Below are 57,671 nucleotides of genomic sequence, written 5' to 3'. Positions count from 1 at the left end.
TTCCATCATCGGAAACGACGAGCCGAAGGAGCGCACCATGCAGAAGAACCAGGGCACCATCCAGAAGTTCGACACCCCCGCCCCCATCGCGGCCGTCCTGGACATCCCCATCGGACACATCCGGTTCGTCGCCGCCGAGCGCGCCGACACCACCGTCGAGGTCCTGCCCGCCAACCCGTCCAAGAGCCGCGACGTCAAGGCCGCGGAGCTGGTCACGGTCGCCTACGACAACGGCGTGCTGCGGGTCGAGATCCCGGCGGAGCGCAAGGAGACGCTCGGCCACCCCGGATCCCTCGAGGTCACCGTCCAACTGCCCGCCGGCTCCCGCGTCGAGGCCAGGACCGCCGTCGCCGAGGTCCGCGGCGTCGGACGCCTCGGGGACGTCACCCTCGAAGGCGCCCAGTGCACGGTCCAGTTCGACGAGACCGCGAGCGCCCGCCTCACCCTCGCCACCGGCGACATCACCGTCGGCCGTCTGAACGGCCCCGCCGAGATCACCACCGACAAGGGCGACATCACCGTCACCGAAGCCCGTCACGGCACCGTCACCCTGACCACCCAGCACGGCGACATCACCGTCGGCGCCGCCCAGGGAGTCTCCGCCACCCTCGACGCCGGCACCTCCTACGGCCGGATCGCGAACTCCCTCAAGAACAGCGACGGCGCCGCGGCCGGCCTCGACATCCACGCCACCACCTCCTACGGCAACATCACCGCCGCCGGCCTCTGAGAAGAAGCTCGGGGCAGGCCGGGGGCGGCGGGGAAGAGCAGCCGACAAGGCTCCCGTGCCGGTGAGTTGAGGCGCCGGACACCTCACTCAGCGGCACGGGAGCCTTGTCCGTCGCCGACGCGGCCGGCGAGGCCCGCACATCCCCGGAAGACGCACGGCGATCGGGTCCTGAGGGTGTCTCACCCGCTCGGATGCGCTCGGCGGGCAACTGGTTGCGCGGGTGTGCATGGTGAGTGCATGAACACTACACCTCACCCCAAGAAGACCGTTTCCTGGATTCCGCGAGTGTTCGCGGTCACCGCCGCCGTGGGCATCGCCTGTGCGGCGGGGATGGCGACCGCCACATCCGCCGTGGCCGCGGCGCCTGCCACGCACGTCGCCGCCAAGGCCGGCCCAGCCTACGGCCACGGCGGCGGCGGTGGCGGCGAAGAGAACCAGTGCGGCAACGGTCTCCTGCCCATCCTCAACTTCTGCAACTGACGGACAGCAGAGGGAAGTTCCTGCCCGTCAACCACACAACCGCACATGGAAGAAGTCCATCCGTCCCCAGGGCGGTCAGGAGCAGGGACAGGATCCCTCTTCCCGACCGCCCTGCCGACCGCCCCGGCCCACCCCGCAACCCCGCCTGCCCGGCGCCCGCCTGAGCACGGTGACAGCTGAGTACGCGTACTCATGCGGTCCCTCCAGCTGCCGTTCACTGTGGTCATGGAGGCGGAAGGGGCGACGGTGGTGGGGCGTCGACGGCATGCCAGAGCCGTTCTGGCCATGGTGGGCAGCATGGCGCTGCTGGCGGTGTCCGCCTGTTCGCAGGACGGCGCCACCAGCGCGAAGACCGTCCGCGAGCTCGCCGGCAGTGCCGAGGCGGTCAGGGCCCGCACGCGGGCGGAGCAGCAGATCCGGGAGACCATCGCCCACTGGGACGCCCGTACCCCGCTCACGCTCGGCCTGGTCACCGTGGACGACTTCTGCAAGGGCGGGCGGGCGGAGGAGTTGTTCTTCCAGGACGGGGACGACCGGTACGAGATCCGCTGCATGATGTTCGTCAACGCCTACTTCGGCGCCGACCCCCGCCATGTGTCCGCCACCCTCGACGGCATCCTCACCGCAGGCGACGCCGCCGGCTCCCCCATCCCCTTCGGCCACGACTTCTTCTACGCGACCAGGGTCGTCGACTACTACCGGGGCAGGACGGGCGACCCGGCCGGCCCGGGGACCGGTGAGCCGAAGGAACTGTTCGACGCGGGTTCGGGCACACTCTCCTGGGACCAGGTCCGCCAGAGGGGAAGGCGTGAGCTGGTCGGGGAACCACCGGCCTGCTCCCCGGGCGATCCGCCTGTCCAGCGGTGCCTGCGTGAGCCGGCCCCCGCCACCGTCGCGAAGCTGCGGCGCCGGTACGGCATGGTGTTCAAGCTCTCCTTCCCCTCCCAGGACTACTTCACCGTCTACAAGGACGGTCAGACGGTCAGCGGCTGATCCGGGGCCCGTCACGCTGCCCACGGCCGCGCCCCCGACCTCCGTTCCAACGGCGCTCGAGCAGCGAGTGGCAGGGTGCCCCGAGACCCGTATTCAGGCCGTGCCGGTATGCCGTGCCGTTTATGCCGTGCCGTGTATTCGGCATGCCCTCAGCCAATTCTGGCGGCCGGACTACGGGAATTCACTTGCTTCTGGCTCGAGTCGGCGTGGAGCGGCGCGGGAAAGTCTTGACCCGGCACTCGCGGATATTTAATGTAACCGGCACCTGTCAACGGCAGGCATCGCCAATTGATGCGAAAAGGGGTAAGGGAATGTCCCTGAACGACAAGCTCAAGGCCACCGACGACGAGGCTCTCCTCCAGGCTGCCGACGCCGAGGTCGAGGAGCTCTCCAACCAGTCGCGCCCGATGCTGATTTCCGAGATCAACGAGGCCTGACCGGTTGTGCTTCGGACAGGCCCCGGGGGCGGCCGGACGTCGCTCCCGGGACTGTCCGGAACCAGACGTCTTTAAGGATCTTCCGTGGGTACTGAACATCCGCTCACTCGTCTTGTGGACGAGAAGGATTTGCTGGGTACGTACTGGAACAAGAAACACGGATTGTTCAAGCGGGCGTGTCCGGTGGACGGCTTGATTCACGAGTCCGAAATCCAGGACATGCTCGACACGGGGCTGCTGCGCTGGCCGTACTTCACACTTCTCAAAGAGGGACAGCAGCCGGAGATCCTCGCATTCACCAAGACGCGGAATGTGGCCGGGAGCGCCGTACCGTGGTTCGCCGACGCGGCGAAGGTGCGCGCGCTGCTCGCGGCCGGCGCGACCATGAAGATGAGCCAGCTGGAGGACTGGCACCGTCCGCTGCGGACGGTGCTGCGGGAGATCGAGGCCCGCCTGCCCGCCGAGCTCAAGGCCTATGTGTTCTACACGCCGCGCGACAACACGGGCATGCTTCCCCACCGTGACGGGTCGCACGTGCTCGCGGTGCAGATCGCCGGCGCCAAGGAATGGCGGATCTACGACGAGCCCCGGGAGATCGACTCCCGCTCCGGTCTCGATGTGGACGTGGACAGCCACGCGCACTCCTTCGTCATGGAGCCCGGCGACGTCCTGTACCTGCCGCACGGCATGCCGCACGTGGCGACGGCCCGCGAAGGCACCTCGCTGCACGTGACGTTCACCATCACCGAACCCACCCCGCGGGACCTGGTCGAGTCCCTGCTGACCCTCTTCGCAGAGGACCGCGACCGCCTGCGGGAACGTCCGCGTGCGACGCCGGAGGCCGAGGCGGAGGCGGTGACCAAGGCACTGCTCGACCACGTGGGTTCCGTGGACGCAGGACTGCTCGTCGACACGGCAGTGGCCACGATGAGGAACAGGACGGCGTGAATCCATGACCACCGTGCAGAGTGCGCAGCGGCTGAGCGAGCTCGTCGGCGACACCGGCGCCTTCTTCGCCGATGTCTGGGGGGTGCGTGCCGCGACGTTCCGGTGCGCCGCCGTCCCCGCCCTGCTGTCCGCCGCCGAGATCTGGGACGCGTTCGACTGCGGGCTGCTCGTCGCGCCGTACTTCAGCGTCGCCCGGGACGGCGTGAGCGCCCCGGCCGCGGACATCACCGTGACCCGCAAGGTGCAGCAGAAGCCGAGGGCCCGGTACGCGAACGCCGCGGGTGTGCGCAGGTGGTTCGAGGCGGGTTGCACGGTCGGCCTGCGTCAGGCCGACCACTGGCATGCCGGCCTGAAGGACGTCGTCGGCGCGCTGCGCGAGGAGTTGCGGGCCGACGTACGGGCTTCGGTGTTCCTCAGCCCGCCGCCGGCCCCGGACGACGCCGGGGGCGAGGTCCGTACCGAGGCGGCCCATCTGTTCGTGCTGCAGCTCGAGGGCGAGTCCCGGTGGAACCTGGGTGAGGAAGGTCGCCGTACGCAGGCGGCGCTGACCCCGGGAGGCGTCCTGTATCTGCCGCCGGGGCTTGAGCACACCGTGGCCGCGCACCAGGGGGATGCCCTGTACGCCGTCCTGAGCGTGCGGCGGCCGAGCCCCCGCGACCTGGCCGAGGTGGCGCTGGCCGGGTTCCTGAGGAGCGCCCCGGCGGAGGCGATCGCGGGCAGGCACCACTACATGTCCCTGGAGGAGAAGGTGGGTTGGCTGCGCCGTGAACTGACCGCCCATCTCGCCGGGCAGGACATCGACGACCTGGTGGCGACGGCGGTCGGGATGCATCAGCGGGGCGGACAGGCCTGAGCGCATGACGAGGGTGTCGGAGGGCGGGGGCCCGGGCGCGGCGGCTGTCGAGGTGCTGCTGGCGCAGCCCCGGGTCCAGGTGGCTCACCGTCTCGGCTCCGGTCTCCTGATCGAGGCGGAGCTGCGGCGGGCCGGCCGCCGGGACCTCGTGCCGTTCGTGCTCGGCCATGCCCGCGGGCCCGGCGGTGACCTGGTCCTGGAGCACGCTCATGCCGCGGCGTCGTCGGTGACGGTCACCGGGGGCGGCGGCTATCTGTTCCTGTCCGACCGGCGTGCCGGCGACGAGGCGGCGCCGGGGTGCGGTGGCCGCTCCCTGTGGCTGCACCGGCCGCAGGCGCCGCGCGAGCCGCGGCTCGTCCTGGGTGCGCCGCGCGGTGTCGTCTCCTATGCGGCGGCGGGGGCGGCGGCCGTCGCGGCGGTCTGGGTCAGGGCCGGGGCGGCGTCCCTGGCCGAGGACCGGGAGCTGCGCGCCGCCGATGCCCCGGACGGGGACACGGTCACGCTGGTGCGGGGTGATCTGTGGCCGCAGTCGCAGTACCACACGCCCGGCGAGGTGCTGCGGGTGCTGCGCGTCGGCCTGTCCGGCGGCGCGTGCGGCCCCGGCGCCGCCGAGCTGCTCGCGCTGCCGCTCGGGGAGGATGTGCGGCTGACCGGGGAACTGGCGCTGACGCCGGACGGTCTGCGGTGCGCCGCGGGAGTGGCGCGTTTTCTGCGCGGTGGGCATCGACGTCACGGGCTGCTGGTGTTCGCCCTGTCGGATCCCGCGGGCGCGCGTGCGGTGTGGGCGCAGGACGACGACCTGTCGGAGCCGGTCGCGGCTCCCGACGGCGCCTGGTTCGCGTGCACCGCGGAGCGGATCGCGCGCCCCGGGCTCGGCCCGCGGCAGGAAGCGGTGCTGGTCGCCGCCGACGGCTCCGCGGTGGTCCGCGTCGCCCCCCGGCACGCCGACTGGCTGCGCCCACAGGCCTGGTCCGCGGCGGACACGTTGCTGTGCACCGGGCAGGAGGCGGGCCGGCGGCACCTGTGGCGGGTGCGGACCGGCGACGGCGCGGCCGAACGGGTCGAGGCCGGGGGTTCGGTGCAGGCGGTGACCGTGTCGGGCGGGGAGCTGCTGGTGGTGCGCTCCCGGATCGACCTGCCCCCCGAGGTGGTGTCGCTTCCGGCGGACGCGGCCGGCGCCGGATCCGGCGCCGGGACGCGGCCGTCCGTGCCGGCCCTGGTGGCCGCCCCGGCCGCTGCCGCCACCCCGGCGGGGCGCATGGAGCGACGGGACTACCGGGCGCCGGACGGGTCGACGTGGCACAGCTGGCTGTGCCTGCCCGACTCCGATCCCGGGCATGAGCTTCCGGTGCTCGTCTGGTGCCACGGCGGGCCGTTGCTGAGCTGGACGGACTGGTCGTGGCGGTGGAATCCGTGGCCGTTCGTGGCCGAGGGCTATGCCGTGCTCATGCCGGATCCCCCGCTGTCCCTCGGGTACGGGCAGCAGGCCGTGGAACGCGGCTGGGGCCGCTGGACGTCCGAGGTCGCCGCCGTCGCCGCGGCCCAGGTGGCGGACGCGCTGGCGCACCCGCTGCTCGATGCGGGGCGGGTCGCCGTCATGGGGGGCAGTTTCGGCGGCTATCTGTCGCTGGCCCTGGCCACGCTGCTGCCCTCGGTCCGCCTCGCCGTCAGCCACGCGGGCTGGGCCGACTTCGCCGCGGTCGCGCGCGTGTGCGATCTGCACTGGCACTGGCTGCGAGAGTACGGGGCCGTGGACGAGGCCGCCGCCTACCGCCGCGAGAGCCTGCCGCTCGAGGCGATCGGGTCCGCCACCCGGGTCCTGCTGTCCCACGGGTGCCTGGACACGCATGTCCCGGCCGGCGAGTCCCGCGCGATCTACCGGTCGCTGGACGGCCGGGGCGTCGACGTGGAGCTGATGCTCCTGCCCGACGAGGGACACAGCATTCGCAAACCCGCCAACGCGGCGGCCTGGTTCCGATGGGTCCTGGAGGCGTGTCATGCCGTCCTGGGCAGCCCGTCCCTGGTGAAGGGATCCCGTTCACGATGACCACAGCCGTGCTGAACCCGCCGGCCAGCGCCGGCCGCCGGCACTGGTTCCCGCACGAGTCCGAGAACCCGGTGACGGCCTGCGGCACCTCGCTGCGCACGCGCACCCTGGAGGAGACCGAGGCGCTGGCGCAGGCGTCCCTGGAGCGCTGCGGCATCACACGGATCGCCGACGTCACCGATCTCGACGTCCTCGGCATCCCGGTGTTCCACAGCACGCGCCCGGCGGCGGCACCCGGCCTCAACACGGTGACCAGCGGCAAGGGGGCGACCCCGCGGGCCGCGCGGGTCTCCGCCATGATGGAGGCGATCGAGCGGACCTGGTGCGAGCCGCCGGCCGACCCGGCGCCGCCGTTGGCCTCGTACGCCGAACTGCGCCGGCGGGGCGTGCCGGTGCTCGACCCGCGGCGGCTGATCCTGCGGCGGGGACACACCTGGACCGAGGACGCGCTCATCCACTGGTGGCCGGTGCGGGAGCTGTTCAGCGACACCGAGGTGTGGGTTCCCGCCCTCGCGGTGTTCACCCCCTACCCGCACGAGTGCAAGATGGCCAGCTCGAACGTGATCGGTCTCGCGGTCGGCAACAGCCCGCAGGAGGCGCTGCTGCACGGGCTGCTGGAGGCCGTCGAGCAGGACTGCACGGCGTTCGGCGAGACGCTCAGGCGCGGTCACCGCGTCCGCCTCGACTCGCTGCCCGAGGGCCCGGCCGCGCTGGTGGAGCGGTTCCGGAGCAAGGGCGTCAACGTCCAGGTCTTCAGCTACGTCAACGAGATCGGGGTGCCCGCCATGTTCGCCACCACCGACGACACGCACGCCGAGGACGGGATGCTGATCAACGGGGGCGGCGGTGCCCACCTCGACCCGCTCGTGTCGGTCACCCGCGCCCTGACGGAGGCGGCCCAGTCCCGGCTCGCGGTCATCAACGGCGCCCGGGAGGACCTCAACAGCCAGGCCTACCGGCGGCACGCGTCGTACGAGGCCATGCGGGAGATGCTGCACGCCTGGAGCGCCGAGCGCACGGAGATCGACTTCGGCGAGCTGCCCAACGCCAGTACCGGCACCACACGCGGCGACCTGGAGCGGGTGCTCGACGGGCTCGACAAGGCGGGGCTCTCGCTGGTGTTCGCCGCCGAACTCGCCCCGGACGACTTCCCGTTCTCCGTGACCCAGGTCATCGTGCCCGGGCTGGAGGTGTACCACCACGACAACGCGCGGCTCGGTACGCGGCTGCGCCGCGCGATGGTGGCCGCGGGGATGGCGAGGCCCCTGCGATGACCACCGCGACCACCGACCTCGTCGTCTTCACCGGGCCGTCCCTGCGCGCGTCGGACCTGCCGCCGCTGCAGGGCCTCGCCGCCCGGCTCGGCCGTCGCCTCCAGCTGCGCCCGCCGGTGCGCAGGCTCGATCTGCTGGACCTGGCCGACTCGGCCGCCGGCACCGAAGTCCTCATGCTGGACGGGGAGTTCGGGCAGCGGCTGGCCGTCAGCATCGCCGAGGTGCGCGCGGTGCTGGCCGCCGGGCAGCCGCTCACCGGCGCGTCCTCCATGGGCGCCCTGCGGGCCGTGGAATGCCGCACGCTCGGCATGAAGGGGAGCGGCTGGGTGTTCGAGCAGTACCTGTCGGGGGCCGTCGACTCCGACGGCGACGTGGCGCTGCTGTACGACCCCGAGGACTTCACGCCCGTGACGATCCCCCTGGTGAACGTGCGCTGGCTGCTCGCGCAGAAGCGGGGTGCGGGGCTGCTGTCGCCCGCCGCGGCGCGGGCGGCGCTGCACACGGCCAAGGGGCTGCACTTCCGCGACCGGCGGCCCTCGGTGCTGCTGCGGCGGTGGCGGCAGGAGCTGCCCGCGGACGCGGTGGAGGTCCTCGGGCCGGAGCTGGCGGACGAGCGGCGCGACGGCTGGGACCGCAAGCGCCTGGACGGCCTCCGGGCGGTGCGGGCCGCGCTGGGCGCGGACGAGCCGGAGGCTGCGTGACGGGTGAGCACTGGGCGGCATGGTGCCGGGGCCGTGTGATCCCAGGGCCGCGTGGTCCCGGGGCCGCAGGGTCCCGGCGCCGCATGGTCCCAGGGCCGCACGATCCCGGCGCCGCACGGTCCCAGGGCCGCACGATCCCGGCGCCGCATGGCCCCAAGGCCGCACGGTCCCGGCGCCGCACGGTCCCAGGGCCACACGGTCCCAGGGACCGCATGGTCCCGGCGCCGCACGGTCCCAGGGCCGCGTGGTCCCAGGGCCGCATGATCCCGGCGCCGCACAGTCCCGGCGCCGCACGATCCCGGCGCCGCACGATCCCGGCGCCGCACGATCCCGGCGCCGCACGATCCCGGCGCCGTGGTGGGTCACTGCGGTGGCGCGCCGTCGGTCAGGTTCCGTTCCCAGAAGATCTCGTCGCGCCAGGCCCCGCCGATGTACAGGTGGGCGTGCGCGACGCCCCAGGGCGTGAAGCCGTTGCGGCGCAGCACGGCGTGGGAGGCGAGGTTCTCCAGCTGGGTGTGCGCCTCCGCGCGGTGCAGGCCGAGCTCGTCCTTCATCACGCCCAGCACCTGGGCCACCGCGCGGCCGGCGTGCCCGCGGCCCTGGGCCACGGTCGCCACCCAGTAGCTGAGGAAGCCCTTCTGCAGCGGTCCGCGCAGGACGGTGCTCACCGTCACCTGGCCGATGACGGCGCCGTCCGCGACGATCACACCCGGCCAGCCGCCACCGCTGCGATGGACGGCGAGGAGCTGTTCGATGCGCGCGGCCTGGTGCTGCGCGGTGTGGAACCCCTGCGGCCTGGCCGGCTGCCAGCGGGCGAAGTCCGCGGCGTCGCGCCGAAGATGGGCCGCGAGCGCCGGGGCGTCGGCCACCTCGGCCAGCCGCACCGAGGTGGTGGCCGCGGCGGAGGGGGATGTGGGTGACACGGAAGCGGGCTCCTTACGCGTCGTGCTCGCCTTGTCTGCCGTAGTCCGTGGGGTGTGCCGGGGTCTTCGCGGGGTCGCGTTCGACGATCGGCCCGAGGATGCCGTCGATGCGGGCCAGCACGTCGTCGTCGAGTCCGATGCCGGACGCCGCGGCGGTCTCGGCGATCTGCCCCGGCGCGGTGGCGCCCACGATGGCGCTCGACACCTGAGGGTTGTGCAGCACCCAGGCGAGTGCCAGCTGCGGCATCGTGATGTTCAACTCGGCCGCCACGTCGCCCAGTCGGGACACCCGGTCGAGGACGTCCGCGGTGAGCGCGCCGACCGCGAACTGGGAGCGTGCCGGGCCGCCGGCCCGTGAGCCGGGCGGCAGCGGCGCACCGGAGCGGTACTTGCCGGTCAGCAGTCCCTGCGCCAGCGGCGACCACACGATCTGGCCGATGCCCTCGCGGGCGCACAGCGGGAGCACCTCGGCCTCGATGACCCGCCACAGCATGTTGTACTGCGGCTGGTTGGAGATGATCCGGTCGAGCCCCATGTCCGCGGCGATCTTCAGGGCGGCGGCGATCTGGTCGGCGGTCCACTCCGAGACGCCGACGTAGAGCACCTTGCCCTGCCGGACCAGGTCGTCGAAGGCCCGGAGGGTCTCCTCCAGCGGGGTGCGCACGTCGTAGCGGTGCGCCTGGTAGATGTCGATGTGGTCGGTGCGCAGCCGGCGCAGCGACCCGGCGGCCGACTCCATGATGTGTTTGCGGGACAGCCCCCGGTCGTTGGGCCCGGGCCCGACGGGGGCGCACACCTTGGTGCTGATCACCACCGACTCCCTGCGGGCACCGGAGAGCACCCGGCCGAGGACGGTCTCCGCGAGCGTTCCCGCGTACACGTCGGCGGTGTCGAACGTGGTGATCCCCTGCTCGAGCGCCTCGCGGGCGATGGCCTCCGCGGAGTCCTCGGTGGTGCTGATCCAGCTTCCGTAGGCTATCTCGCTGACCTGCAGGCCGCTCCTGCCCAGTGCGCGGTGTCTCATGGCGGCCCAGCCTAGGGACCCGGTGTGCGGCGGCCCACGGGCCGCGATCAGTGCTCCAGCGGACCTCGACCGGGGCTGTTGCGATCGCTCATAGCGTCTCCAGCGATGAGTGAGTGACCGGCACACAGCGAGCCGTGAGGAGCGTGGAAGCGATGCCGTCCCTGCAGCGCGTGGCCGCCGCGGTGATCCCGAGGCCCGGCCGTGAACGGCTCCTGTCGTGCGTCAATCTCGCCTACGCGGTGGGCCGGGGTGTCTTCCTCAGCGGCAGCGTCGTGTATTTCACCACCGTGTCCGGGCTGTCGCCGACGCAGGTGGGGATCGGCACGTCGGCCGCGGCTCTGTCGGGGTTCGCGGCGTCCTTCCTGTGCGGTACGGCCGCCGACCGGCTCGGGGCCGGACGCCTGCTCCTCGTGCTGTTCGCGCTGCAGGCCGCCGGGTTCGCGCTGTACCCCGCCGTGCATTCCGCGGTCCTGTTCTACGTGCTGATCGTCGCGGTGGGGTTCGTCGAGTACGGCGTCGGACCGACGTTCGGCGCCCTGGTCGGCTCACTGACCGGGCCCGCGGAACGCGTCCGGACCCGGGCGATGCTGCGCACCGTGTTCAACATCGGGTTCAGCGCCGGCAGCGGACTCGCGGCGCTGGCGCTGCTGGGCGGCGGCACCCTCGTCAGGGCGTTGCCCTGGTTCAGCGCAGCGCTGCTGCTCGGTGCCGTGCTGCTGATCCTGCGGCTGCCCCGCGCCACCGCCACCGACGCCCCGGCCGCCGGTACGGTGCGCCGGTTCGGTGCGCTGCGTGATGTGCGCTTCGTCGCCCTCACGGCACTGTCCGCGCCCCTGGCGCTGCACGCGTCCGTCCTGCTGGTCGTCCTGCCGCTGTGGGCGGTGTCGCGCACGGATGCCCCGCACGCCCTCGTTCCGCTGCTGCTCGTCGCCAACACCGTCGTCGTCGTGCTGTTCCAGGTTCCCACCAGCAGGGGCGCGGACACGGTGCGGGGCGCGGCGCGGCTGGCCCGGCGCTCGGGTGTGTGGCTGGCCGCCGCCTGTGCGGTCGCCGCCACCGCCGCGTACGGCAACGCCCTGACGGCGTCCGTCGGCCTGGGCGTGGCGGTGCTGCTGTTCACGCTGGCCGAGCTGCAGCAGTCGGCGTCGGGGTGGGGCCTGTCCCACGGGCTCGCGCCGGACCACGCGCAGGGCGAGTACCTGGGCACGTTCCAGCTGCACATGGTGGCGCAGGGCGTGCTGGGGCCCGGCATCGTCTCGGCGGCCGCGCTCTCCTGGGGGGCGTGGGGCTGGGCGGCGGTCGCGGCGGTGGTGCTGGTGGCGGGCCTGGTGATCGTGCCGCTGGCGGCCGCGGCGGAGCGGGGTACGGCGGTGGGGCCCGCCGGTGAGCCGGCCCCCGCGGTGAAACAGCTCGCCGGGTCCTCCTGAGGCGGGATCCGGCCGAGCGCGGACTTCCTGAGCAAGGATCTTCTGAGGTTGGAGCCCTGACCCATGACGCAGACCAAGGCCGGCTACGAGGATCTGCGCGCGCTGATGGCGCGCATGACCGGTGACGAGAAGCACGCCAAGGCGGCGACCTCGACGCTCGATGTGCTGTGGGTGCTGTACGACCGCGTGCTGCGGGTGACCCCGGACATGGCCGAGGACCGCGACCGGTTCTACCTGTCCAAAGGGCACGGCCCGATGGCGTACTACGCGGTCCTCGCCGCGAAGGGGTTCCTGGACCCCGCGGAGTTCGAGCGGTTCGGCGCCTTCCGTTCCCCTCTGGGGCACCACCCCGACCGGCTGCTCGTGCCCGGCGTGGAGATCTCCAGCGGTTCGCTCGGACACGGGCTGCCGCTGGCGGTCGGTACGGCGCTGGGGCTGCGGGCGCGGGGCATCCTCGAGCCGCGGATCTGGGTGCTCCTCGGCGACGGCGAGCTCGACGAGGGCTCGAACCACGAGGCGATCGCCTACGCGGCGCGGGCCGGTCTCGACCGCCTGCATGCCGTCGTCATCGACAACGGGTCGGCGACGCAGGGCTGGCCGGGCGGTCTGGAGACCCGCTTCGCCGTCGAGGGCTGGTCGACCGCGCGGGTGGACGGCCGGGACCACGCCGCGCTGGAAGCGGCGTTCACCGCGCCGGGCCGCGGACGGCCCCGGCTCGTGGTGGCCGAGGTGGACGAGCCCGGCGACAACCACTGACACCTTCGGGAGGGCCCATGGCCGGAATCATGCGTGAGCGCTTCGTCGAGGTGACGACGGACCTGCTCGACACCCACGACCGTCTGTCGCTGCTGACGGCGGATCTCAGCGCCAGGCTGTTCGACGAGGCGCGTGCCTCGCATCCCGCCCGGGTGGTCAACCTGGGCATCCGGGAGCAGCTGCTCATCAGCGTCGCGGGCGGCATGGCGCTGGCCGGGATGCGGCCGATCGCGCACAGCTTCGCGCCGTTCCTGATCGAGCGTCCCTTCGAGCAGATCAAGCTGGACCTGAACCATCAGGGTGCCGGCGCCGTCCTGGTCAGCGCCGGCGCGTCGTACGACATCGCCGGTGGCGGCCGCACCCACCAGTCGCCCGGGGATGTCGCGCTGCTGTCCACGCTGCCGGGCTGGACCATTCACGTGCCGGGTCATCCGGACGAGGCCGAGGCGCAGTTGCGGGAGGCGGCGGCCGGCGACGGCCTGGTGTACATCCGGCTGTCCAACCAGGCGAACCAGCGGGCGCACGCGCTGCGGGGCGGTGCGCGGGGCCACGGGTTCCGGGTGCTGCGCCGGGGCACCGCGGGCACCGTCATCGCGATCGGCCCGCTCGCCGACACGGTGCTGGCGGCGACCGAGGGGCTCGACGTGAACGTCCTGTACGGCGCCACGGTCCGCCCCTTCGACGGCACGGCCCTCAGGGCGGTGGTGGCCGGGCAGCGCGATCCCGCCGTCGTCATCGTCGAGCCGTACCTGGCGGGGACGTCCGTGGCGGAGATCGGCACGGCACTGCGGGACCTGCCGCACCGCGTCCTCGGACTCGGTGTGGGCCTGGAGGAGTTGCGCAACTACGGCACACCGCGCCAGCACGCCATCGCCCATGGGCTGGGCGGCGCGGGGCTGCGGCTGAGCATCACGTCGTTCCTGGGGAAGTGAGCGGGCCGGGCGGAGCCGTACGGCGGTCCGCGCCGTACGGCGGTCCGCCGGCCGGGGCGGATGCGACCGGGCCGCGCACGGACCCCGCCGGACGCGACGCCCGCGTGCCGTCCCGTCCGCCCGTGCGTGCGGGCGGGACGGCGTGCGCCTGCTCCCCTGCTACGGGGCCGTTTCCGTCCAGGTGACCGGCAGTTCGTGGACGCCGTAGATGTTCATGTTGGTCCTGAGCCTCACCTCGTCGGCCGGGATGGCCAGTTCGAGGGTCGGGAAGCGCCGCAGCAGGCCGGCGAAACCGGCGCGCATCTCGATGCGGGCCAGTTGCCCGCCGAGGCACTGATGGACACCGTGGCCGAAGGACAGGTGACCGCGGGCCTTGCGGCGGACGTCCAGGGTGTCGGGGTGGTCGAAGCGCCGGGGGTCGCGGTTGGCCGCCAGCAGTGAGACGACGACCGTCGAACCCTTGCCGATCGTCTCGCCGCCGAGCTCGATGTCCTCCGTGGCGTAGCGGTAGAAGATGTCGGCGACGGACAGGTAGCGCAGGAGTTCCTCGACGGCATCGGGCATCAGGTCCGGGTCGGCGCGCAGTTCGGCCAGCTGCTCGGGGTGCTCCAGGAGCGCGAACGCGCCCAGTCCCAGCATGTTGACGGTGGTCTCGTGGCCCGCGAGCAGCAGCAGGAAGGCGATGCCGGTCAGTTCCTCGACGGTGAGGTCGTCCCGGCGGGCCAGGTCGGACAGGATGTCCTCGCCGGGGGTGGCGCGTTTGCGCGTGACCAGTTCGGAGAGGTACGTGGTCAGGCCGGTGTAGGCGGCGATCTTCTCGTCGAGCGCCACCTCCTTCTCCATGAACGTGGCCGTGTCGGCCTGGAAGCTCGTCCGGTCCGCGTAGGGGACGCCGAGCAGCTCGCAGATGACCAGCAGGGGCACCGGCAGCGCGAACTCCCTGACCAGGTCGACCGGCGGGGTCAGGCGCGCCATCTCGTCCAGCTGCCGTTCGGCGATGTCGGCGATGTGCGCTTCGAGTTCCTTCATGCGTTTGACGGTGAAGGCGCCGGTGAGCATGCGCCGCAGCCGGGTGTGGTCCGGCGGGTCCATGCTGACGAACAGGCCCGGTTCCTGCGGGGACGGCTCGGTGACGGCGGGCACGCCGGGGACTTCGTACGGGATGTGGACAGGGCCGATGTCCTGGCGGGAGCTGAACCGGGTGTCGGCCATGAGCCGGCGGACCTCGTCGTATCCGGTGACTAACCAGCCCTCGTGACCGTCGGGGAAGATCATGGGGCTGACGGGACGGGCCTCGCGCAGCCGGGAGATCTCGCGGGGCGGGTCGAAGGGGCCCGCATCCCGGTCCATGGGGAGGCCGTGGGGGACGGAAGGCGTCTGGCTCATCGGTTTCCTTTCGGTGTCGGGGGGTCCGCCGGTGCCGCGGGCCGTCGCGGCCGGGGTGGGGCGGCCGGCCGTGCCCGTGCGGTGCGGCGGAGGCTCAGCGGGCGAGGGCGGTGTCGCGGACGCCGCCGGGCTCGTGCGGTGCCTGCTTCCCGAGCAGGTCCATGGCTGCCGTGAGGGTGCTGAGGACACGGTCGGCGAGTTCGGCCGCGGACACGTGCCCGGCGGCGCCGCCGACGGCGGTCGGCGGGGTGAGCTTGTCCTGGTCGCTGAGGGTGACGGACATGGCGGGCTCCTTCGCGTCGTACGCCGTAACCGGCGCCTCCGTTTCCGTGGCTCCATCATGGCACATGTCTGGCGTCATAGCGAGCCAATGTGCGCCACTCCCTGGGCCACGACGAGCTCGCCGCCCAGACGCAGCTCAAAGCCCGCCGAAATGGGGGGACTTTGAGCCACGACCCGGCGCGATGCGCGTGGACGCCGAGTCGACGACCTGCGCCTTCACGGATCACCTGGGCACTTTGGAGCCACGAGTGGCGGGATCAGCGTCACGCACAACGCCACGCGACGCCATTTGTGTGCCATCATGGTGTCGCCAGTGGCGCACTTCTCGGCTCCGAGGGCCGAGGACCGCGTCTCGTCGGAGCGAGCCAGCAGAGGGGCGGATCATGGAGACAGCACGCAGCCGGCGGCAGGCAGCGCCTGGGGCCTTCGCCGCCTTCGCCCGCTTCGTGTTCTGCGGCGGCGGAGTGGGGCTCGCCTCCAGCTTCGCCGTGGCGGCCCTCGCCTCCTGGATTCCCTGGGTCCTGGCCAACGCCGTGATCACCGTGGCCTCCACCCTGCTGGCCACCGAACTGCACGCCCGCTTCACCTTCGGCGCGGGCGGACGCGCGACCTGGCGCCAGCATGTGCAGTCGGCCGGGTCCGCGACCGCCGCGTACGCGCTCACCTGTGTGGCGATGTTCCTCCTGCAGCTGGTGGTGGCGGCGCCCGGTGCGGTGCTCGAGCAGGTCGTCTACCTGTCCGCCTCCGCGCTCGCCGGCATCGCGCGGTTCGCGGTGCTGCGCCTCGTCGTCTTCGCGCGGGGCCGCTCGCAGGCCGCGGCCACCGTCCGCACCACCCGTCCGGTGCCGGCGGCCGTGGCCCACGCCCCGGCCCCGGCCGGCCCCGCGGCGCTCTGCCACGCCGCCTGACCGTCCGGCGCACGGACGCGTCGGCTCCCGAGGGGAGCGGAGGCACAGCCGCAGGAGTGCCGGACACCTGAGAGGCAGGCGACGCGCCGCGTTCCAACGCGGTTCGACGGCCGCTCGAGCGGGGGCGTGCACGGTGGAGGCAGGCGTGCAGACGTATGCGCGACCTGGACCGTCCCGGCAGCCGGAAGGAAGTCCGCACCCATGGCCCAGAGTCCGTGGAACACGAGGTTCGAGACGATTCTCCGGCAGGGTCTGCCCGGCCTGGGCAAGGACGAGGCGCCCGCCGCCGACGTGCCGATGGAGGCGTACGGGCTCGACTCCATGGCCCTGATCGGCATCGTCAGCGCCCTGGAATCCGCCTACGGTGTCAGCCTCGCCGGTCAGGTCACCATTCCGGTGCGCACCCTGACCGCGGGCCACCTGTGGGGCATCGTCTCGGCCGCGCTGCGGCCTGACTGGGACGCCGGCCGGCCGTCCCCGGCGGGCGGTACGACGCGCGGCCCGGCCCCCTGGATCATGGCCTGACAGACCTTCAGCGGGCCGAGCGGCCCCGCCGTCCCGGGCGGGCACCGGTCGGCCCGGCGCGGGCGCCACGACCCGAAGACGCCTGCGGAGCGCTTCGCGGCCCACGCGGGCGAGCGGCCGCCACGGCTGTCACGCTGTCGTCCGAACCTCCCCCGCCCTCGTCCGGGATCCGGGTCATGGGGCCGGACGCCGGAGTGCCTCGTCGATGGAGTCGCCATGCGCAAGGCCGAAGAGCCTCAGCTGCGTCTGTTCGTTTTCCACCACTCCGGTGGTTCGCATCTGATGTACCGCGACTGGCCGGCCTGCTTCCCGGCCGGCTGGGACGTGCGGATCCCCGACGCACCGGGCCGCGGGCCCCGCGACGAACGGCTCCCGCTGGGCGACACCGGTGCCCTGCTGGAGTACTTCCTGCACGAGCTGGACACCCGGCTGACGGGCCGGTTCGCGTTCTTCGGGCACAGCATGGGCGGGCTCGTCGCCTACGAACTGACCCGCCGGCTCATCGACCTCGGGCGCACACCGCCGGTCTGGCTCGGTGTGTCCGCACGCGGCACGCTGCACCCCGAGGGGGACCCCGCGCGCCGGCATCTGCTGTCCGACGCGGAACTGCGCCGGGAGCTGGCGGCGATGGGCGGTACGTCGTCCTCGGTCCTGGACCACGACGAGCTGTGGGAGCTGTTCGCGCCGACCATCCGCGCGGACCTGCGCATCAGCGAGACCTGGCGTACGCAGCCCCTCACCGCGCCGCTGCCGGTGCCGCTCTCCGTCTTCGGCGGCACCCATGACCACGTGGCGCCGCCGCACCGGCTGGACGGCTGGGCGGCCGCCTCCCAGCACTTCCTCGGCCTGCGTCTGTTCGACGGCGGCCACTTCTACTTCCAGGACCGGCTCCCGGAGGTCGCCGGGCGGATCCAGGACGACATCCGCCGCGCCCTGGTCCTGGCCTCGGCACCGTCCGAGGCCGCGTGACGACCGTCGGGACGACGGCGACCGGCAACGTGAACGAGGCGGCGCACTCCGGCGTGGTGCCGGGGTGCGCCGCCTTGGTCCGGGGTGGGTTCCGGCCGTGTGGACCAACGGAACAGCCAGTATCGGTGGTTCGAATGGTGTTCTGACCTAGACGTTTGCCTCACTTGCAGTGTCAGCCAAGTCGGCTCTCACCTCGCTGCCGATCTTCGTCTGTACTGTGCACGGTGGTGAGGTCCTGGAATGGACGGTATCGGCGAGCTTTGTGGAGCGGAGCGACGGCTGCGGCGATGACCGGGCCAGGGCTGAGGTTTCGCGTACATACCTGTTCAACCATGGGTAGCGTTGTAGCTCGTGCAGCTGAGTGTTGTGGTCCCTTTGGTGGTCACCGTGTTCGTGGCGGCCGCCGGTTACGGGGCGACCTACCTGACGAATCTGCGTCTGGCGCGCCGCAAGGATCATCTGGATCGGGTTAACCGCCAGCTCAGCGAACTTTACGGTCCACTCTATGCGCAGTCGGAGGCCGTGGACCGAGCCTGGCGCAAGTTCGTCGCCGGGGGTGGGAACGTGTGGGCTGCGTTGGCCCCCGTCACCGCGGAGCAGGCCGCCACCTGGCGTTTGTGGATGTCCGCGGTCTTCATGCCACTCAACCGGCGCATGGTCGAGACGGTCGTCTCCCATGCCGACCTGCTGCGCGAGGACACCATCCCAGAGCCCCTGAAGGACCTGTGCGCGCATGTGGCCTGCTATGAGCCCATTGTCGCCCGCTGGCAGGAAGACGGGTTCGACTCCGCCCAGGTCGACGATCATGGTCGATCGCCGGCAATTTCCCGCGTAGGGAGTTGGACGACTACCTACGGAACTCTTTCGAGTCACTGAAGCTCGAACAGGCACGGCTGCTCGCTCAGACACAACGCTGACCGTGACACGTCCCCCGTCGCCGCGCTCTGGGGCGGGCACAACGTCATGGCGATGGTGCCTCGTCCACGCACGCTGGGTCAGAAGTACTCATTGGACCGGGATGCCGCGGCGAAGGTCGCGGAGCTGTCCGAGCGCGACCGCGAGTTCGTTGCGGAGCCGTTCGTTCTCCTCGTGCAACCTGCGGTTGGCCTCCCGTAACGCTCCCACCTCACCACTGTCTCATGCGACTTGGTGGTGATTCGCTGCTGATCGGGCAGAGCAGGTCGTCCCGTGGTGGGCTGCTTGTCGTCGAGGTCTCGCAGTCTGGCGAGCAGTGGCGCTTGGGCAGCGTCGCAGAGGAAGGTGCGGGAGACCCTTGCCCGGGCGGCGACACCGGCGACAGTCACTGCTCCGCCGTCGCGCTCCAGGGCGTCCAGAACGGCGTGGACGCGCTCGATGCAGGCAAGACGTCGCTGTTGTGCGTACTCGGCCAGGTGCGCCGAGTTGTCAGCCCGCATTTAGACGTCATTTCAGTTGGTGAGCTCGCGGTGGCGTATGAGGGTCGCGGCGATGGCAGTGAAGGCGAGCAAGTCTTCCGGCTTCCGCTCGTAGCGGCGGTGAAGGCGTCGGCAGCCGGACAGCCAGGAAATGGTTCGTTCCACGACCCAGCGGTGCCGGCCCAGCCGTTGGGAGGAGTCGATGCCCTCGCGGGCTGTGCGGTGGAGGTTCGCGGCGGAGATCCCGACCGAGAGGGGCAGGCCGCGGCGGTCAACGATGAGGTGGTTTTTCGATCCGGCTTTGCCTCGGTCGGTCGGATTCGGTCCCGTCAGCTGCCCCCTTTGAGGGCCCGGACGCTTACGGAGTCGATCGCGCATCGCGACCAGTCCGGCTCGCCGCGGGCACCGAGTTCGTCCAGGGCCAGGCGGTGAAGCCTGGCCCACACCCTGGCCTCGGACCATTCGGTGAACCGGCGGAAGGCGGTCACTCCCGACAGTCCGAAGCCTGGGGGCAGCTGGTTCCAGGTGCATCCCGAGGTGGCCACGAAGATGATCGCCGCCAGCGCCTCACGGTTCCCTCACCGACGGGGCTCCTCCGCCCTGCGGGCGTTCGGGTGCTGGCGGCACCACCCGCTGCAACAGCTCCCACAGCTCTTCCGGCGCCATCCGTTCGACAAGCGCAGCAGTCATCGCTCCAGGCTGCCGCAAGATCACACCAACTGAAATTGCGTCTGAGCCAGGCACCCGGGCGGCGGACGGCCCCGGCGCGCCCCACGGGGGGAGGGCGGCGACGGACACCCCGAGGTGGGGGCCGGTCAGGTGGTGGAGATGACGTAGGCGCGGGCGAAGTGGTTGCCGATGCGGGTAGTTCAGGCCAGCGCATCGGTCTTGACCTGACCTGGCGACCGTCGAGTGATCGAACGTCCATCCGGGGAATGATTGGTTCCTGCCTGTGTTACGCGACTGGCGGTACTGCACAAGCCGCAGGTCGGTCTACGTTCCCACAGCGGCGCGATCGATCAGCTTCGCTGGAGCACCTGTCACATTCGGCCATCGGTACCCAGTGCCCCCGCAGACACTGCCGCTGCGCTGCAGGTGAGTTGTGCCCGAGTGGTGCGATTCCAGCCGTTACAGAGGTCATGACCTGCGCCGATACCACCGGTGCTTACGATGAGGCCAGGCGGCGCGCCGGGGCTGCGAGTGGCGTGATCCACGGTTTTGCCGGCCGTGTGCTGGCGATTGCATTGCTGCCGCACCACTGGACATCACTTCATCCGCTACTTGGTTAGGGGAACAGCCAGTGTCACGTGGCAGATTCGCAAGGAAGTTGGCAGCGGTCGGGATCAGCGCCGCCGCGCTCACCAGTGTGGTGGCGGCTGTGCCGGCCCAGGCCGCGCAGGCTCGTCCGAACACGGTGTACGCGGACTGTGCCGTGGGCGACTACGGCAAGAACCACGACGGCGTGTGGATCTCCTGCGGCGATGTCGTGGGCGGTCAGGCTCGTGGCCGCGCCGACTGCAAGGCGGCTCCGGACATCTACACCAAGTGGGTCGGCTCCTGGACCTACGCGCAGAACGGCTTCTGCTGGTTCAGCATGCGCGGCGCCGTCCTGGAGACCCGCGCGTCCTGACCGCTTGAGTGAAGGGGTGGATGCCGCGGAACGGTCCGCGGGTATGCAACCGAAGGCCCCGTGAGAGAGGTTGTCACCGAACGATGCGCACCGCGGTTTCCACCCGGCCGGGAGCCGGAGGGCCGGACGATCCGGTCCTCCGGCTCGAAGGCGTTCACAAGGTCTACGGCACCGGAGCCACCCGGCATGTGGCTCTGGACGCCGTGACCGTCGAGTTCCACGCTGCGAGTCTGACCGCGGTGGTGGGTCACAGCGGCTCGGGCAAGTCCACCCTGCTCAATGTCTCCGGCGGGCTGGAGCAGCCCACCTCCGGAACTGTCGTTCTGAGCGGTCAGGAGCTGACGCGGATGGGGCCCGCCGAGTTGGCCCGCACCCGTGCGGGCTTGGTGGCCTACGTGTTCCAGGAGTACAACCTGATCCGCACCATGACGGTCCTGGAGAACGTGTGCCTGCCCCTGGAGCTGTCCGGGACGGACCGCAAAGAGGCGCGCCGGCAGGCGCTCCAGGCGCTCGAACGGACCGGGGTGCCCAAGCACACCCGGAAGTTCCCCGACCAGTTATCCGGCGGTGAACAGCAACGGGTCGCCATCGCCCGTGCCATCGCCGACCACCGTCCGCTGGTCCTGGCCGACGAGCCCACCGGCGCACTGGACACCGCCAACGGTGAGCGTGTCATCTCACTCCTGCGGGACATCGCGGCCGGCGGCGTCGCTTGCGTGATCGCCACGCACAATCCCGAGGTCACTGAGGCGGCCGACCGAGTCGTGCGCCTGCAGGACGGCCACATCGTGGAGGGCGGCGCGTGATCCGTAACCGGCATCGACGCCTCGCCTGGGTGCTGGGCTGGCGGCTGGCCAGCCGCAGCCGTCTGCGTACTCTCCTGGTCTGCCTGGCCATCGCCCTTCCGGTCGCGGCCGGTTCAGCGGTCGCCGCCGTGGCAGCCACAGCCCGTATCTCGCTGCCGGAGGCCACCGCAGCCGCCTACGGCACAGCCGACGGGCGGATCACCACCATGTCCGGGCAGCGCAAGGGCGATGCCACCGACCAGCAGCGGCTCACTGCCCAGCTGAAGTCCCTGCTTCCCACGGGTGCCCGCGTCACATACGACACCGACGTGCTCCAGCTCACCCTCAGCGGAGCCGACGGACAGCAGAGCACCGTCGACGGACGCGCAGTCGACCTGGCCGACCCGCTCACCCGGGGCCTGTACCGCATCGACAAGGGAACCCCGTCCGCCAAGGACGGGACCATCGTTTTGTCATCGGCCCTGGCGCGTGCCATCGGCGTCACCGAACCCGGCCGGCACCTCCGGGTCGGCCGTACCACGCTCACCGTGTCCGCCTTCGTCTCCGACCGGTTCGACCTGAACCACCGCCTGTTCGCCCTGCCCCCCGGCGGCCCGCTGACCTCGGCCTCGCTGTCCCAGGCGAAGGACATGGGAAGCCCTCGCTGGTTCGTCGCTCTCCCCTCCGGGAAGACGCGACCGGAGGCCGGAAAGCTGCAGAGCGCCGGTTACGCCTACGTCCCCCGCAGCCAGGCCGCCGCCATCGCGGAGGAAAGCTCGGGCACAGACTCGACAGCGCTCCTCGTCGGCCTCGGACTGCTGGCCGAGACCATTCTGCTGGTGACCGCCGCCTTCGCGGTCGTCGTCCGCAGCCAGCGCCGCCACATGGGTCTGCTCGCCGCGCTCGGCGCGCCCGCGAAGGTGACGGCGGCCTTCTTCCGCACCCACGCACTGTGCGTTGCGGTCATCGGCTCGCTCGCAGGCGTGGCCGCAGGTCAGACGGCCGCCCGCCTGGTCGCGCCGGTGCTGGCCGAGCGGGCGGGCGCGGACTGGGGCCCGGTGGACGGCGCGTGGCCCACCTCACTGCTCCTGGTCGCCGTCACCGTGGCGGTCACCGTCGCCGCCTCGACACTGCCGGCACGGACGGCTCTGCGCGAGGACCCCACCGCGCTCCTCAAAGCGGTCCCCCCCGTGCACAGCACCCGGCGCCTGCGGCTGCGCACGGCGACGGTCAGCCTTTTCGCCCTGGCCACCGTCGCGGGCCTCGCTGCGATGACGACCGATGCCGGAGCGGGTACGGCGGTACTGGGGGTTGTCGTCTTCACTGCCGGCATCACAGCCACGGCCCTGGCCGTGTCGTCGCTGGTGTCCCGGCGGACGGGTACCGACTATCTGGCTCTGCCTGCGGTGCTGCGGTCCGCGCTACGGTCCCTTCTCGCCTTCCCGGTACGCGCCATCACGACCGTCATCGCCCTGGGAGTGGTCGCCGCGGTGTCCTCCACCGTGCTGGTCGCCTCTGCCTCAGTAGCCCAGAAGCAGCGCGACGACTACCAGCCCGCGCTGCCCGGCAAAGCCGCCCTGATCGTGGCTTCCCGTGCCTTGACCAGTGCCGAACGGTCCTCGCTGAAGGACGCCACCGGAGCTACGGAGGTGTCCACCGGCTATCAGCGGGCCGCGGTTCCTCGTGGCGGCAAACAGGTGCCTGTCTCTCCCAGGACGGATTTCCTGTCCTGCATCGACTCCAGGGGCCTGCTGAAGTACGGCCACAACGACTGGCAGCCGTGTTCGGCAGTCTCCAAGTCACACATCCCCTTCCCCACCGTCGGCGTCGCCGACACAGCGGGAGCACAGACGCTCACCGGTGTGCTGACGGACGAACAGCGCCGGCGCTACGAGAGCGGCCGGGCCGCCGTCGCCGTCACCCCCGCAGGGCTGTCCGACCAGGTGTCACTGGTGGCCATGGCCCGGGGGACACGCGGGTTCACCCTGGAGAACACCCTCACCCTGCCGCTGATCCGCCCGAAGCACGCCGACACCGATGAATACCAGGCACTGCCCGCAGTCCTGATCAGCCCAGCAGGAGCCAGAAAAGCCGGGATCATTCCCGTAGGACCCGAAACCTACCTGCTCCGTACCCCCACCAAGCCGACCGAACGAGAGGTGACGCGGGCGCTTCCCGTGGACGCGCAGTCCGATTCCCAGGTCTCGGTCGAGTCCGGCCCCCAGACAGCCGGTGCGGCCCAGCGACTCCAGCCGGTCGTGGCAGCCGTCTCCGTGCTGACCACGATGCTCATCGTCGCCGCGATGGTCAGCCTGTGGACCTCCGACCTGCAAGGCGAGTACCGGATGCTCGGCGCCGTCGGCGCCACCACCGGATGGCGCCGACGCCTGGCCTCCTCCATGTCCAGCCTGCTGATCCTCGTCAGCTCCGTGGCCGGAACACTCTGGGGTCTCGCCGCCTGTGCCGCATTCCTCACCGGAATGGGCACTGCCATCTCCGTCCCCGCCGGGTGGCTGACCGCGACCGTAGCCGCCGCCGTCGTCACGGCCGCCGCCATGGGCGGCATCCTGGTGCCACGGTCAGCACGCGCCCAACGACAAGCATGAATGCCCCAGAGCCGGTGGGGTGGCCATGACGTACGCCGAAGCCCTCCACGTCAGCTCCGGCGGCGGGCAGCCGGGTCGGCGGAAGCGACGTGCCGGGCAACCGCGTCGGCTCCGGGGCGGGCGTACCGCTCCAGGGAGCGGAAAGAAGCGTGGCGGGAGCGGGCCAGCAGCATCGGAGTGGAGGTTCCGCCCTCCGCGTCGTGCGCGAGCGCGGAGGGCCGCAGCCGGTGCAGGGTCCAGCCGGACTGGTCCTCGATGTCCTCGGGTGAGGCGAGCGGGTTGGCCGGGAGCCGGGTGTTCTCCTCAAAGATCTCCTCGGCCCGGCGGTAGGAGAGCCTGGTCCGGCCGGTCTCCGGGCACACGTCGAGCGTCGGCGTCCCCGCCGGGGCCTTGCGGCCGGTGAGGAACAGCGGGCCACGGGTGCGGCGAGCAATCAGCCGGGGCAGGAGCTGGCGGTGCCGGACTGCCAATGGATCCACTCGATCGCCCCGCCCCTGGCGGTGATCTTGCCGCGCTTGTCCTGCGGGGACAGGTCCTCGACGTTCAGGCACAGGACCTCATCGGCCCGGGCGGCGGACTCGTACAGCATCTTCCAGAAGGTCTTCTCCCGCAGGGAGACGTCCAGCCGCAACAGGGTTGCGATCTGGTTCTCGGCGAGGGCCTTGGTGCGGTCCGGCGGCGCCGGCCGCCGCTCGATGCCGATCGTCGGATCGCCCTCGATCCAGCCCTGCCGCTGCCACCAACTCCTACCGCTCCGCGAAGCGGGGTCAATCCCGGAACGGGATGGGAGGCAGCTCCCACTCGTTGCCCGTCGGTGACTCATCGCGCCACTGCTGGACCCGCTGGAAGGACATCCGCAGGATCTGGCCGGCGTCCCGCTGGCTGAAGTGCTCCAGCAACGTTCTCACGGTCAGTGCCATCGCCGTCGCGCGGGCCTCCGCTGCGGCTTCTGCGGAACGCTGTGCCGCGTTGAGCGTTCGTAGGGCCTCCCACACCTCCGCGGGCAGCCCCTGCAGGAGGAGCCGGACGGTGAAGGCGCCCGGCTCACAGTCGTGTGCCTCCGCGATCTGCTGACGCACCTCCCGCTCGGCAGCGGTCAGTGATTTCGCCTGGATCTGCATGCCTTGCAGGTCCGGCACCTCCAAGAACCAGCGGTCCGCGCGGCGCCGGGCGGCCACCTGGTAGGTAACAGGATTCTCGGCCGCGAGCTGCGCCAGCAGCCGCTTGCGTGCCATGCCGTTGCTGACCCGGGTGCCGTGCCGGTTCCGAAGGCTGCCCACGGCGTTGTGGCGTGGGCGCTCAGCGAGGATCGCCGCGAGTTCCGCCTCCTCCGCCATCTCACGGGTGTCGAACCATTCGACGTCCCTCGTATGGACCTGCGGCCACCACGTATCGCGCTTGTCCCGGGCATGCTGAGCCCAACGGCTGCGCGGGTCGCCGGCTATGCCCACGTACAGCAGGGTGTCCTCGGCGTCATACAAGCGGTACAGCGCGGTGCGGCCCGGGGCGCCGGGGGCATCGGAGAGTTTCACGGCCGTTTCCCTACCATGCGGCACTGACAGGGGACGATTGGCGCCCACTCGAGGGCAGCCCCGATGCCCGGGCAGACTCACAGGAGTTCGGCGTACGCCCCGCCGTTGAGGATCCCGAACTCGATCCGGCACGGGAACATGGACGGATGACCGGCCTGCCGGTGGGCGAGGTGCATCGCCACCACCGTCCTCACCCACTCCCGCAGTGCCTCCGGGAGCCGGTAGACCTTCTCGTCGGTGCACCGTACGTACGCCGGCTCCGTCCCGGCGAACAGCCCGACCCCGTCGACGCTAGCACGTAAGGCTTGGTGCGGGCCTCCTCCAGCGTCTCCAGATGCTCCCGCACATCGACCGCCCAGCGCCGGGTGTGATCGATGAAGAACTCCAGCCTGCTGACGGGGTGCCAGATCCGCTCGAGCATCGCGCGGTCCCTCTCAGGCTGTACGGATGGTCCCCACGGCCGGGTTCGGCGGGGTGGGCTGTGTGGTGGCGGGGTTACTTGGTGTCCTGGTTGAACTTGGCGGTGGCCCAGCGGTAGCCGAGGGCGGCGAGGCCGAGGCTCCAGGCGAGGGCGATCCACCCGTTGTTGCCGATGTGGGTGCCCAGGAGGAGTCCGCGGAGGGTTTCGATGGTGGGGGTGAAGGGCTGGTAGTGGGCGATGGGCTGGAACCAGCCGGGCATGGTGTGCAGGGGGACGAAGGCGCTGGAGAGCAGGGGCAGCAGGATCAGGGGCATGGCGTTGTTGCTGGCGGCTTCGGCGTTGGGGCTGACCAGGCCCATGCCGACCGCGATCCAGGTGAGCGCCAGGGCGAACAGGACGATGAGTCCGAAGGCGGCGAGCCAGTCCAGGACGCCGGCGCCGCTGGAGCGGAAGCCGATGGCGACGCCGACGGCGCCGACCAGGACCACGCTCAGGACGGACTGCAGGACGCTGCCGATGACGTGGCCGATGAGGATGGAGCCGCGGTGGATGGCCATGGTGCGGAAGCGGGCGATGATGCCTTCGCTCATGTCGGTGGAGACCGACACGGCGGTGCCGATGGTGGTGGAGCCGACGGTCATCAGCAGGATGCCGGGGACGATGTAGGCGATGTAGGCGTCGCGGCCCGCGCCGCCGCTCATGGCGTTGCCGAAGATGTAGACGAACAGCAGCAGCAGCATGACCGGGGTGAGCAGCAGGTTCAGGGTGAGGGACGGGTAGCGCCGGGCGTGCAGGAGGTTGCGGCGCAGCATCGTGTTCGTGTCGCGCACGGCGAGGGACAGGGAGCTCATCGGGCAGCCTCCTTCGGCTGGTTCGGCTGGGTCGGCACGTCGTCACCGGTGAGGGCGAAGAAGACGTCGTCGAGGTCGGGGGTGTGCACGGTCAGCTCGTCCGCCTCGATCCCGGCCGAGTCCAGCCAGTCCAGGACGGCGCGCAGTTCGCGCTGGGTGCCGTCGCTGGGGATCTGCACCGCCAGCGCCTCGTCGTCGCGGGTGGCCCCGCGCAGCGTGGATGCGGCGCTCTGGTAGGCGGTCGGGTCGGTGAAGCGGAGCCGGATGTGTCCGCCCGGGACCAGCCGCTTGAGCTCGTCCGCGGTGCCCTCGGCGGCGATCTTGCCGTTGTTCAGGACGGCGATGCGGTCGGCCAGTTGGTCGGCTTCCTCGAGGTACTGGGTGGTGAGGAAGACGGTGACGCCGCCGGTGACGAGTTCGCGGATGATGCCCCACATCGTGTGCCGGGAGCGGGGGTCCAGGCCGGTGGTCGGCTCGTCCAGGAAGATGATGCGGGGGCTGCCGACCAGGGTCATGGCGATGTCCAGACGGCGCTTCATGCCGCCGGAGTAGGTGGAGGCGGGCTTCTTCGCCGCCTCCACCAGGTCGAAGCGCTCCAGCAGTTCGGCCGTGACCCGTCGGCCCTCCGCCTTGGGCAGGTGGTGCAGGTCCGCCATGAGGAGCATGTTCTCCTCACCGGTGATCAGGCCGTCCACGGCGGAGAACTGCCCGGTCACCCCGATCGCGGCCCGCACCGCCTGCGCGTCGGTGGCGAGGTCGTGGCCCGCGACTCGGGCCTGCCCGCCGTCGGCGGAGATCAGGGTGGACAGGATCTGCACCGTGGTGGTCTTGCCGGCCCCGTTCGGACCCAGCAGGGAGAACACCGAACCGGCCGGAACCACCAGGTCGATGCCGTCGAGCACGACCTTGTCGCCGTAGGACTTGCGCAGCCCGGCGGCGGAGATGGCGGCGGGCGGCGTGTGGCCGTCGGCCCGACTGGGCGTGGGCATGACAGATGAAGGCATGGGGCCCTCCTGTTCGAAGGCTGAAGTGGAAGTGAAGTGCGTACGGGGATGGAGGCGTACGGGGCCGGGGTTCAGGCCTTGGCGCGGCGGATGTCGATGTTGCCGTGGCGGGTGCGGGCGCGGACCTCGACGGTGTCCTCGGACTTCTCCGGGCTGTCGGAGGTGGTGAGGGTGTTGCGTACCTGGCCGGAGCCCGAGCTGACGTCGAGCCAGGCGGCCGTGCCCTGGCGGACGCCGACCTCGATGGCGCCGTAGGCGGTCTCCAACTGGACCTTGCCACGGGCCACTTCGGCGACGCGCAGGGTGCCGTGGGCGGTGGTGGCGGTCACCGAGTCCTCGGCACGCTCGATGCTGATGTCGCCGTTGGCGCCGCTGACCCGCAGCTCGCCGGTGACGGCGCCGACGGTCGTGGTGCCGTGGGAGTTCTTCAGCACGGCGGGGCCGTCCACGAGGCCGACGCGCAGGCTGCCGGAGCTGGTGGTGATCTCGGCCGGGCCTTCGGCGCGGTCCACGGTGATCGAGCCGTGCGACGCGGTCAGGTGCAGCGGACCGGTCGCGTCGAAGCGCACATCACCCGACGAGGTCTTCACCCGGACCTCGCCGAGCCGGCCCTCGCCGAGCACCTGGGTCCAGGCACCGGTCATGTCGATGCGCGAGCCGGCGGGCAGGTCGACCGTCACATCGACGACGCCGGTGCGGCCGAACAGGCTGGACTTGGGCGTCCTGACGGTGAGAACACCGCCCGTGCAGGTGACCTCGGTCTGCTCGGCCGTGCGCACGTCCAGGTTCTTCTTCGGGTCACGGGGGCGTACCTCGACGACCGTGTCGGTCCGCTCGGCCGCGGTGAACTGGATGGAACCGGCTTCCACTCGCGCGGTGACCGAGATCGCTCCAGGAGTGTCGAAAGAAGGCATGGCTGTCCCGTCCTCATGAGTCTTCAGGGCGTCCCCGCTGGTGGGACGTGGTGTGGGCGAAGTGGCGCGGGCTCGGGCGCGCGGCTAGCGCACCCAGCCCGTGTAGCTCTGTCCGACGGCCTGGGCCCTCTCCGGGGTGCGCGGACGGGCGCCGCCCTCGACCGCGGCCGACACGGCCCGCACCAGCCAGGCGTTGACCGACAGGCCCTCACGGCTCGCGGCCTGCTCGGCGCGAGCCTTGAGATGCGCGGGCAGACGCAGATTGACGCGGGCGGTGCCGCCCTCGTCGCCCTCGGCCGGGACCGGGGCCGGGAACGGCTCGGCGGGCGCGGCCGGTTCCGCGATGGCGCCGCCGTCGGTGGGCGGCGGTGTCACCACGAAGTCGGGCTCCAGCCCGCGCAGCCGCACGTCGACCGAGCCGGGCGCGAGCTCGCGGGTGATCTCGTCCATCGCCGCGGAGAGCACGTTGAGCAGGGTCAGCCGGGTCGCCGACTCCAGAGGAGCGGTGAGTCGCTCGGCCAGCTCGCGGGCGTCTTCCCCGCCGGCCTCGGCGGCCACCGCGAGTTCGCGGCGGAGAGTGTCGACATACGGCGTGAGGTCCATGACGTCATCATGGCAGCATCATGGCGCCATATGCAAGTCTTCATGGCGCCGCGCGGCGGCGTTCCCGCGAGTCGGCCGCTCTACCTGCGGAAACACCGAGATGACGACCTCGGTCCCGGCGGTGGCAAGCGCGCTGGCGGAGCTTTGCGAGCGCCGAGTGGCACCATATGGCACCAGATAACGCCAAGCGGCGCCACCCGGCGCCATGGGGTGTCGCGCCGGGCCCGCAGATCACTGGGGCTGGTTCCCGTGCTTGCGGGAGGGCTGCGCCACGTACTTGGTGCGCAGCACGGCGAGCGCGTCGATCAGCCTGATCCGGGTCTCGGCGGGGTCGATGACGTCGTCGACCAGGCCGCGTTCGGCGGCGTAGTACGGGTGCATGAGCTGGTCCCGGTACTCCTTGATGTGCTGCTCGCGGGCGGACTCGGGATCGGCCGCGGCCGCGATCTCGCGCCGGAAGACGACGTTCGCGGCACCCTCCGCCCCCATCACCGCGATCTCGTTGCCGGGCCAGGCCAGCGACACGTCGGAGCCGATGGACCGCGAGTCCATGACGATGTACGCGCCGCCGTAGGCCTTGCGCAGGATCAGCTGGACGCGGGGAACCGTCGCGTTGCAGTAGGCGTAGAGGAGTTTCGCGCCGTGCCGGATGATGCCGCCGTGCTCCTGGTCCACGCCGGGCAGGAATCCCGGCACGTCCACCAGCGTCACGAGTGGGATGTTGAAGGAGTCGCACATCTGCACGAAGCGGGCCGCCTTCTCACTGCCCTTGATGTCGAGGACGCCGGCGAGCGCGGCGGGCTGGTTGGCGACGATGCCGACGACATGGCCGTCCAGCCGGGCCAGGGCGCACACCACGTTGGGGGCCCATGCCTCGTGCACCTCGAAGAAGTCCCCGGCGTCGACGAGTTCCTCGATGACCTCGCGCACGTCGTACGCGCGCTTCTCGTCGGCCGGCACCAGGTCGAGCAGGGCCGGGGTGAGCCGGTCGGGCCGGTCGGCGCAGGGTTCCGGCGGCGGCATCTCACGGTTGTTGGCGGGCAGGAAGGACAGCAGGTAGCGGACGTCGGCGAGGCAGCTCTCCTCGTCGTCGTAGGCGAAGTGGGCGACTCCGGAGACGGTGGTGTGGGCGTCGGCGCCGCCCAGCTCGTCGGGGCCGATCCGCTCTCCGGTGACGGCCTGCACCACGTCCGGACCCGTGATGAACATCTGCGAGGTGCCGCGCACCATGAACACGAAGTCGGTCAGCGCCGGGGAGTAGGCCGCCCCGCCCGCGCAGGGGCCCATCATGACGCTGATCTGCGGGATGACCCCGGAGTTGCGGACGTTGCGCTGGAAGATCCCGCCGTACCCGGCGAGCGCGGTCACGCCCTCCTGGATGCGCGCCCCGGCGCCGTCGCACAGGCCCACGAGCGGGGCCCCGGCCGTGGCGGCCATGTCCATGATCTTGTGGATCTTCTCGGCGTGCGCCTCGCCGAGGGAGCCGCCGAAGATCCTGAAGTCATGGGCGTACGCGAAGACGGTACGCCCGAACACCCGGCCCCAGCCGGTGACCACGCCGTCGGTCCAGGGGCGCCTGTCCTCCAGGCCGAAGCCGCTCGCCCGGTGCCTGCGCAACCCCTCGACCTCGGTGAACCGGCCGTCGTCGAAGAGGAGCTGGAGCCGCTCCCGGGCGGTGAGCTTGCCCTTGGCGTGCTGCGCCTCGGTGGCCTTGTCGCTGGGCCCTCGGCGCATGGCGTCACGTATGGCCTCGAGTTCGGCGACCGTTCCGCGCTGCTGCCCGACCGGCATGTCGTCCAGGGCGGTCATGGGTTTCCCCTCTCCGGCCGTCGTGATGGAACCGTCCGGCGTGATGAGCCGTCCGGCGTGATGAACCGTCCGGCGTGATGAACCGACGGCCAGCCTCCGCCATGCCACTCGAAGGCGGTTGGAGCGCTGGACGACGACGGCTCCGGCCGCACCGGCTCTCCACCGCCGCCCGAGCATCCGTCGAGCGCGCGCGGGGATGCTCTCGAGTCGTGAGCTCCGGTGCGACGGCCATGAGCCCTCGCGGAGCCCCGAACCGCCCGCTGGCGCCCCCACCATCCCCCGAGGGGCACCGGCGGGCCATTGCGTGCCCGCGGCCGGCTCGCCGGCCGTGGCCTGCCTCGGCGCGCCGACGGCGGGCGTGGGGTCCGCCCGTAAGCCGGTCCCGCCGGCGGGACAAGGCGAGTCGGACAGGGGCGGCTGCCGTGCGGACCGAGTTGTCTTGAACGGCTGATCCACGTGCCGGAACGTGGAGTTGGTGCAACGACGTCAGAGGCTCAGTGGAACGAAGGGGAACGACGTGGGAGACACCCGCATGGACACGGACGTGGTGATCGCGGGCGCCGGGCCCACGGGCCTGATGCTCGCCTGCGAACTGCGCCTGGCCGGCGTCGACGTGACCGTGGTCGAGAAGCTCGCCGAGCGGTCGGGCGAGTCCCGCGCCGGCGGGATCCACTCCCGCACCCTGGAGGTCCTGGACCAGCGCGGCATCCTGGACCGCTTCCTCGCCGAGGGCGAACTGCAGCCGGTGGGCCACTTCTCCGGCCTCTACCTCGACTTCGACGAGTCCGAGTCCCGGCACCCCTACCCGCTGATGATCCTGCAGTCCGCCATCGAGCGGCTGCTGGAGGAGTGGGCCGCCGAGCTCGGCGTAGGGGTACGACGCTCGTCCGAGGTGCGCGGGGTCCACCAGGACGAGGGCGGGGTGACCGTCGAGCTGGACACGGGCGGGACCGCACCCGCGACGCTGCGTGCCCGCTACCTCGTCGGCTGCGACGGCGGACGCAGCACCGTCCGCAAACTGGCGGGCATCGACTTCCCCGGCACCGAAGCGACCATGACCGCCCTCATCGGCGACGTCGAACTCCCCGGCCTGCCCGAGGACTACGTCTGGGTACGGCGCACCCCCCACGGCGACTACTCGGCCATCGCCTTCGAACCCGGCTGGCACCGGGTCATCACCTCCGAGTACGACCACGTCGTGGACCGCGACGAACCCGTCACCTTCGAACGGCTGAAGGAGTCCCTCACCAAGGTCGCCGGCACGGACTTCGGCATCCGCAACCCCCGCTGGATCTCCCGCTTCAACGACGCCGCGCGCCAGGCCGCCCAGTACCGGGCGGGCCGGATCCTCCTCGCCGGCGACGCCGCGCACATCCACTTCCCCGCCGGCGGTCAGGGCCTGAACATGGGCATCCAGGACGCGGTCAACCTCGGCTGGAAGCTCGCCGGCGTGATCCGCGGCCAGGCGCCCGAGAGTCTGCTGGACACGTACCACACCGAACGCCACCCCGTCGCCGAACGCGTCCTGCACAACACGCGCGCCCAGTCCGCGCTGGTCCGGCCGGGCCCCCAGACCGACGCGCTGCGCGAGGTCTTCGGTTCACTGATGGTCTTCGACGAGGTCAACCAGTACCTGCGCCACCTGCTCAACGCCCTCGACATCCGCTACCCGCTCGACGGCGACCACCCGCTGGTGGGCCGCCGCGTCCCCGACGCCGACCTCGACGCGCCGGACGGCGCCGGCCGTGTCCACGAGCTGCTGCACGCCGGCCGGCCCGTCCTGCTCGACCTGTGCGGCAGCGCCGAGGTGGCGGCCGCCGCCAAGGGCTGGGCCGACCGTGTGGACCTGGTCGAGGCGCGCGGCGAGGACGACCACTGGACGGTCCCCGCCATCGGCGACATCCCCGCCCCCGGCGCCCTGCTCATCCGCCCCGACGGCCACGTCGCCTGGGCCACCGACGACACCACCCCCCACACCCCCTCACTCATCACCGCGCTCACCACCTGGTTCGGCCCCGCCCTCCAGGGCTGAGACACGCCCCAGACGAACGGACGACCGGTCCCCTCACGAGCGGGGGCCGGTCGTCCGGCACCGACGAAGGGACACACCGACAGTGAACAGCACGTGGTTCCGACGCTTCACCACGGCTTCGGGGGACGGGCCGCGGCTCGTGTGCTTCCCGCACGCGGGGGGCTCCGCGACGGCGTTCAAGGACCTGGCGCACCGGCTGCCCGCCAACTTCGACGTGGTGTGCGTGCAGTACCCGGGGCGCCAGGACCGCTACGCCGAAGAGCCGTTCACGGCCCTGGCCCCGCTCGTCGAGGCGGTGGCCGAGGAGCTGACCCGCGAACTGGCCGCGGACCCGGGACGGCCGTACGCCCTGTTCGGCCACAGCATGGGCGCGCTCGTCGCGTTCGAGACGGCACGGCTGCTCGCCCGGGGCGAACTGCCCGGCCCCGAGCGGCTGTTCCTCTCCGGGCGGGGCGGCCCGGAGACCGACTCGGTCGCCTACGCCCTCTTCGACGACGCCGATGTGCTGGCCGACGTGCGCAGGCTGGGCGGCACCGACCAGGCCATGCTCGAGGACCCCGACCTCCTGGAGCTGGTGCTGCCGGCGCTGCGGGCCGACTACAAGGCCCTCGGCACGTACGGCTGGCGCGGGGGTGAGCCGCTCGCCGTCGCGGTGACCGCCCTGACCGGGGACAGCGACCCGATGACGACGGTCGAGGATGCCCACACCTGGCGGGCGTACACCACCGGCGACTTCGAGGTGAAGGTGTTCTCCGGCGGCCACTTCTACCTCTTCGACCACCTCGACGGGGTCGCCGCGGCCGTCACCGAGGGGCTGCTCACCCAGGCCGCCGTCTCCTGACCGGACTCCTGCGGCGAGGGGGCCCGGCCGACCGTTCCTGGTCGGCCGGGCCCCTCGTTTGCGTCCCTCAGGCGTACGTGTAGAAGCCGCGGCCGGACTTCCTTCCCAGCAGGCCGCCCTCGACCATGCGCAGCAGCAGCGGCGGGGGCGCGTACAGCGGCTCCTTGAACTCCTCGTACATCGCCTGCGCGATGGCCACGGTCGTGTCCAGGCCGATGAGGTCGGCGAGCCGCAGCGGGCCCATCGGGTGCGAACAGCCCTGCTCCATGCCCTGGTCGACGACCTCGGCCGGCGCCAGGCCCGACTCGACCATCCGGACGGCGGACAGCAGATACGGGAACAGCAGCGCGTTGACGAGGAAACCGGCCCGGTCCGGCGAGGCGATCGGCTTCTTGCCGAGAACGTCGCGGACGAAGACCAGGGCCCGCTCGCTCACCGTCTCGTCCGTCAGCACCGAGGCGACGATCTCGACGAGCGGCAGCGCCGGCACCGGGTTGAAGAAGTGCATGCCGAGCACCTGGCCCGGGCGGCGGGTCGCGGCGGCGAGCCGTACGACCGGGATCGAGGACGTGTTGGTCGCGAGGATCGCGTCCGGGTCCTCGACGATCTTGTCGAGGGTGGCGAACAGGTCCACCTTGAGCCGCTCGTCCTCCTTGACCGCCTCGATCACCAGCCGGCGGTCCGCCAGCTCGGCGAGGTCACGGGTGTACGACACCCGGCCCAGCGCCGCGTCGCGCTCCTCGGCGGTCAGCTTGCCCTTGGCCACGCCCCGGTCGAGGGACGCGGCGAGCCGCTGGGGCGCCGTCACCAGCGAGGACTCGGAGAACACCGCGACCGTGACGTCCAGCCCGGCCTTCGCGCACAGTTCCGCGATGCCGGTGCCCATGATGCCGCTGCCGACGACACCCACCCGGTCGATGCCCGCACCGGCTTCGTGCGTGGACGTGGTCATGCGTGGGCCCCCCAGGTCAGAAGTGATGCTCCGATCGACATGCCGCCGCCGAACCCGGCGAGCAGCACCAGGTCGCCCGGCGACAGCGCGCCCGTGCGGTGGGCCTCGTCGAGTGCGACCGGCACCGAGGCGCTGCCGACGTTGCCGTACCTGATCAGGGTGCGGTGCGTCCGCGCGGCGCCCAGCCCGGTGCGCTCGACGACCTCGCCGAGCATCACGCCGTTGGCCTGGTGCGGTATGAAGTGGTCGACCGCGCCGATGTCCACGCCGGCCCTGCGGGCCAGCGCGAGCAGCGCCGGCGGCACGTGCTCGGCGACGAAGTCCCGTACGCCGCGGCCGTCCATCCTGAAGAAGTGGCCGCCCTCGGCGAGGGTCGCCGCCGACGCCGGCCTGCGGCTGCCGCCGGCCTCGACCCGGATCAGGTGGTGCGCGTCGCCGCGGCTGGCCAGGTCGGTCGCGATGATCCCGTACGGCTCCGGCACCGCGCCGACGACCGCGGCCCCGGCGCCGTCGGCGAACAGGACCGCGGTCCTGCGGTCGGTGAAGTCCAGGATCCGCGAGTACACGTCCGCGCCGATCACCAGCACCCGGGCCTGCGGGCGCACGGTCACCAGGCTGTGGGCCAGCGCCAGCGCGTAGACGAAGCCGCTGCACACGACGTTGACGTCGAAGCAGGCCGCGCCGTAGGCGCCCAGGCCGTGCTGCACCAGGTACGAGGTGGGCGGCTGCGGGAAGTCCCCGGTGGAGGTGGAGACGATGATGTAGTCGATCCGGTCGGCGGTCAGCTCCGCCTGGGCGAGTGCGCGTTCGGCGGCCTTCACCGCCAGGTCGGACGTCGCCTCGTGGTCGGCCGCGTAGCGCCGCGACCGGATCTGTGTCTTGCGTTCGATCCACTCGGCGGTGACGCCGACGCGCTCGGCGACCTCCTCGTTGCCCACCTCGTGCTTGGGCAGGTAGGAGCCGGTGGAGAGGATGCCGATCCCCATGTCATGACCCCTCTGCGGAATCGGCCGTACCGGCCCCGCGCAGGGGGTTGAGCCGCGCGGCCCCGATCCTCTCCCGCAGTGCGGGGTCGGTGACGCCGAGTCCCTCCTCGGGCGCGAGGCAGAGCACGCCGACCTTTCCGGTGTGCCTGTTCGTCTGCACCAGGCGTGCGGCCTCGCCGACCTCCTTCAGCGGGAAGACCTCGGAGAGGATGGGGGAGAGGTGTCCGAGCTGGAACAGCCGGTTGCACTCCGCCTGCTCCTGGAGGTTGGCGGCGTGGCTGCCCACGATGCGCTTGAGGTTCATCCAGAGGTAGCGGTTGTCGAAGTGGTGGTCGTAGCCCGTGCTGGATCCGCAGGTGACGACCGTGCCGCCCTTGCGCACGACGAACACCGAGATCCCGAACGTCGCCCGCCCGACGTAGTCGAACACGACATGCGGGTCCTCGCCGACCTGCCGCCGGATCTCCCGGCCGAGCCGCTTGCCCAGTTCGATCGTCCGCTCCGGGGTGAGCGCTTCGTCCCCGCCCATGCCGATCTCAGCCCGGTTGATCACGACATCGCAGCCGAGCCGGCGCAGCACCTCGGCCTTGCGCTCGGAGCTGACCACGCCGACGGCGATGCCGCCCGCGTTCTTCACCATCTGCACCGCGAACGCGCCGAGTCCGCCCGTCGCACCCCAGACGAGCACGATGTCGCCCTGCTTGATCCGCGCGCCGTTGTCGCCGACCAGCATCCGGTACGAGGTCGCCGCGGTCAGCAGGACACCCGCCGACTCCTCCCAGGTCAGATGCGCCGGTTTGGGCAGCAGCTGGCTGGCGCGCACCACCGTGTAGTGGGCGAGTCCGCCGAAGTTCGTCTCGTAGCCCCAGATCCGCTGCCCGGAGCCGAGCATCGCGTCGGCGTGCGTCGCGGGTTCCTGGTCGTCGACCTGGACACAGCTGACGACCACGTGGTCGCCCGCCTTCCAGTGCCGTACCCCGGCCCCGACCCGTACGACGACGCCGGCCGCGTCCGACCCCACCACCTGGTGCGGCAGGTCGTGCCGGGCGGCGTACCCGCCCTGGCGGGCATAGCGCTTGAGGAACTCGAACGTGGGCACCGGCTCGAACGTCGCCGACCACACGGTGTTGTAGTTGATGGAGCTCGCCATGACGGCGACGACCACCTCGTCGGGCGCGATGTCCGGCATCGGAACCGGCCCGACGTGCAGCGACTTGCGGACGTCCTTGTCCTCCACGCCGTCGAACATGCCGAGGTCGGAGGCCAGCAGGTGCGCGGCCTCGTACTCCGAGGGAAGTTCGTGTCGCCCGATCTCTTCCGGGCCGGCCCCGGACAGCAGGGCTTCCGTCAAGGAATCCATGACTCCCTTTCTCCTTTGCAGTGCCACCGGAAAGAAGCGAAAACCGCTGCTGACTGGGACCAGAGACCCAAGCCCCTCGGCCTGGGGGGTGGTTGAGCGGTGGACGGCGGTCAGAGGACCGCGCCCTCCTTCGTCCGCCTGCGCAGGCTCGGCCTGCTGGACCGGCCGAGGTCCTTCAGCATGTCCGACAGGCCGATGACGGTGCGCGCCGCGAAGAGCCTGCGGATGGACACCTCCTGCTTCAGCTCCGCCCGGATCAGGCCGACCAGCCGGATCGCCCGCAGCGAGTTGCCGCCGAGGTCGAAGAAGTCCTCGTCGATGCCGACCCGGTCCACCTCCAGCACCTCGGCGAACGCCTTGGCCAGGATCCGCTCGGTGTCGTTGCGCGGTGCCCGGTAGGCGCGCTCGTCGACCTCGGGCGCCGGCAGCGCCGCCCGGTCCACCCGCCCGCTGGCCGTCACCGGCAGGCGTTCGAGGACCGTGAACACCGACGGCACCATGGACTCCGGCAGCCACCCCGCGGCGAACCGGCGCAGCTCGTCGGCCGAGACGGCCCGGCCGCCCGCGGGGACGACATAGGCCACCAGGCGCTGCTGCCCGGAGCCGTCCTCCCGGACGACCACGACCGCCTGCGCGAGCCCGGCGTGCTCGGACAGCACCTCCTCGACCTCGGCCAGCTCGACCCGCACTCCCCGTACGTCCGCCTGGGCGTCGGCCCGGGCCACGTACTCCAGCCGGCCGTCGGTGCCCCAGCGCACCCGGTCCCCGGTCCGGTACATGACCCTTCCGGCCGGACCGAACGGGCAGGGGACGAAGCGCTCCGCGGTCGGTGCGGGCCGCCCCGCGTATCCGCGCACCACACCGGGCCCGGTCACGTACAGCTCTCCGGTCACGCCGACGGGGACCGGCGTCAGGCCGGGGCCCAGGACGTAGAGGGCGGTGTTGTCCATCGGGCGGCCGACGGTGCCCGCGTGGCGCACCGGCTCGTCCGCGGCCAGGCGGTGGCATGCGGCGAACACGGTCGACTCCGCCAGGCCGTGGCCGTGGACGAGGGTGAGCTCGGGGCAGGCCTGGCGGACCCGGCGCAGCGCGGCCGCGGACACCCGGTCGCCGCCGGTCCACACCTCGCGCAGCCCGGCGAGGGTCTCGGGGCGCTCGGCCGCGATCGCCGAGAACAGGCCGGCCGGCAGCCACACCGTGGAGATCTCGTGTGCCGCGCGCGCCTCGGTCAGCGTGTCGGCGCCGAATTCCCCGGCGGGGGCCACGACCACCCGGCCGCCGCCCAGCAGGGGCACCCACACCTCGAGGGCCAGCGCGTCGGAGGTGTGCGGCGTGTGCCACAGCACGGTGCGGTGGCCGGTCTGCTGCCAGCGGCGGTCCAGGACGAACCGCTCCATGTTCCGGTGCGTCACGGCGACCGCGGTGGCCGCGCCGGCCGTCGCGGAGTCGTACACCACGGCCAGCAGGCTGTCCTGGTGCGCCGGGAGGGAGGCGTCCCAGGCGGCGTCGCCGTCGGCGGTCTCCGCAGCGACGTCGTCGAGGACGAGCGCCGGGACGTCCAGGCCGGCGGAGAGCTGTGCGGCGGTCGCGGCGTCGGTGAGCAGGGCGCGCGCCGAGGTCTCGGCGATCCGTGACCCCAGCAGGTTCGCCGGCGCCGCCGGGTCGAGGGGCAGGTAGGCTCCGCCCGCCTTCACCACGCCCAGCAGGGCGACGGCGAGGTCCACCGAGCGGGGCAGCGCCACGGCAACGACCGTCTCGGGTCCGACGTGCCGTCGGCGCAGCGCGCCGGCCAGCCGGCTGGAGCGCTCGTCCAACTCCCGGTAGGAGAGCGTGACATCGCCGGAGACCAGCGCGACGGCGTCGGGGTCCCGCTCCACCTGGCGGGCGAACAGCTGGGGAACCGTCAGTCCCGGAAGCGGCGCGTGCGTGTCGTTCGGCTCCGTCAGCACCTGGTGCCGCTCGGCACCGCTGACCACGTCCAGCGCACCGACCGGCTGGGCGCCGGCGGCCACCACGGCACGGATGTGCGCGATCAGTTCCTCGCCGATGAAGCGCAGTTCGGCGCGGTGGTACAGGCTCGCGGGGGCGTCGAGCCGGATGAACAGGTCGCTGTCGGGGCTGCCGTCGGTGTAGACGCCGATCGACAGCTCCTCGAACGTGCCGGTCGTCGCGCCCGAGTAGCGCGCCGGGCTGTCGCCGAAGCGGAGCTGCTCCACGAACTCGACGACGTTGACGACGGCGCCGTAACTGCCGCGGCCGCTCAGGACCGTGCCGGCCGCGCGCTGGATGTCCGAGTAGTGGCAGGCGGTGTGGTCGAAGAGCTCGTACGTCTCCTCGACGAGCGCGTCGGCGACCTCGGTGAAGGTCGCGCCGAGGCCGATCCTCACCCGCACCGGCACCACGTTCACCGCCAGGCCGGGCGTCCGGCTCGCCACGCCGACCCGGTTGCCCACGGCCAGCGAGAGGAGGAACTCCGGCCGGTCGCAGCGGTGCCGCAGGTACACCGCCGTGGCCGCGGTGAGCATCTGCGACATCCACAGGCCCATGGACTGCGCGGTGTCGGTCCACACGTCCGCCTCGGCGCGCGGCACGGTCAGCGTGCGGCTCACCATGCCGATGGTCTCGGCCACCTCCGACCAGCGGTCGGCGCTGCTCAGCGGTTCGGACAGCGCCGAGCGCTGCGCGTCGGACAGGGCGACGCGCGGCACCTGCGCGGGCGGGGGCGCGTCGGTCAGGTACTGGCGCCAGAACTCCGAGTCCTCGGTGAACTTCGGGGAGGCGAGGTACTCCGTCGCCTCGGTCGCGAACGACTCGGCGTCCCAGGAGTGCGGCAGTTCCGGTACCCGCTCCCCGCGCACCAGGGCCGTGTACACCTCGGCGAGGCGCTTCGACAGCAGGCCGCCGGCGCCGAACCCGTCCGAGATGAGGTGGTGGTAGGCGATCACCAGCAGTGAGCGGGCCGGCGCGAGTTTGACCACACCGAGCCGGAACAGCAGGTCCCGCTCCAGGTCGAACGGCCGGCGCACCAGGTCGGCCAGGGCCTCGCGCGCCGCCTGCTCGGGGTCGGCCTCGGCGCTGAGGTCGAGGGAGAACGGCTGCCAGTCCCCCAGTTCCCGGGGGATGAGGCGCAGTCCGCCGCCGTCGTCGGCGAAGTTGACGCGCAGCACCTCCGCCTCGGCCATGACGTGCAGGAACGCGGACCGGATGACCGCCGCGTCCAGCTCGCCGTCCACATCCCACATGGTCAGCGCATGGTTCGGCGTGTCGGGAGCCATGTGCTGCGCCCGCCACATGCCTTTATGCGCAGACGACGCACCGAATGAACGCACAGAGATCAACCCCTCGACAAACAAACCGGGACACCGGAGGAATTCGCAGGTCACCCACCATGGTCCGGGGGGTGGGGCAGCCGTTCAAGACAACTTGGTGCCCGGCGGGACAGGCCGCTGCCGCCCTTGCGGTGTCCCGCCGGCGGGACATTCCTACGCGGCCATCAGGGACACGATGTGCCCGGCGATGAGTCGCGCGGTCGGGTGCCGGAGCACCAGGTTCGCCCTCAGTTTCAGTCCGGTCGACGCGCTCAGGCGTTTGCTGAGCTCCATCGACAGCATGGAGTCGAATCCGATCTCCCAGAACTTCTCGTCGGGGTCGATGGACGCGCTGGAGGGGTGTCCGAGCACGACGGCGGCCTTCTCGAGGACGTGGTCGAGGACGAGTGTGCGCGCCTCGTCGTCGGGAAGCGCGCGGACCCTCTCCGGCAGCGGGACGACCTGGTCGTCGTCCGCGGGCGGCTCCGTCGCGGAGGCCTCGGCCGCCACCGCCGCGGTGGGCGCGGAGTTCAGCCAGTACCGCTGCCGCTGGAACGCGTACGTCGGCAGGTCCACCCGCCGGCGCGTGCCGAACAGGGCGTCCCAGTCGACGGACCCGCCCCGCACGTACAGCTGGGCCAGCGAGCCGAGCACGGACTCCACCTCGTCGCGGTCCCGCCGCGACGACGACAGGACCAGCGCGTCGTCCACGTCCTCGACGATCTCCTGCACCGGGACGTTCAGCACAGGATGCGGGCTCATCTCGATGAACACCCGGAACCCGTCCTCGGCCAGCTGCCGGACGGACGTCTCGAAGAGGACCTTTTCGCGCAGGTTGTCGTACCAGTAGTCGGCGTTCAGCCGGGCGGTGTCGACGACTTCGCCGTACAGCGTCGAATACAGGGGCAGCGCCGACGACTTCGGAGCCACGTCGGACAGCGCGCCGATCACCTGGTCGCGGACGCGGGTCACCTGGTGGGAATGGGAGGCGTAGTCGACCGGTATGCGCCGCGCCTGGGCGCCGTCGGCCTTCATCTTCTCGACGAATTCGTCGAGTGCGTCCGGTTCCCCGGACACCACCACGGAACGGGGTCCGTTGACCACGGCGACGCTGACCCGGTCGCTCCACGGAGCCAGCCGCTCCGCCACCACCTCGGCGGACTCCGCGACCGAGGCCATCCCGCCGAGCCCCTTGAGCGCGATCAGGGCCTTGCTGCGCAGTGCCACGATCTTGGCGGCGTCCCGCAGGGACAGCGCGCCGCAGACGTGGGCGGCGGCGATCTCGCCCTGGCTGTGGCCCACCACCGCGGCCGGTTCCACGCCCCAGGACCGCCACAGGGCGGCCAGGGACACCATCACGGAGAACAGCGCCGGCTGCACCACGTCCACCCGGTCGAAGGTCGGCGCCCCCGCCACGCCGCGCACCACGTCGAGCAGCGACCAGTCGACCCACTCGGCGAGTGCGTCCGCGCACGCGTCGAGGGACCGCGCGAAGACCGGGAAGGCGTCGTACAACTGGCGGCCCATGCCGACCCACTGCGAGCCCTGCCCGGGGAACACGAAGGCGACGCCACCGAGGTTCCCGGCGACACCGCGGACCACCGCGGCGGAGTCCGCCCCCTCGCTGAGCGACGCCAGGCCGCCCAGCAGCTCGTCACGGCCGCGCCCCAGCACCACCGCGCGGTGGTCGAACCGCGACCGGCTCGACACCAGCGACCAGCCGGCGTCGGCGAGGTCCAGGTCCGCACCGGCGGCGAGGAAGTCGCGCAGCCTGCCGGCCTGCTGCTCAAGGGCCTTGGCCCGCTTGCCCGACACCACCCAGGGCACCAGGCCGCCGACGACGCCCGCGTCCGGGCCGCGCTCGTCCGGCTGCTCCTCGGGCGGGGCCTCCTCCAGGATCACGTGCGCGTTGGTGCCGCTGACCCCGAACGAGGACACCCCGGCCCGCCGCGGACCGTCCGTACGGGGCCAGTCACGTCCCTCCACCAGGATCTCGACCGCGCCGGAGGACCAGTCGACGTGCTGCGAGGGCGTGTCCACGTGCAGGGTCTTCGGCAGGTATCCGTGGCGCATGGCCTGCACGGCCTTGATGACCCCGGCGACCCCGGCGGCGGCCTGGGCGTGCCCCATGTTCGACTTCAGGGAGCCCAGCCAGAGCGGCCGGTCCCCGGCCCGGTCCTTGCCGTAGGTCGCCAGCAGGGCGCCCGCCTCGATGGGGTCCCCCAGCGCGGTTCCGGTGCCGTGGGCCTCGACCAGGTCCACCTCGGAGGGCGAGACGCCCGCGTTCGCCAGTGCCTTGCGGATCACCTTCTCCTGGGCACGGCCGTTGGGGGCGGTCAGCCCGTTGCTGGCCCCGTCCTGGTTGACCGCGCTGCCGCGCACGACGGCGAGCACCGGGTGGCCGTTGCGCCGGGCGTCGGACAGCCGCTCGAGGAGCAGCACACCGACCCCCTCGGCCCAGCCGGTGCCGTCGGCCCCGTCCGCGAAGGCCTTGCACCGGCCGTCGGGCGACAGGGCCTCCTGCCGGGAGAACTCCACGAACATCGCGGGCGTCGCCATCACCAGCGCCCCGCCCGCCAGCGCGAGCGAGCACTCCCCCGAGCGCAGCGACTGCACCGCCATGTGCAGGGCCACCAGGGACGACGAGCACGCGGTGTCCACCGACACCGCCGGCCCGGTCAGCCCCAGCTCGTAGGCCACCCGGCCGGAGGCGACGCTCAGCGCGCTGCCGTACAGGAAGTAGCCCTCCAGATCCTTCTGGCCGCCCTCCAGGAAGCGCCACCCGTACTCGGACGAGCTGACCCCGGAGAAGACGCCGACCTCGGACCCGCGCACGTCGGCGGGGACGATGCCGGCCCGCTCGAAGACCTCCCAGGAGGTCTCCAGCAGCAGGCGGTGGTGCGGGTCGACGGCCAGCGCCTCACGCGGGCTGAGGTGGAAGAAGTCCGCGTCAAAACCGGCGACGTCGGCCAGGAACCCGCCCTGACGCGTGTACGCCTTGCCGGCGGCGGCGGGGTCCGGGTCGTACACGTCCCGCCACCCGCGGTCCTGCGGGAAGTCCCCGACGACGTCCCGGCCTTCGCGGACCACGTCCCACAGGTCCTCGGGCGTCGAGACGCCTCCCGGGTAGCGGCACGCCATGGCCACCACGGCGATCGGCTCGCCGCGGCCGTGCTTCAGGGCGTCGTTCTCCTGCCGGAGGCGGTCGCGCTCCTCGATGAGCGTGCGGAGGGCCCGCTGGACCCGGTCCGTGCCGTCCGCGGTGCGATCTGCGGAGTTGGTCATGTCACTTACCCCTTCTCACCCAGAGCCAGGTCGACCAGTGCGTCCAGGTCCAGGTCCGACAGTTGTTCCGCGTCGGCGTCCGCGTCCGCGAGCGGTGCGGCGCCGCTCGGCCCGGGCGCCTCGGCGCACGCCAGGACCGCGTCCAGGACGCCCGCGCTGCGCAGCCTGTCGATCGGGACGGTCCGCAGCAGCTCCCGGATCCCGGCGTCCTCGGCCTCCCCGGCGTCCTCGGCCGGGACGGGGTCCGGTTCCGGACGCAGCAGGCCGCACAGGTGCTCGCTCAGCTCGCGTGGCGTCGGGTAGCTGAAGACGAGGGTGGAGGGCAGGCGCAGTCCGGTCGCGGCGGACAGGCGGTTGCACAGTTCGACCGCGGTCAGCGAGTCGAATCCGAGCAGGGTGAACGGCTGGTCGATGTCCACGGCCGTCCCCGACGGGTGGCCGAGCACGACGGCGGCCTGCTCGCGGACCCAGTCCAGGGCGGCGGCCCGTGCCTCGTCCGCCGGCAGGGCGGCCAGTTTCGCGGCCAGGTCCTGCGCGCCGCCGGCCTTGGCCGTGCCCGCCGTGGCGCGGCGCGGCCGGCCGCCGTCGACGAGGTCGCGCAGCAGCGGCGGCAGTTCGGCGCCGCTCTTGTCGCGCAGCGCGGCGAGGTCCAGCCGGGCCGGGACGAGGACCGGCTTGCCGCTCGCGCACGCCGCGTCGAACAGGGCCAGCGCCTCGGGGGTCGGCATCGCGGCGATGCCCGTCCGCCGCAGCCGGTTCAGGTCGGCCCGGTCCAGCTCCCCGGTCATGCCGCTGCTCTCCTCCCACCAGCCCCAGCACAGGGAGGTGCCGGGCAGGCCGGCTGCCCTGCGCTGCGCCGCCAGACCGTCCAGGAAGGCGTTGGCGGCGGCGTAGTTGGCCTGTCCGGCGTTGCCAAGGGTGCCCGCGAGGGCGGAGAACTGGATGAACGCCGACAGGGTGTGGTCGCGGGTCAGCTCGTGCAGGTTGATGGCGCCGCCTGCCTTGGCGCGCAGCACGTGGTCGACGCTCTGCGCGGTCAGCGACTCCACGGTGCCGTCCGCGAGCACACCCGCCGCGTGCACGACCGCGGTCAGCGGGTAGCGGCCGGGCAGGTCCGCGAGCAGGTCCGCCACGGCGGCCCGGTCCGCGACGTCGCACTGCACGACCCGTACGACCGCTCCGGCGCCCCGCAGGTCCGCGACCAGCTCGGGCACCCCGTCGGCCGCCTCTCCGCTGCGGCTCGCCAGCAGCAGGCTCCGTACACCGTGTTCGGCGACGAGGTGCCGTGCCACGAGCGAGCCCACTCCCCCGGTGCCGCCGGTGACCAGCACGGTGCCGCCGCCGAGGCCGTCGCCGACCTCGAGGACCAGCTTGCCGACGTGGCGGCCCTGGCTCATCTCGCGGAAGGTCCGGCGTGCGTCGCGGATGTCGCGCAGGGAGACCGGGTTCAGCCGCAGCCGCCCGTCGGCGAACAGGTCCATGACGGCCCGGAACATCTCGTGGATGGCGTCCGGGCCCGCCTCGTAGAGGTCGAAGGCCTCGTAGTCGACTCCGGGGTGGTCGGCCGCCACCCGACGGGGGTCGCGGATGTCCGTCTTGCCCATCTCGACGAAGTGTCCGCCGTCCGGCAGCAGCGTCAGCGAGGCGTCGACAAACCGGTGCGCGAGGGAGTTCAGTACGACGTCCACGCCGCGGCCGCCGGAGGAGTCGCGGAACTTCTCGGCGAACTGAAGGTCGCGCGAGGACGCCAGGTGTGCCTCGTCCAGTCCCAGGCCGCGCAGCACGGGCCACTTGGCCGGGCTCGCGGTGGCGTAGATCTCGGCGCCGGCGTGCCGGGCGAGCTGGACGGCGGCCATCCCGACGCCGCCCGCCGCGGCGTGGATCAGGATCCGCTGCCCCTTCTTGAGGTCCGCCACGCGGAAGAGCCCGTGGTAGGCGGTGAGGAAGGTGCACGGCACGGACGCCGCCTCGGCGTAGCTCCACCCGTCGGGGACGGGCATGAGCATGCGGTGGTCCGCCACGGCCGTGCGGCCGAAGGCGCCGGTGAAGATGCCCATCACCCGGTCGCCCGGCGCCAGATCCGGCACGTCGTCCGCCACCTCGAGGACGATGCCGGCGCCCTCACTGCCGAGCCCGGCGTCGATGGCGGTCTTGTCCACGAGTCCCAGCGCGATCGTGACGTCACGGAAGTTGAGGCCCGCGGCCTGCACGGCGATGCGGACCTGACCGCTGGTCAGGGGAGCTTCGACCTCGGGGCACGGGACCCAGGTCAGGTTCTCCAGGGTCCCCTTGTCCGGGATGCCGAGCCGGTGCGGGCCGGCCGCCGGCGGCTGGAGCCGCTGCTCCTCGGGTGCGGCCGGTGCCAGGCGGGGCACGAGCAACGCGCCCTCGCGCAGCGCGAGTTGGGTTTCGTCGAGGGCGAGCGCGTCCGGGAAGCGCGCGAGGGACGTCTCGGCGTCGTCGATGTCCACCAGCCGGAACCTGCCGGGGTGCTCGGTCTGGGCGGACCGGATCAGGCCCCACACGGACGCGCCGGGGAGGCTTTCGACGCCCTCCCCCGCACCGGTGCCGACGGCCCGGCGGGTGAGCACCACCAGGGTGGCCGCGGCGAGGGGTTCCTCGGCGAGGAACCTCTGCACCCAGTCCAGTACGCGCTGGTCGGTGTCGCCGACCGCGGCGAGCAGGCCGGGGCCGGCGGCGGCGAAGTCGTCCAGGCACAGGACGATGTGCCGGGGCGCCTGTCCGGCGAGGACCTCGTCCAGGGACGTGTGCAGCACGGCGCTGCCGTCGCCCGCTCCGGCGAGCCGGGCGGCCAGGCCGCCGCGCGCGCCGAGGACGCTCCACGGCCCGCGGCGGGTCTCCCGCTCGCCCTCCTTGACCGGCCGCCACCGCACCTCGTACAGCGGCCGCTCCTGCCCGCCGCGTGCCGAGCGCACCTGCTCGGCACTGGCCGGCCGGAACGTCAGCGCCTCGACGGAGGCGATCGTGCGGCCCTGCTCGTCGGCGACCGCCAGCGACACGGCATCGTCGCCGGCCGGGGAGAGGCGGACCCGCACGGTCGGGCCGCACCTGCCGGCCAGTTCCACGCCGGACCACGAGAAGGGCATCCGGCCCTGCTCGCCCGTCACCTCGATGACCCCGCCGGCGATCGCCGCGTGCAGGACGGTGTCCATCAGGGCCGGGTGCAGCGCGAAGGCGCCGCCGGCCGGGTCCTCGGCGGTGTCCGGGAGCGTGGCGAGGGCGAAGAGGTCCTCGCCCCGCTGCCAGACCTCGCGCAGCCCGCGGAACGCCGGGCCGTAGTCGAAGCCCGCGTCCGCGAAGTCGTCGTAGAGGGTGTCGGTGCCGAGCCGCCGGGCCCCGGCCGGTGGCCACGCGGCGAGCGCGGGCGTGCCGTCGTCCCCCGCGGGCTTCGGCGGTGTGCCCGGTGCCAGGTTCCCCATCGCGTGGCGGGTCCAGCCGCCCGCCGCCGGACCGTCCTCGGCGGGGCGCGAGTACACGTCCAGGGAGCGGCGTCCCGTCTCGTCCGCCGCGCCGACGACGACCCGCACCTGCACGTCGCCCGCGTCGGGGATGATCAGGGGGACTTCCAGGGTGAGTTCCTCGACCGCGCCGCAGCCGACGTGGTCGCCGGCCGACAGCGCCAGGTCCAGGTGGGCCGTCGCCGGTACGACGACCGCGCCGAACACGGCGTGATCGGCCAGCCAGCCATGGGTCCGCAGGGACCACAGGCCGGTGAAGACCACCTCGCCGGTGCCGGGGTGGTCCACCGCGGCGCCGAGGAGCGGGTGGTCCGGGGCCGAGATACCGGCGGAGGCGACGTCCGCCGACTCCGTGCCGGCCCGGAGGTCCAGCCAGTACCGCTGCCGCTGGAACGCGTACGTCGGCAGGTCCACCCGCCGGCGCGTCCCGAACAGGGCGTCCCAGTCCACGGCTACGCCCCGGACGTGCAGGTGGGCCAGCGCGCCGGTCAGCGCCTGCGGCCCGGTGCGGTCCCGCCGCGACGCCGACAGGGCCACCGCGTCGTGCACGCCCTCACCGGCGAAGGCCTCCTGGGTGATGCTCGCGAGCGTCGCTCCCGGCCCCACCTCCAGGAAGACGCGTCCGCCGGCCGCGCGGGCGCACTCCACCGCGTCGTGGAAGCGAACGGGTTCACGGACGTGGTTCACCCAGTACTCGACGGTCGTCAGCTCCTGGAGCGTGACCTCGCGGCCCAGCCTGGTCGAGACGATCGGGATCGACATCCCGCCCGCGGGGAACGCGGTGAGCGATGCCGCGAACTCGTCGAGGATCGGGTCCATGAGCGGGGAGTGGAACGCGTGGTCGACCGCGAGCAGCTTCGCCGAGATGCCCTCGGCGACGAGCCGGTCGCGGATCGCGTGGACCTGGTCGCGCAGGCCCGAGACGACGACCGACTCCGGGCCGTTGACGGCGGCGACGCCGACGCGGTCGTACGCGCCGAGCAACGCGCTCAGCCGGGCTTCCGAGGCGCGTACGGCCAGCATGGCGCCGGGCTCGGTGACCGTCTGCATGGTCCGTCCGCGCGCGGCCACGAGCCTGGTCGCGGTGTCCAGGTCGAAGACCCCGGACACGTGGGCGGCGGCGATCTCGCCGACGGAGTGGCCGATCAGGTGGTCGGGGCGCGGGCAGTACTGCGCCAGGAGCCGGTACAGGCCGACCTGCAGGGTGAACAGCGCCGGCTGGGCGATGTCCGTGCGCTCGCGCTGCGCGGGTTCGAGCTCGTCGGCGAGGAGCAACGGCTTGAGCGCGAAGGGCAGGTGCGCATCGAAGCGTTCGCAGGTGTCGTCGAGGCTCTGCGCGAAGACGGGGTAGGTGTCGTACAACTTCCGTGCCACACCGGCCCATGGGGTGCCCTGGCCCGGGAACATGAAGACCGATCCGCCCGGTTCCCCGGCGACGCCGCGGACCACCGCGGCGGACTCCTCGCCGTCGCTCAGCGCCGCCAGGGCGCTCAGCAGTTCGTCCCGGTCGTGGCCGAGGACCACCGCGCGGTGCTCGAACCGCGACCGGCTCGACACCAGCGACCAGCCGGCGTCGGCGAGGTCCAGGTCCGCACCGGCGGCGAGGAAGTCGCGCAGCCTGCCCGCCTGCCGCTGCAGCGCCTGCGCGCTCCTGCCCGACACCACCCACGGCACCAGGCCGCCGACGACGCCCGCGTCCGGGCCGCGCTCGTCCGGCTGCTCCTCGGGCGGGGCCTCCTCCAGGATCACGTGCGCGTTGGTGCCGCTGACCCCGAAGGCGGAGACGGCCGCCCGCCGGGGCCGGCCCGCCTCGGTGGTCCACTCCCGGGCCTCGGTCAGCAGCTCCACCGCCCCGGCCGACCAGTCGACGTGCGTCGAGGGACGATCCACGTGCAGGGTCTTCGGCAGCACCCCGTGCCGCATCGCCATGATCATCTTGATGATGCCGCCGACCCCGGCCGCGGCCTGGGTGTGACCGATGTTCGACTTCAGCGACCCCAGCCACAGCGGGCTGCCCGGGTCCCTGTCCTGCCCGTAGGTGGCCAGCAGGGCACCCGCCTCGATGGGGTCGCCCAGCGTCGTGCCGGTGCCGTGCGCCTCCACCGCGTCGACCTCGCCCGGCTGCAGCCGGGCGTTCGCCAGCGCCGCCCGGATCACGCGCTGCTGCGCCGGACCGCTCGGCGCGGTCAGCCCGTTGGACGCGCCGTCCTGGTTGATCGCCGAGCCGCGGATCACCGCCCAGACACGACGGCCGTTGCGCCGCGCGTCCGACAGCCGCTCCAGGACCAGCACGCCGACGCCCTCGGCGAAGCCGGTGCCGTCGGCCGCGTCCGCGAACGCCTTGCACCGGCCGTCCGCCGACAGGCCCCGCTGCCGCGACATCTCCCGGAAGACCTGCGGCATCCCGACGACGGTGACACCGCCGGCCAGGGCGAGGCCGCATTCGCCCTGCCGCAGCGACTGCACGGCCTGGTGCACCGCCACCAGCGACGACGAACACGCGGTCTCGGTCGACACCGCCGGGCCCTCCAGACCCAGGGTGTACGCCACGCGCCCGGACGCCACGCTCAGCAGGGAACCGATCTGCGCGTAGCCCGCGATGGCCTCGGGGGTGGCGAAGTGGTTGCCGTATCCGAAGTAGGCGAGACCGGCGAACACGCCGGTGTCGCTGCCGCGCAGGCTCTCCGGGTCGATGCCGGCCCGTTCCAGGGACTCCCACGAGGTCTCCAGGAGCAGCCGCTGCTGCGGGTCGGCGGACAGCGCCTCGCGCGGGCTGATCCCGAAGAACTCGGCGTCGAAGTCGCCCGCGTCGTAGAGGAATCCGCCCTTGCGCGTGTAGCAGGTGCCGGGCCGGTCGGGGTCCGGGTCGTACTCCAGGTCCCAGTTGCGGTCGTCGGGGAAGTCCGACACGACGTCCGCGCCCGCCCGCACCAGCTCCCACAGCTCCTCCGGGGAGGCCGCTCCTCCGGGATACCGGCAGCCGACGCCGACGATCGCGATGGGCTCGGCAGCGGCGTCCGTCAGCTCCTGCAGGCGCTTTCGTGTCTCGATCAGCTCGATCGACGTCCGCTTGAGGTAGTCGAGAACGTCGGCGTTGTTGTCGTTGGTCATCGTTCTCCCCTAGCCGAGCTCTTTGTCCAGCAGCGCGAGAAGCTCTCCCGCCGAGGCCGAACTGATCTGGTCGGCGAGGCCGGCCGGTGCCCCGGCGCTCGCCATCGAACGGACTCGGCCCTGCAGTTCGCCGAGCAGACTGGAAATGGTGGCCTGGTCGTCCTGTGCGAGCCCGAGGAACGCCTCCTCGAGCCGGGCGCCCAGTCCTTCGATCTCCCGGACCAGGTGACCGGCCGGGGACTGCGGGCCGGCAGCGGGGTCGGGGATGATGCGCGCGGCCAGGAACTGGGCGAGGGCGGCCGGGTTCGGGTGGTCGAACACGAGCGTGGCGGGCAGCTTCAGGCCGGTCACCGCCGCGAGCTTGTTCCGCAGCTCCAGCGCCGTGAGCGAATCGATGCCGAGCGTCTTGAACGTCGCGGCGGGGCCGATCCGTCCGGTGTCGGCGTGCCCGAGCACGAGCGCGGTCTGCGTGCGTACGGCGTCGAGCAGGGCCGCCTCCGCCTCCTCCGGCGGCAGCGACGTCAGCGCCTGCGCGAGAGAGAGGTCGGTGGAGGCCTGGCCACCGGCACCGGCGGACGGGCCGGCCGGCGTGCGCAGCAGCGGCGAGGCCAGCGCGCCGAGCGCCGTCAGGTTCAGCCGCACCGGGACGAGCACCGGCTCGTCCACCGAAACCGCCGAGTCGAAGAGCGCGAGCCCCTCCTGCGACGACAGCGGCTGCACGCCCTGCTGCCGCATGCGGGCCACGTCCACGTCGGTGAGGCCGGCGCTCATCTCGCTGCGCTCCGCCCAGAAGCCCCAGGCCAGTGCGCGGGCCGCCAGTCCCTCGGCCCGGCGGGCTTCCGCGAGGCCGTTGAGGAAGGCGTTGGCCGCCGCGTAGTTGGCCTGCCCCGCGAAGCCGAGCACGCTCGCGACCGAGGAGAACAGCACGAACGCGGACAGGTCCAGCTGCCGGGTCAGCTCGTGCAGGTGCCAGGCTCCGCGCACCTTCGGCGCGAGCACCGCGTCCAGGCGGTCCTCGGTCAGGGCCTCCACGACGCCGTCGTCCAGCACGCCCGCGCAGTGGATCACCGCGGTCAGCGGGTGCTCGGACGGCACCTGGGCGATCAGTTCGGCGACGGACTCGCGGCTCGTCACGTCGCAGGCCACGATGTCGACGTGCGCCCCGGCCCCGGTCAGCTCCTCGCGCAGCGCGGCCGCCGCCGGAGCCTCGGCCCCACGCCTGCTGGTCAGCACCAGCCGGCGCACCCCGTGCCGGGCGACGAGGTGCCGGGCCAGCATCGCGCCCAGGCCGCCGGTACCGCCGGTGATCAGCACCGAACCGGAGCCGAGGGCGTCCGGTACCCCGCCGGACGCGCCCGTGGCACGGACCAGTTGAGGTGTGCTCACCCGGCCGGCCCGGATCTTGAGCTGGGCCTCCCCGGTGGCCGCCGCGGCCGGGACCAGGGCCCACGAGGCCGCTTGGTCGTCGGTGTCCACGAGCGTGAACCGGCCCGGGTTCTCGGTCTGCGCGGTGCGCAGGAATCCCCAGATCGCGGCAGCCGCGGGGTCGGGGTGCGGCACCTGCTCGTCGTGGCACGCGTCCCGCGTCACGACGACCAGGCGGGAGTCGCGGAACCGTTCGCCGGAGAGCCAGGTCCGCGTCCAGCGCAGCACACGGTGAAGGTTCCGCTCGGCGTCGGCGGGTGTGTCGGCGCCGTCCGCGCGCTCGATGCCGGCGATGACGAGCGGGGGTATCTCCCCGTCCAGGGCGGCGAGTTCGCCGAGGTCGGTGAAGACCGCCCGGTCCTGGCCCAGGGATGCGGTGACGGCGTCGGATCCGCCCAGCACCGCGTACCGGTGGGTGGCCGGAGCGGACGCGACCGTGAGGGGGACCCAGTCCACCCGGAACAGCGAGTCCTGGTGGTCGAAGCTCAGCTCGGTCAGCTGCTCGACGTCCGCGGGCCGCAGGCTCAGCGATGCGACGCCGCCGACGGGTGCTCCGCCGGCGTCCGCGAGGGTCACGGACAGCGCGTCGTCGCCGGCGGGGGCGAGCCGGACGCGGAGCACGTCCGGCCGGGCGGAGCCGATGCGCAGGCCCGTCCACCGCGCCGGCAGCCAGCCCTCGGGCCGGGCGGTGTCGACGAACCGGCCGAGGCCGACCGGGAGCAACGCGGCGTGCAGCAGCGCCGGGTGGATGCGGAACCGGCCCTGGTCGGCGCCGTCGGACGCGGGCAGCTCCACCTCGGCGTACAGGGTCTCGCCCTGGCGCCACACCTGCTTCAGGCCCCGGAACAGGGGCCCGTTGTCGAACCCGAGGGCGGACAGCCTGGTGTACTCGTCCTCGAAGGGCACGCCGGCCGCGCCCGCGGGCGGCCACGCGGCGAGGCCCTCCGCCCCGCCGGTCGCCGCGGTGCCGGATCCGACGACGCCGACGGCGTTCCGTGTCCACTCGTCCTCGCCCGCGCCGCGCGAGTGCACGCTGATCGCGCGCGTGCCGTCGACGACGACGCGGATCTCGCGGTCGGCCGTGCGGGGCAGCACCAGCGGTGTCTCCAGGGTGAGTTCCTCGACCGCGTCGCAGCCCGCCTTGTCCGCCGCCCACACCGCCAGCTCGGCCAGCACCGTCGCGGGCACCAGGACGGCGCCGTGGACCACATGCCCGGCGAGCCACGGGTGGCGCTCCAGGGACAGGCGCCCGCTGCCCACGACTCCGCCGCGCCCGCCGTCACCGGGCAGCTCGATCACGGCGTCGAGCAGCGGGTGGTCGGACGTGCTCGCGGTGGTGGTCTCGGCGGGGGTGTTCAGCCAGTAGCGCTGCCGCTGGAAGGCGTACGTCGGCAGCTCGGCCCACCGGCCGCCGCTGTCCGGGAACGCCGCCTCCCACGACACCGCGAGGCCCGCCACGAAGGCCTCGGCCGCCGACCGGTACAGCCGGTCGAGGCCGCCCTCGTCGCGGCGCAGCGAACCCACCACGAACCCGGTGGCACCGGGGGTGGTGTCGAACATCTCCTGGATGTTCATCACCAGCAGCGGGTGCGGGCTGAGCTCGACGACCGCGCCGCCCCGCTCCCGCTCCACCAGGCGGCTCATGGCGGCCGCGAACTGGACCGGTTCGCGCAGGTTGCGGTACCAGTAGGCGGTGTCGAGCGCCAGGGGGTCGATCAGGTCGCCGGTCACCGTCGAGTAGATCGCCACCGGCGAGGGCAGCGGGGTGATGCGGCCCAGTTCCTCCTGGAGCCGGCCGTCGAACCGGTCCATCAGCGGTGAGTGGCCGGGCACGCTGGACTTGATCAGCCGGGCGCGGGCGCCCTCGGCCTGGCAGGCGGCGACCAGCGCCTCGACCGCGCCGGTCTCGCCGGAGACCGTCGTCGAGTTCGCCCCGTTCACCGCGGCGATCCCGATCCGCGACTCCTGCCCCTGGATCAGTTCCCGCACGCGGTCCTCGGGCAGCAGGATCCCGGCCATGCTGCCCTGTCCGGCGACCGTGGCCAGCAGCCGGGACCGCAGGGCCACGATCTTGGCCGCGTCCTCGAGGGTCAGGGCGCCCGCGACGTAGGCCGCGGCGATCTCGCCCTGGGAGTGGCCGATCACCACATCCGGTGTCACCCCGAGCGCACGCCACACCCGGGCCAGCGACACCATCACCGCGAACAGCACCGGCTGGACGACGTCGATGTCCTCCAGGTCCGCCGCCTCGGGCCCTCCGCACACGGTGTCGATCAGCGACCAGGACACCCACGGCTGGAGCGCCTTCGCGCAGGCGCGCAGTTCCTCGGCGAAGACCGGGGAGGTCTCCCACAGCTCCCGGCCCATCGCGGCCCACTGTCCGCCCTGGCCCGGGAAGACGAACACCGTCCTGCCCACCGGCCCGGCGACGCCGGACACCGCACCGGCGAGGCCGGAGGTGTCACCTGCCGCGACGGCGGCCAGGGCGGCGAGCAGTTCGTCGCGGTCGGCGCCGATCACCACCTGGCGGTGGTCGAACAGCGATCGCGTCGTCACCAGCGCGTGCCCCACGTCTTCGGCCGGCAGGTCCGCGTCGGCGGCCACGAACTCCCGCAAGCGCGCCGCCTGTTCCCGCAGCGCATGCTCCGACTTGGCCGACAGCACCCACGGCACCGCGCCGGCGGTGTCGGTGGACACCTGGCCGGTGGCGCGGTCCGCGGCCTCGGGAGCTGGGGCGTCCTCCCGCGCGCGGGCGTCGGGTGCCTGCTCGAGGATCAGGTGCGCGTTGGTGCCGCTGATGCCGAAGGACGACACGCCCGCGCGCCGGGGCCGGCCCGCCTCGGTGGTCCACTCCCTGGCCTCGGTCAGCAGCTCGACCGCACCGGCCGACCAGTCCACGTGGGTCGAGGGACGGTCCACGTGCAGCGTCTTGGGCAGCACTCCGTGCCGCATCGCCATGATCATCTTGATGATGCCGCCGACACCCGCGGCCGCCTGGGTGTGGCCGATGTTCGACTTCAGCGACCCCAGCCACAGCGGGTCTCGACCGTCCCGGCCCTGACCGTAGGTGGCCAGCAGGGCCTCCGCCTCCATGGGGTCGCCCAGCTTGGTACCGGTGCCGTGCGCCTCCACCACGTCCACATCGCCGGTCGCGAGGCCTGCGTCGGCCAAGGCGGCCCGGATGACCCGCTGCTGCGCCAGGGGGTTCGGCGCGCTGAGCCCGTTGGACGCCCCGTCCTGGTTGATCGCCGAACCGCGGATCACCGCCCAGATGCGGCGCCCGTTGCGCAGGGCGTCGGAGAGCCGCTCCAGGACCAGCACGCCCGCGCCCTCGGAGAAGCCGGTGCCGTCCGCCGCGTCCGCGAACGCCTTGCACCGCCCGTCCTCCGACAGACCCCGCTGCCGGGCGAGTTCCACGAGCATCCCCGGAGTCGGCAGCGCCGCCACCCCGCCGGCCAGTGCCAGCGTGCACTCCCCGGACCGCAGGGACCGCACGGCCTGGTGGACGGCGACGAGCGACGCCGAGCACGCGGTGTCCGTCGACACCGCCGGGCCGTGAAGACCCAGCACGTACGCCACCCGGCCCGAGGCCACGCTGAGGTAGTTGCCGGTGAGCTGGAAACCCTCCACTTCGCCGGCTGCGCCGCCGCCCACCCGCGGGCCGTAGTCGACGCCGTAGATGCCGGTGAACACCCCGGTCGCCGAACCCCGCAGGCCGGCCGGGTCGATGCCCGCCCGTTCCAGCGCCTCCCACGAGGTCTCCAGCATCAGCCGCTGCTGCGGGTCCATCGCCAGCGCCTCGCGCGGGCTGATGCCGAAGAACTGCGCGTCGAAGTCCGGGAGGTCGGGGAGGAAGCCGCCCGTGCGCGTGTACGTCTTTCCGTGCGCCTCGGGGTCGGGGTCGTAGAGGCCCTCCACGTCCCATCCGCGGTCCTGCGGGAAGTCGCCCATCGCGTCCACGCCGTCGGCCACGACCGACCACAGTCCTTCGGGGGACGTCACCCCGCCCGGGAAGCGACACCCCACACCCACGACGGCGACGGGCTCGCGCGCGGACTCCTCCAACTCGCGGACCCGCTCGCGCAGTTCCTGCGCGTCGCCGACGGCACGCCGCAAGTAGGACCGGAGCTTGTCGACATCCTCCACCAGGGCCTCCCCCAAAGGTTGTTAAGAAGTACGGTGCGGCTTACACGTATCCGCGTTCGATCAACGCGTAGAGATCGTCATCACTGCTGTCGGCGAGGGCCGTCTCCTCGGCCGTTTCACCGGCTTCGGGGGCCTCGGGCTCCAGCAGGGAGAAGAGGTGATCGGCGAGCGCCCGCGCGGTGGGGTAGGTGAACGCGACGGTGGCCGGGAGCCGCACCGAGGCCACCGCGCCGAGCCGGTTGCGCAGTTCCACCGCCATCGAGGAGTCGAAGCCCAGCGCCTTGAAGGTCTCGGTCGCACGCGCCTCGAGCTCGGCGGCCGTCAGACCCACGCCCTTGGTGTCCAGCAGAGCCGCCGTTTCGGCGCACACGAGCCCGAGGACCGCCGAGGGCGAGTCCAGGCCCGCCGCCCTGGCCCGCGCGCCCGTCCCGTCCGCCCGCGCGTCGGGGCCGTGCGTGCCGTGCGTGCCGTCGGGGCCGTGCGTGCCGTCGGTGCCGGCGGGCGCCGTCAGCCAGTACCGCTGCCGCTGGAACGGGTAGGTGGGCAGGCCGATCCGGCGCGGCCGGCCGGCGGCGAAGACCGCACTCCAGTTCACCGGCACCCCGCGCACGTGCAGCTCGGCCAGCGACGCCAGGACCCTGCCGAGGCTCCCGTCGTGCTTGCTGAGGGTGCTGACCACCTTGGGCGGACTGGCCAGCGCGTCGGCGGCCTCCTCCATCGCCACCTGCAGCACGGGGTGCGGGCTGACCTCGACGAACACGCCGCCGCGCTCGCGCATGAGGTTCTCCACGACCTCGCCGAACCGCACCGTCGAGCGCAGGTTGTCGTACCAGTACGAGGCGTCGAGCCGGCGGGTGTCGAGCGGTCCCGCGGTGACCGTGGAGTGGAACTCCACCGGCGTCTCCCGCGGCGTGACCCCCGCGGCGGCCTCGAGCACCCGGTCACGGATGCGTTCGACCTGGTGGGAGTGGGAGGCGTACTCGATCCTGACCCGGCGCACCCGGACCCCGTCACCGGCCGCCAGCGCGGCGAACTCGTCCAGGGCCTCGAGGTCCCCGGCGATCACCACGGAGGCCGGCCCGTTGACCGCGGCCACGGACAGCCGCCCGGGCCACCGCCCCAGCCGCTCCTCGACCCACGTCAGGGGCGCGGCCACCGCGTTCAGCCCGCCCAGGCCGGCCAGGGCGGTCAGGGCCTTGCTGCGCAGCGCGACGACCCGCGCCGCGTCCTGGAGGGACAGCGCGCCCGAGGCGCACGCCGCGGCGATCTCGCCCTGCGAGTGCCCCACCACCGCGTCGGGGACCACTCCCAGCGACCGCCACAGCCGCGCCAGGGACACCATCATCGCGAACAGCGCGGGCTGGACCACGGCGTCCCCGCGCTCCAGCGACGGCGCCGACTCCGCCCCGGTCACCAGGTCCAGCAGCGACCAGTCCAGCCACGGGTCCAGGGCACGCGCGCACTCGTCGATGGCGCGCGCGAACACCTCCGACTCGGCGTACAGCTGCCGCCCCATGCCCAGCCACTGCGAGCCCTGGCCGGGGAACACGAAGACGACCGGACCGGCGGGCCCCGAGGCCACGCCGCGCACCGCGCGGGCGG

At 72.5% G+C, this 57,671-nt stretch carries 40 protein-coding genes and 2 pseudogenes (1 of these 42 running past the window's edge); 21 read left to right on the top strand and 21 right to left on the bottom strand.

All coding sequences use genetic code 11. The features are described from left to right. Nucleotides 1-58 precede the first annotated feature (58 nt). The 9 genes from ABB07_RS40070 to ABB07_RS40035 all read left to right on the top strand — a co-directional run bounded on the left by ABB07_RS40070 (nucleotide 59) and on the right by ABB07_RS40035 (nucleotide 8,463). On the top strand, nucleotides 59-730 hold the full coding sequence (locus ABB07_RS40070) for a DUF4097 family beta strand repeat-containing protein (protein WP_208904000.1): 672 nt from the start codon (nucleotides 59-61) through the stop codon (nucleotides 728-730). A gap of 237 nt (nucleotides 731-967) precedes the next feature. Beyond that, nucleotides 968-1,210, top strand: coding sequence for a hypothetical protein (locus ABB07_RS40065; protein WP_208903968.1), 243 nt, complete (start codon nucleotides 968-970; stop codon nucleotides 1,208-1,210). A gap of 225 nt (nucleotides 1,211-1,435) precedes the next feature. After that, nucleotides 1,436-2,203 (top strand): hypothetical protein, encoded by a 768-nt coding sequence (locus ABB07_RS40060; protein ID WP_208903967.1) that lies wholly within the window; start codon nucleotides 1,436-1,438, stop codon nucleotides 2,201-2,203. 311 nt (nucleotides 2,204-2,514) lie between these two features. Beyond that, nucleotides 2,515-2,640, top strand: coding sequence for a hypothetical protein (locus ABB07_RS41655; protein ID WP_279617438.1), 126 nt, complete (start codon nucleotides 2,515-2,517; stop codon nucleotides 2,638-2,640). 192 nt (nucleotides 2,641-2,832) lie between these two features. After that, on the top strand, nucleotides 2,833-3,588 hold the full coding sequence (locus ABB07_RS40055; protein WP_341845927.1) for a JmjC domain-containing protein: 756 nt from the start codon (nucleotides 2,833-2,835) through the stop codon (nucleotides 3,586-3,588). Nucleotides 3,589-3,592: 4 nt separating this feature from the next. Then, nucleotides 3,593-4,441 carry a cupin domain-containing protein gene (locus tag ABB07_RS40050; protein WP_208903965.1) on the top strand — a complete coding sequence of 283 codons (849 nt, stop codon included), beginning with the start codon at nucleotides 3,593-3,595 and terminating at the stop codon, nucleotides 4,439-4,441. A gap of 4 nt (nucleotides 4,442-4,445) precedes the next feature. Next, nucleotides 4,446-6,488, top strand: a complete 2,043-nt coding sequence (locus tag ABB07_RS41650; RefSeq protein WP_208903964.1) for a S9 family peptidase — start codon at nucleotides 4,446-4,448, stop codon at nucleotides 6,486-6,488. After that, on the top strand, nucleotides 6,485-7,762 hold the full coding sequence (locus ABB07_RS40040) for a YcaO-like family protein (protein ID WP_208903963.1): 1,278 nt from the start codon (nucleotides 6,485-6,487) through the stop codon (nucleotides 7,760-7,762). Before ABB07_RS41650 ends, ABB07_RS40040 begins: the two co-directional genes overlap by 4 nt. Further along, nucleotides 7,759-8,463, top strand: a complete 705-nt coding sequence (locus ABB07_RS40035) for a TfuA-like protein (protein WP_208903962.1) — start codon at nucleotides 7,759-7,761, stop codon at nucleotides 8,461-8,463. Before ABB07_RS40040 ends, ABB07_RS40035 begins: the two co-directional genes overlap by 4 nt. 362 nt (nucleotides 8,464-8,825) lie before the next feature. Here the strand turns inward: ABB07_RS40035 and ABB07_RS40030 are convergent, their stop codons facing one another. Both ABB07_RS40030 and ABB07_RS40025 read right to left on the bottom strand, forming a co-directional pair. After that, the gene (locus ABB07_RS40030) at nucleotides 8,826-9,386 is read right to left on the bottom strand and encodes a GNAT family N-acetyltransferase (RefSeq protein ID WP_208903961.1); all 561 of its coding nucleotides are present in this window, start codon (nucleotides 9,384-9,386) and stop codon (nucleotides 8,826-8,828) included. Nucleotides 9,387-9,399: 13 nt separating this feature from the next. Next, nucleotides 9,400-10,410: an aldo/keto reductase family protein gene (locus ABB07_RS40025; RefSeq protein ID WP_208903960.1), complete on the bottom strand. Its 1,011-nt coding sequence runs from the start codon at nucleotides 10,408-10,410 to the stop codon at nucleotides 9,400-9,402. 152 nt (nucleotides 10,411-10,562) lie between these two features. Here ABB07_RS40025 and ABB07_RS40020 point away from each other — a divergent pair, with 152 nt between their 5' ends. The 3 genes from ABB07_RS40020 (at nucleotide 10,563) to ABB07_RS40010 (ending at nucleotide 13,525) form a co-directional block, all read left to right on the top strand. Continuing rightward, nucleotides 10,563-11,837 carry an MFS transporter gene (locus tag ABB07_RS40020; protein WP_208903959.1) on the top strand — a complete coding sequence of 425 codons (1,275 nt, stop codon included), beginning with the start codon at nucleotides 10,563-10,565 and terminating at the stop codon, nucleotides 11,835-11,837. Nucleotides 11,838-11,900: 63 nt separating this feature from the next. After that, the gene (locus ABB07_RS40015) at nucleotides 11,901-12,593 is read left to right on the top strand and encodes a thiamine pyrophosphate-dependent enzyme (RefSeq protein ID WP_208903958.1); all 693 of its coding nucleotides are present in this window, start codon (nucleotides 11,901-11,903) and stop codon (nucleotides 12,591-12,593) included. Nucleotides 12,594-12,610: 17 nt separating this feature from the next. Then, on the top strand, nucleotides 12,611-13,525 hold the full coding sequence (locus ABB07_RS40010; RefSeq protein WP_244189852.1) for a transketolase family protein: 915 nt from the start codon (nucleotides 12,611-12,613) through the stop codon (nucleotides 13,523-13,525). Between the two features lie 159 nt (nucleotides 13,526-13,684). On the opposite strand, the gene ABB07_RS40005 is transcribed toward ABB07_RS40010, so the two are convergent. Continuing rightward, on the bottom strand, nucleotides 13,685-14,911 hold the full coding sequence (locus tag ABB07_RS40005) for a cytochrome P450 (RefSeq protein ID WP_208903957.1): 1,227 nt from the start codon (nucleotides 14,909-14,911) through the stop codon (nucleotides 13,685-13,687). Between the two features lie 94 nt (nucleotides 14,912-15,005). Next, on the bottom strand, nucleotides 15,006-15,194 hold the full coding sequence (locus ABB07_RS40000; RefSeq protein ID WP_208903956.1) for a hypothetical protein: 189 nt from the start codon (nucleotides 15,192-15,194) through the stop codon (nucleotides 15,006-15,008). A gap of 382 nt (nucleotides 15,195-15,576) precedes the next feature. Here ABB07_RS40000 and ABB07_RS39995 point away from each other — a divergent pair, with 382 nt between their 5' ends. The 4 genes from ABB07_RS39995 (at nucleotide 15,577) to ABB07_RS39980 (ending at nucleotide 18,471) form a co-directional block, all read left to right on the top strand. After that, nucleotides 15,577-16,101 (top strand): GtrA domain-containing protein, encoded by a 525-nt coding sequence (locus tag ABB07_RS39995; protein WP_208903955.1) that lies wholly within the window; start codon nucleotides 15,577-15,579, stop codon nucleotides 16,099-16,101. A gap of 201 nt (nucleotides 16,102-16,302) precedes the next feature. Then, complete coding sequence (locus ABB07_RS39990) at nucleotides 16,303-16,626, top strand: acyl carrier protein (RefSeq protein ID WP_208903954.1); 324 nt, start codon at nucleotides 16,303-16,305, stop codon at nucleotides 16,624-16,626. A 216-nt stretch (nucleotides 16,627-16,842) separates the two neighbouring features. Next, nucleotides 16,843-17,595 carry a thioesterase II family protein gene (locus ABB07_RS39985; protein WP_208903953.1) on the top strand — a complete coding sequence of 251 codons (753 nt, stop codon included), beginning with the start codon at nucleotides 16,843-16,845 and terminating at the stop codon, nucleotides 17,593-17,595. A gap of 351 nt (nucleotides 17,596-17,946) precedes the next feature. Beyond that, nucleotides 17,947-18,471 (top strand): hypothetical protein, encoded by a 525-nt coding sequence (locus tag ABB07_RS39980; protein ID WP_208903952.1) that lies wholly within the window; start codon nucleotides 17,947-17,949, stop codon nucleotides 18,469-18,471. 551 nt (nucleotides 18,472-19,022) lie between these two features. On the opposite strand, the pseudogene ABB07_RS39975 reads toward ABB07_RS39980, so the two are convergent. Further along, nucleotides 19,023-19,679 (bottom strand): annotated as a pseudogene (locus ABB07_RS39975) (IS5 family transposase). A 637-nt stretch (nucleotides 19,680-20,316) separates the two neighbouring features. Between ABB07_RS39975 and ABB07_RS39970 the strand changes: the two are divergent. From ABB07_RS39970 to ABB07_RS39960, 3 genes are all read left to right on the top strand, one after another. Then, entirely contained in the window at nucleotides 20,317-20,619 is a 303-nt protein-coding gene (locus tag ABB07_RS39970) for a hypothetical protein (protein ID WP_208903951.1), read from the top strand. Nucleotides 20,620-20,702: 83 nt separating this feature from the next. Next, nucleotides 20,703-21,425: an ABC transporter ATP-binding protein gene (locus ABB07_RS39965; protein WP_208903950.1), complete on the top strand. Its 723-nt coding sequence runs from the start codon at nucleotides 20,703-20,705 to the stop codon at nucleotides 21,423-21,425. After that, nucleotides 21,422-24,010, top strand: coding sequence for an FtsX-like permease family protein (locus tag ABB07_RS39960; protein WP_208903949.1), 2,589 nt, complete (start codon nucleotides 21,422-21,424; stop codon nucleotides 24,008-24,010). The genes ABB07_RS39965 and ABB07_RS39960 overlap by 4 nt, the downstream gene beginning before the upstream one ends. Nucleotides 24,011-24,060: 50 nt before the next feature. On the opposite strand, the gene ABB07_RS39955 is transcribed toward ABB07_RS39960, so the two are convergent. The 8 genes from ABB07_RS39955 to ABB07_RS39920 form a co-directional block, all read right to left on the bottom strand. Beyond that, entirely contained in the window at nucleotides 24,061-24,480 is a 420-nt protein-coding gene (locus ABB07_RS39955; RefSeq protein WP_244189851.1) for a site-specific integrase, read from the bottom strand. Then, nucleotides 24,444-24,641 (bottom strand): site-specific integrase, encoded by a 198-nt coding sequence (locus ABB07_RS39950; RefSeq protein WP_208903948.1) that lies wholly within the window; start codon nucleotides 24,639-24,641, stop codon nucleotides 24,444-24,446. The genes ABB07_RS39955 and ABB07_RS39950 overlap by 37 nt, the downstream gene beginning before the upstream one ends. A 136-nt stretch (nucleotides 24,642-24,777) precedes the next feature. Continuing rightward, nucleotides 24,778-25,542: a GIY-YIG nuclease family protein gene (locus tag ABB07_RS39945; RefSeq protein ID WP_208903947.1), complete on the bottom strand. Its 765-nt coding sequence runs from the start codon at nucleotides 25,540-25,542 to the stop codon at nucleotides 24,778-24,780. Nucleotides 25,543-26,037: 495 nt separating this feature from the next. Further along, the gene (locus ABB07_RS39940) at nucleotides 26,038-26,814 is read right to left on the bottom strand and encodes an ABC transporter permease (RefSeq protein WP_208903910.1); all 777 of its coding nucleotides are present in this window, start codon (nucleotides 26,812-26,814) and stop codon (nucleotides 26,038-26,040) included. Then, entirely contained in the window at nucleotides 26,811-27,818 is a 1,008-nt protein-coding gene (locus ABB07_RS39935; protein ID WP_208903946.1) for an ATP-binding cassette domain-containing protein, read from the bottom strand. The genes ABB07_RS39940 and ABB07_RS39935 overlap by 4 nt, the downstream gene beginning before the upstream one ends. Before the next feature lie 71 nt (nucleotides 27,819-27,889). Next, nucleotides 27,890-28,732, bottom strand: coding sequence for a DUF4097 family beta strand repeat-containing protein (locus ABB07_RS39930; RefSeq protein ID WP_208903945.1), 843 nt, complete (start codon nucleotides 28,730-28,732; stop codon nucleotides 27,890-27,892). A gap of 84 nt (nucleotides 28,733-28,816) precedes the next feature. Next, nucleotides 28,817-29,335 carry a hypothetical protein gene (locus ABB07_RS39925; RefSeq protein ID WP_208903944.1) on the bottom strand — a complete coding sequence of 173 codons (519 nt, stop codon included), beginning with the start codon at nucleotides 29,333-29,335 and terminating at the stop codon, nucleotides 28,817-28,819. A 231-nt stretch (nucleotides 29,336-29,566) separates the two neighbouring features. Then, nucleotides 29,567-31,144 carry an acyl-CoA carboxylase subunit beta gene (locus ABB07_RS39920; RefSeq protein WP_208903943.1) on the bottom strand — a complete coding sequence of 526 codons (1,578 nt, stop codon included), beginning with the start codon at nucleotides 31,142-31,144 and terminating at the stop codon, nucleotides 29,567-29,569. A 532-nt stretch (nucleotides 31,145-31,676) separates the two neighbouring features. Between ABB07_RS39920 and ABB07_RS39915 the strand changes: the two genes are divergently transcribed. Further along, entirely contained in the window at nucleotides 31,677-33,176 is a 1,500-nt protein-coding gene (locus tag ABB07_RS39915; RefSeq protein ID WP_208903997.1) for an FAD-dependent monooxygenase, read from the top strand. 82 nt (nucleotides 33,177-33,258) lie between these two features. Continuing rightward, the gene (locus ABB07_RS39910; RefSeq protein ID WP_208903942.1) at nucleotides 33,259-34,017 is read left to right on the top strand and encodes a thioesterase II family protein; all 759 of its coding nucleotides are present in this window, start codon (nucleotides 33,259-33,261) and stop codon (nucleotides 34,015-34,017) included. A 67-nt stretch (nucleotides 34,018-34,084) separates the two neighbouring features. Here ABB07_RS39910 and ABB07_RS39905 read toward each other — a convergent pair whose 3' ends face one another. From ABB07_RS39905 to ABB07_RS39870, 8 genes and pseudogenes are all read right to left on the bottom strand, one after another. After that, on the bottom strand, nucleotides 34,085-34,969 hold the full coding sequence (locus ABB07_RS39905) for a 3-hydroxybutyryl-CoA dehydrogenase (protein ID WP_208903941.1): 885 nt from the start codon (nucleotides 34,967-34,969) through the stop codon (nucleotides 34,085-34,087). Next, nucleotides 34,966-35,955, bottom strand: a complete 990-nt coding sequence (locus tag ABB07_RS39900; RefSeq protein WP_208903940.1) for a 3-oxoacyl-ACP synthase III family protein — start codon at nucleotides 35,953-35,955, stop codon at nucleotides 34,966-34,968. The genes ABB07_RS39905 and ABB07_RS39900 overlap by 4 nt, the downstream gene beginning before the upstream one ends. Nucleotide 35,956: 1 nt before the next feature. Further along, nucleotides 35,957-37,315, bottom strand: a complete 1,359-nt coding sequence (ccrA, locus tag ABB07_RS39895) for a crotonyl-CoA carboxylase/reductase (protein WP_208903939.1) — start codon at nucleotides 37,313-37,315, stop codon at nucleotides 35,957-35,959. A 110-nt stretch (nucleotides 37,316-37,425) separates the two neighbouring features. Continuing rightward, a complete protein-coding gene (locus tag ABB07_RS39890; RefSeq protein WP_244189850.1) occupies nucleotides 37,426-40,590 on the bottom strand; it encodes a non-ribosomal peptide synthetase in 3,165 nt (1,054 codons plus the stop codon). A 207-nt stretch (nucleotides 40,591-40,797) separates the two neighbouring features. After that, the gene (locus ABB07_RS39885) at nucleotides 40,798-43,908 is read right to left on the bottom strand and encodes a type I polyketide synthase (RefSeq protein WP_208903938.1); all 3,111 of its coding nucleotides are present in this window, start codon (nucleotides 43,906-43,908) and stop codon (nucleotides 40,798-40,800) included. 5 nt (nucleotides 43,909-43,913) lie between these two features. Beyond that, entirely contained in the window at nucleotides 43,914-50,498 is a 6,585-nt protein-coding gene (locus tag ABB07_RS39880) for a type I polyketide synthase (protein ID WP_208903937.1), read from the bottom strand. 9 nt (nucleotides 50,499-50,507) lie between these two features. Then, a pseudogene (locus ABB07_RS39875) lies at nucleotides 50,508-56,039 on the bottom strand (type I polyketide synthase); the annotation flags it as partial. Between the two features lie 70 nt (nucleotides 56,040-56,109). Next, a protein-coding gene (locus ABB07_RS39870) for a type I polyketide synthase (RefSeq protein WP_208903935.1) crosses the window boundary here: on the bottom strand, nucleotides 56,110-57,671 show its 3' portion. It continues 1,558 nt past the right edge of the window; 1,562 of the gene's 3,120 nt are visible here — the last part of the coding sequence; its start codon lies beyond the right edge, outside the window; the stop codon is at nucleotides 56,110-56,112.

Source organism: Streptomyces incarnatus, assembly GCF_001027185.1.
GTDB classification, from domain to species: domain Bacteria; phylum Actinomycetota; class Actinomycetes; order Streptomycetales; family Streptomycetaceae; genus Streptomyces; species Streptomyces puniciscabiei.
The sequence above is the reverse complement of the archived record's forward strand: the minus strand, read 5'-3'. Positions and strand labels throughout refer to the sequence as shown.

Bases quoted from the DNA above. Each gene is read 5' to 3' on its own strand.
- ABB07_RS40065 (WP_208903968.1), top strand. From the start codon at position 968: ATGAACACTACACCTCACCCCAAGAAGACCGTTTCCTGGATTCCGCGA.
- ABB07_RS40060 (WP_208903967.1), top strand. From the start codon at position 1,436: ATGGAGGCGGAAGGGGCGACGGTGGTGGGGCGTCGACGGCATGCCAGA.
- ABB07_RS41655 (WP_279617438.1), top strand. From the start codon at position 2,515: ATGTCCCTGAACGACAAGCTCAAGGCCACCGACGACGAGGCTCTCCTC.
- ABB07_RS40050 (WP_208903965.1), top strand. From the start codon at position 3,593: ATGACCACCGTGCAGAGTGCGCAGCGGCTGAGCGAGCTCGTCGGCGAC.
- ABB07_RS41650 (WP_208903964.1), top strand. From the start codon at position 4,446: ATGACGAGGGTGTCGGAGGGCGGGGGCCCGGGCGCGGCGGCTGTCGAG.
- ABB07_RS40040 (WP_208903963.1), top strand. From the start codon at position 6,485: ATGACCACAGCCGTGCTGAACCCGCCGGCCAGCGCCGGCCGCCGGCAC.
- ABB07_RS40035 (WP_208903962.1), top strand. From the start codon at position 7,759: ATGACCACCGCGACCACCGACCTCGTCGTCTTCACCGGGCCGTCCCTG.
- ABB07_RS40025 (WP_208903960.1), bottom strand. From the start codon at position 10,410: ATGAGACACCGCGCACTGGGCAGGAGCGGCCTGCAGGTCAGCGAGATA.
- ABB07_RS40020 (WP_208903959.1), top strand. From the start codon at position 10,563: ATGCCGTCCCTGCAGCGCGTGGCCGCCGCGGTGATCCCGAGGCCCGGC.
- ABB07_RS40015 (WP_208903958.1), top strand. From the start codon at position 11,901: ATGACGCAGACCAAGGCCGGCTACGAGGATCTGCGCGCGCTGATGGCG.
- ABB07_RS40010 (WP_244189852.1), top strand. From the start codon at position 12,611: ATGGCCGGAATCATGCGTGAGCGCTTCGTCGAGGTGACGACGGACCTG.
- ABB07_RS40005 (WP_208903957.1), bottom strand. From the start codon at position 14,911: ATGAGCCAGACGCCTTCCGTCCCCCACGGCCTCCCCATGGACCGGGAT.
- ABB07_RS40000 (WP_208903956.1), bottom strand. From the start codon at position 15,194: ATGTCCGTCACCCTCAGCGACCAGGACAAGCTCACCCCGCCGACCGCC.
- ABB07_RS39995 (WP_208903955.1), top strand. From the start codon at position 15,577: ATGGAGACAGCACGCAGCCGGCGGCAGGCAGCGCCTGGGGCCTTCGCC.
- ABB07_RS39990 (WP_208903954.1), top strand. From the start codon at position 16,303: ATGGCCCAGAGTCCGTGGAACACGAGGTTCGAGACGATTCTCCGGCAG.
- ABB07_RS39985 (WP_208903953.1), top strand. From the start codon at position 16,843: ATGCGCAAGGCCGAAGAGCCTCAGCTGCGTCTGTTCGTTTTCCACCAC.
- ABB07_RS39965 (WP_208903950.1), top strand. From the start codon at position 20,703: ATGCGCACCGCGGTTTCCACCCGGCCGGGAGCCGGAGGGCCGGACGAT.
- ABB07_RS39940 (WP_208903910.1), bottom strand. From the start codon at position 26,814: ATGAGCTCCCTGTCCCTCGCCGTGCGCGACACGAACACGATGCTGCGC.
- ABB07_RS39935 (WP_208903946.1), bottom strand. From the start codon at position 27,818: ATGCCTTCATCTGTCATGCCCACGCCCAGTCGGGCCGACGGCCACACG.
- ABB07_RS39930 (WP_208903945.1), bottom strand. From the start codon at position 28,732: ATGCCTTCTTTCGACACTCCTGGAGCGATCTCGGTCACCGCGCGAGTG.
- ABB07_RS39925 (WP_208903944.1), bottom strand. From the start codon at position 29,335: ATGGACCTCACGCCGTATGTCGACACTCTCCGCCGCGAACTCGCGGTG.
- ABB07_RS39920 (WP_208903943.1), bottom strand. From the start codon at position 31,144: ATGACCGCCCTGGACGACATGCCGGTCGGGCAGCAGCGCGGAACGGTC.
- ABB07_RS39915 (WP_208903997.1), top strand. From the start codon at position 31,677: ATGGACACGGACGTGGTGATCGCGGGCGCCGGGCCCACGGGCCTGATG.
- ABB07_RS39905 (WP_208903941.1), bottom strand. From the start codon at position 34,969: ATGACCACGTCCACGCACGAAGCCGGTGCGGGCATCGACCGGGTGGGT.
- ABB07_RS39900 (WP_208903940.1), bottom strand. From the start codon at position 35,955: ATGGGGATCGGCATCCTCTCCACCGGCTCCTACCTGCCCAAGCACGAG.
- ccrA (WP_208903939.1), bottom strand. From the start codon at position 37,315: ATGGATTCCTTGACGGAAGCCCTGCTGTCCGGGGCCGGCCCGGAAGAG.
- ABB07_RS39890 (WP_244189850.1), bottom strand. From the start codon at position 40,590: ATGGCTCCCGACACGCCGAACCATGCGCTGACCATGTGGGATGTGGAC.
- ABB07_RS39885 (WP_208903938.1), bottom strand. From the start codon at position 43,908: ATGACCAACTCCGCAGATCGCACCGCGGACGGCACGGACCGGGTCCAG.
- ABB07_RS39880 (WP_208903937.1), bottom strand. From the start codon at position 50,498: ATGACCAACGACAACAACGCCGACGTTCTCGACTACCTCAAGCGGACG.